Raw genomic sequence first — 57,671 nt, 5'->3', positions numbered from 1 at the left:
CGCCAGCGGCGGGCCCGCAATCTCCGACGATCTCAAGAACTTCCAGCCAACGCTTTATTATCCTTCCACATTGCATCTTCTGGCATTGTCGTTTCTGGCAAGGAATAACGGGGAATGCCGATGAACAAGCCTTTGTCCACCTCGGCTCTCATCCTCGTCCTGGTGGCGCTCGCGGCCTTCCATTGGCGTGACACCATTCTCGGACGAGTATCGGACGTCCACACCTCCGCAGTGGGGGACAACAGGGCCGTACAGCGCATTTCGCCAGCCGCCAATCCGGCGCAGATAAATGCGTTCGTCAAGAACCGCGAAATGGCGCAGGTGACGCAGCCTGCAACGCCGCCCGTCACGGTGCCGGCATCCGATCCGGTGCCCGCACAACAGTCCCGTGGTCCGGGGGATGAGCCCCAGACGGTGCAGGCACCATCAACCGTTTCGCCGCCGCCGCGCGCGTCGCAGCCGAAATCGGACGGTATGCCCGACGTCGATCTGAGCGCGTTGCGCTATTTTGCGGCGAAGGGAGACACCCAGCGCCTCCAGGCGGAAATCGCACGCCTTCGCGCGCTTTATCCCAACTGGACGCCGCCTGCTGATCCTCTCGCCGTCCCCGAAAACGGCGATCCGAAACTCGATGCCATGTGGCAGCTCTACACGGATGGCCGCTATGCAGAGGTGAGGAAGGCCATTGCCGATCGCCAGCAGGCCGAGCCAGACTGGCAGCCGCCGGACAATCTGATGGGCATGCTTTCCCTCGCCGAGGCGCGTCAACGTCTCGTCAATGCCTCCGACCTCAAGCAATATGCCACGGTGGTGGACACGGCGGCCGGTAATCCTGGCCTCTTGACCTGCGGCGAGGTCGACGTCCTGTGGCGGGTAGCGGAGGCTTTCGCCAATACGGACCGGATGGGACGCGCGCGCGACGCCTATCTGTACATTCTCAATAATTGCACTGCCGCAAACGACAGGCTCGCCACGGTGCAGAAGGCATCGGCGCTCCTGCCGGCCGAGATGATGGACGAATTGCTGGCCAAGGAGAAACCCGGCGCGGATGGTCAGCTCGAGTTCGAACCCGTCAAGAACGATCTCGCCCGCCAGTTTGTGGCCAAAGCCGGAGAAAAGCCAAAAGATGGCGAGGAGCAGGTCGCGACCGTTCCCTCAGCCTATGTGATGCGGCTTGAAAGGCTGGCAGAGACCGACAAGCTTTCAAGCGATGCCCTCCTGCTGGGCTGGTATTACATTCGCCAGAAAAACATGACCGAGGCGGAAAAGTGGTTCCGCAAGGCGCGGGAAGAGGAAGATAGCGCATCGGCATCCCAGGGATTGGCGCTCGCCCTGATTGATCGCAACGAGCCGCGCGAGGCAGAAGATGTCATGTTTAAGTGGCGGGGCGCTTCCGACGATGCGCGTGCCACCTATCTTGCCGCAACGGCCAATCTTCTTGCGCTGCAGCCACCGGTCGCGTTGCCGCCTGATGTATTGCAACGCATCGCTGCCGAAACGGTAGCCCGTAAGGATGCGGCGACCGCCCAGCAGTTCGGGTGGTATTCGCTGGCTTTTCGGCAGACCCCGCTCGCCCTGCAATGGTTTAGCACAGCCCTTGGCTGGAAGCCGGACGATGAACCATCTGCCTATGGAATAGCAGTCAGCTATCACGATCTGCGTAATCTCGCCGGTCTACGCGGGATCCAGCAGCAGTGGGGCGGTCGCTCGCAACGCATCGCCGATGTCGGAACCGCGCGTATGGTGGAGCAGACCGGCCAGCCGGTTGCGCCCATAACCGCGGCGGCCCAGGCGACAACGCCGGTCCCCACATATGCACCCCAGAGCGAGACTGCGGTGACCTATGCCCCTGCTGTCGCACAGCAGCCGGAAGCTGCCCGCAAGCAGGCACGCAGGCCCGCGCAAGCACAAAGGGACACGAGCGCGGCCTCACGACCACGGTCCTGTACGGCTTATCCTGATCCGCAGCGTCTGCCGCCGCAGCAGGCCCTCGATCTCGGCTGGTGCCTGATGGAAACGAACCGGCCGGCGGAGGCACTGAAAGCCTTTGAATCAGCAATTGAGAGCGGTCATTCGACGGTGAAAAGCGACGCGGCGTACGGCCAGAGCCTTGCTTATCTGCGCATGGGCCTCACGGATCACGCGGCCGTCTCGGCGACGAAGTCGAGCTTGGACCGCCCTCGCGCGACCGAGTTGCAGGTGTCCATCCTTGCGGATCGCGCGGTCTCCGCCTTCCAGTCGAAACGCTATGCCGAGACGCTGCTCCTGCTCGACCAGCGTGCACGGCTTGCGGATGAGCGCACGGATCTGATGGTGCTGCGTGGTTATTCCTATCTTGCGATGAAGCGATATGGTGAGGCCGCCCAGATTTTCGAGAGCCTGACCGCGATCGGTAACAAGGATGGTATCAGGGGGCTCGCCGCCGTCCGTGCTGCCCGGCCGAGCAACGGCCCCCAGGGCGGCTGATCGCTATGTCGCTTTTGTCAGGTTGCGGATCAGGCGCATGAAGATGCGTGCACCGATGCCGATCAACGCGTCTGGAAAATCGTAATCCGGATTGTGCAGGTTGGGGTAGTCTCTGCCTGCACCCAGGAAGAACATGGCGGAGGAGGAAACGGCACGAAATCGGCCGAAGTCCTCCGAGGCCCGCATCGGCAGGCCTTCGGAACCGTGGGCTATATTCTCGTCGTCCAGCGCTCGACGGATATGGTCGACCGCATCAGAAGCATTTTCGCAATGCAGGAAAACATCGTCATAAGCCATCTCAAGCGTTAGCTTTTGATCGCTTGCAATCTGTCTCGCGAGTGATTCCACTGCCTCGCAGAGCTTTTCCATCCGGGCGTCCGTCAGCGTTCGCAGGGTCGCCCAGATTTCAGCGTCCGCCGGCGAAATACCGAAAGCAGCTTCTCCCATGACCGCGTGGGTGATGGTGACCATCGAAAAATCAGGCTCGGGCGGAAAGCCTGAACCGAGTTGAGCCAAGGCTGGCATCAACTGCGAGATTGCCCGCATTGGCGAGATGCCGTGCTCGGGTGAAGAGGCATGAGCGGTTTTACCGGAGAGCCTAATCTTGATGCCACGCGATGCGCAATTGACCGGCCCCGCCGTCACGCTGACAAAGCCAAGTGGGAGGCCGGGCAGATTGTGCAGTGAAAAGGAAAAATCGGGCTTGATCTGTTCGAAGCGAGGATCGGCGAGGACGGCCGCTGCGCCCGCGCCGTTCTCTTCTGCGGGCTGGTAGAGAAGGATCACCCGGCCGGTCGCCGGCCGCTCGCGGGAAAGACCCAACGCCAATGCCGTCAGAATGGTAGAATGTCCGTCATGACCGCAAAGATGGCCTTTGCCATCGGTAACCGATCGGTGATCCACCTCACTTTTCTCGTGAATGGGCAAAGCGTCGAGTTCGGAACGGATGAGGATTGCCGGGCCGGCTTTGCCGCTATCATAGATGGCCGCAACGCCGTGGCCGCCGAAATCGGTCAAGACATGGTCGGGCTGCGCGTGCTCAAGGAAAGCACAAATGCGCCGTGCGGTTTCTTTCTCCTCGCCGGAAACTTCCGGGTGACGATGAAGATCATGACGAAGCTCGATTAGGTCGAGCATCTCCTTGTTGGTCAGAAACATTTGACGTCCTCGCAAGCTTTCGGGCCGGGTTATCCCGCCGCAACTTACAGGGCGTCATCGCCAATGCAAAACCTTTGGCGGGCGCGACCACTTACCCCCTTGTCTTTCGGGCTGGCGGAGATTTTGCGAAATCGGAAACCTGCGCGGATTGAGCGTGGGGTCTCGCATGGGATGAGCTCATGGCCGATCCAGAGATTGCCGCAGTGCGACAGAAAAGACCTTGCCAGCCGCTTGCAGCCCTTTAACATGCGACGCTGAATGTGTCCGGCTTAACGGATCGCATGGCACAGGAGTTCTCACATGGCTGTTCCCTTCATGCTTCTCACCGGCGCGAGCCGCGGCATCGGGCATGCCACCGTCAAGCTTTTTCAGGAAAAAGGCTGGAGGATCCTCACCGTATCGCGGCAGCCTTTTTCCGAGGAATGCCGCTGGCCCTCTGCCAGGGAAAGCCACATTCAGGCTGATCTCGAGGATTTGTCCCGGATCGATGAGCTGGCGGATGAGGTGCGCTCGCGCCTGCCCGACGGCAAGCTTGCAGCTCTTGTCAACAATGCCGGGATTTCGCCTAAGGGTGAAGGCGGCAGTCGGCTAGGGGTGGCGGATACAACGGCGGAAATCTGGACGCGGGTCATGAACGTCAACCTTGTTTCGACGGCGCTTCTTGCGCGCGCCCTTCTGCCGGAACTGGAAGCGGCCAAGGGCTCAATCGTCAATGTCACTTCCATTGTCGGCTCGCGGGTTCATCCCTTTGCCGGCGTCGCTTATGCCGCCTCCAAGGCTGGGCTGGCGGCGCTCACGCGCGAACTGGCTCATGAATTCGGCCCGCGTGGCGTGCGCGCCAACGCCATAGCGCCAGGCGAGATCAACACGGCCATTCTTTCCCCCGGCACCGCCGAACTGGTGGATGCGCAGGTGCCGCTGGGGCGTCTCGGGACGACGGCCGAGGTGGCGCAAACCATCTATTTCCTCTGCTCGGATCAATCGAGCTATATCAACGGCGCAGAAATCCACATCAATGGCGGACAGCACGTCTGACGCCTTGGACATCAACCGAAACGGAGCCCTCATCGATGACCATCCTGCCGAATTCCGTCGAGGCACGCGATATCGCCTATCAGATGCACCCGAACGTCAACCTGCGCAAATTCGAAAAGACCGGCGGTCTGGTGATCGAAAGCGGCGAGGGCGTCTATGTGACCGACAGCAGCGGCAAGCGCTATATCGAGGCGATGGCAGGGCTGTGGTCGGTAGCGCTCGGTTTCGGCGAAAAGCGGCTGGTTGATGCGGCAACGAAGCAGATGCAGAAGCTGCCCTATTACCACACCTTCTCCTACAAGACCCATGGCCCGTCCGTCGATCTGGCGGAACTGCTGATCAAGCTTGCGCCTGTGCCCATGTCGAAGGTGCATTTCACCTCCTCCGGCTCGGAGGCCAACGACCTTGTCGCCAAAATGGTCTGGTATCGCTCGAATGCGCTTGGCAAAAAGGACAAGAAAAAGATCATCGGCCGCATCAAGGGCTATCATGGGGTAACCATCGCGTCGGCCTCTATCACCGGTCTGCCGCGCAATCATGAGAGCTTTGACCTGCCGCTGGACCGCATGCTGCATACGGCCTGCCCCTCCTATGTCCACTTTGGAAAGGATGGGGAAAGCGAGGCAGACTTCACCGCGCGTATTCTTGGGGAACTGGAAGACCTGATCCTCCGCGAAGGTCCCGAGACCATCGCCGCCTTCTGGGGTGAACCTGTCATGGGCGCGGGTGGCGTTCTCTTGCCGCCCGAAGGATATTGGGAAGGCGTGCAGGCGATCCTGAAAAAGTATGACATCCTGCTGGTGGTTGATGAGGTCATCTGTGGTTTTGGCCGTACCGGCAAGATGTTTGCCTGCGAGACCTACGACATCAAACCCGACGTGCTTGTCGTCTCAAAGCAGATTTCGTCATCCTATATGCCGCTCTCGGCCATCATCATGAACGATGATTTCTATCAGCCGATCGCCGATGAATCAGACCGGATCGGCTCTTTCGGCCACGGTTACACCGCCTCCGGCCATCCGGTTGCGACTGCAGTGGGCCTTGAGAACCTGAAGATCATTCAGGAGCGCGATCTGGTCGGCAATGTCGCGCGCCTGGAAGGAAAGTTTCTCGATCATCTGAAGGCTCTTGCCGATCATCCGCTCATCCATTCCTCGCGCGGCATAGGCCTTATCGGTGCGCTGGAAGTGAAGCCGTGGGAGGGCATGAAGCCGGGCGACACAACGCTTGCGCTGGCCGCCGCTATCGAAAGCGAAGGCGTCATTACCCGGCCTATTGGCGAATCCATCTGCTTCTGCCCGCCGCTGATCATCACGGCCGAGCAGCTGGATGAGCTGTTTTCCGGGGTGAGGCGCGGTCTTGACAAGGCATTGCAGGCCCGGGGCTGATACTTGAGCGTAGTGTCGGTCGCTCCATTAGGGCCGACACTAGCCGCGGTACGCGACAAGAACCGCGCCGCAGGCGATCAGCACCACGCCGAGCCAATTCGGCAGCGAGAGCTTTTCGCCCAGAAACAGCACTGCAAAAACCGCGACGAAGACGACGCTCAGCTTATCTATGGGCGCAACGCGGGCGGCATCGCCGATTTTCAGCGCCCGGAAATAGCATATCCAGGATGCGCCCGTCGCCAGGCCTGACAGGACTAGGAAAATCCAGGTTTTGCCGGAGATGGTGGAAGGCTGTTGCCAGTTGCCGGTGACGTAGACCATCAAGCCGGCGGCAGCGAGAATGACCATGGTGCGGATAAACGTGGCGAAATCAGAATTGACATTCTCGATGCCAATTTTGGCGAAAATGGCAGTGAGGGCCGCGAAGGCCGCCGATAACAAGGCCCAGAATTGCCATGCCAGAAAAATGTTTCTCATAAGCGCTACTCTCGTCAAAACGGTTTTATGCCGATGTGGCCAATCTCACTGTGTGTCCGATAAAACCATTTTTAGGTCGTTGCGCAAACGACAAAGGCCGACGCATCGAGGCGATGCGTCGGCCTTCATGCAATGCCTGCCCGGACGAGCCGGCACAGGCAGGACCTTGGGAGGTCGTATTACTCTGCCGGCTGCACAGAAGCCGGGAGCTGATCCACATCGGCGATGCCGGTGAATTCTTCCTTGCCGCTCAGAACGCGGGCAAGCTGGTCCTGATCCAGTTCGCCTTCCCAGCGGGCGACGACGATGGTGGCGACCGCATTGCCGACGAAGTTGGTCAGCGCGCGGCACTCGGACATGAAGCGGTCGATGCCGAGGATCAGCGCCATACCGGCAACCGGAACGGAAGGCACGACGGAGAGCGTTGCCGCAAGCGTGATGAAGCCCGCACCGGTGATGCCGGCCGCGCCCTTGGAGGAGAGCATGGCGACCAGAAGCAGCAGGATCTGTTCACCGAAGGAGAGATGAATGCCGGTTGCCTGCGCGATGAAGAGGGCTGCCAGCGTCATGTAGATGTTGGTGCCGTCAAGGTTGAAAGAGTAACCGGTGGGGATGACGAGACCGACGACGGAGCGCTTGCAGCCGGCCTTTTCCATCTTGCTCATCAGGCCGGGCAGGGCAGCCTCGGAAGACGAGGTACCGAGAACCAGCAGCAGTTCTTCCTTGATATAGCGGATGAGCGCAACGATGGAGAACCCGTTGTAACGGCAGACAGCGCCGAGGACCACGAACACGAACAGGAAAGACGTGACGTAGAAGGTGCCGATCAGCATCGCAAGGTTGGTGACGGACGAGATGCCGTATTTACCGATGGTGAAGGCCATCGCGCCGAAAGCGCCGATGGGGGCGGCCTTCATCAGGATCGCAACCAGCTTGAAGATCGGATACATCAGGGCATGCATGAAATCGGTGACGGGCTTACCCTTCTCGCCGACGACGCCGAGCGCGATGCCGAAGAGCACCGAGAAGAACAGCACCTGCAGGATATCGCCGCTGGCGAAAGCACCCACGATGGTCGTCGGGATGATGTTCATCAGGAAGCCGGTAATCGTCTGCTCATGGGCTTTGTCGGCGTAGGTCGCGACGGCCTTGGCATCCAGCGTGGCCGGATCGATGTTCATACCGGCGCCGGGCTGCACGGTGTTGGCGACGATGAGGCCAACGATGAGCGCAAGGGTGGAGAAGACCAGAAAGTAGATCATGGCTTTGCCGGCCACACGTCCGACCTTCTTCATGTCGTTCATGCCGGCAATACCGGTTGCGACGGTGAGGAAGATCACCGGTGCGATGATCATCTTGACGAGGCGGATGAAGCCGTCGCCGAGCGGCTTCAGCTCTTCACCGAAGGCCGGATAGAAATGGCCGAGCGCGATACCGGCGATGATGGCCACGAGAACCTGGAAATACAGGTGCTTGTAAAATGGCAGTTTGGCGTGGCCCGCGGCCACGGCTGTCGTATCGATCATGTTTTTTCCTCCTCGGCCTCACCCTGCCTTGATTGGCCTCCCGGGATCGCCGTGTCGTTGACGGCTTCGCGCCGATTGAGGAGTCATGTGCAATACGCATGCCAGACTTGATTATTTGCCGCAACTGACTGATTTAAATAGTAGTTTTTATTCAGGCTTTGGGAGTGCTTGACCGTTTGTGCGGAATCCCGGACAAAAATGCTTGCGGCCTGTGTGTGAATCCGCACAATAAGGCCATGACCGAGAACCGCACCCTGAATTCCCGCGCCAGGCGGCAGGCACAGTGGCTGGCGCTGGCCGGCCTCTGGTTGCTCGTCGGTCTTGGTGTGCTGCTTGTCGCCGATGATATCGCCCGCAATCAGGCCCTTCGCAAGGCGGGTTCCGAAGCGGCGACCGATGCGGAGCTGAAGATCGCGCTTTTGAATGTTGCACTGGAGCGGCCGCGCGCCATTCCGCTGGTCTTATCGGGTGATCCTGATATTGCTGCGGCACTTGATGGCGGTGGTCCGCCCGCACTCGATCGGCTGAATAAAAAGCTGGAGGGGCTGATCGAAGGCACGCAAGCATCGGTCATCTATGTCACCGGACCGACGGGCTTGACCATAGCCTCGAGCAACTGGCGGGAGGCGGATAGTTTCGTCGGCTCAAACTATGCCTTCCGCGAGTACTTCCGGCAGGCAATGAAGGATGGCATGTCCGAACATTACGCGCTCGGAAATGTCAGCCGCCGGCCCGGGCTCTATATTTCCCGCCGCATCGATGCTGCGGATGGTCGCGCGCTTGGTGTCGTCATCGCCAAGGTCGAGTTCAATCGGCTTGAAACGGACTGGAACATCGGCGGCAAGCCGGTCTATGTCGTTGACAGGAACGGCGTCGTGCTGATGACCAGCGTGCCGGAATGGCGGTTCAGGACCGTGTCGCCAATCGATGAGGCGCGGCGAAAAATCATCTCCGAGAGCCTTCAATTCGGCAATGAGACGCTCTCCACCCTTCCTTTTCGGGCGGCGCGACGCTCTGGCGAGGCAATTCCTCTCATCCACGTTGATGCGCCGGTGAAAGAGCGCGGCGATTACCTGCGCCTGGAAGTTCCCGTTCCAACGACGTCGTGGACGCTGCATTATCTTCAGCCAGTCGCGCCGGCGCTCAATGCGTCCATAAGGGAGGGCAGGGTGGTGGCGCTGGCGACGTTGATGCCGCTCGTGGCGATCTCCGCTTTGTGGCTATGGCGCAGGCATAAGGCGCTAAGGGAAAAGGAAGAGGAGCAACGAGCCCGTCTGGAACTCGAAATGAAGGTGCAGGAGCGGACCCGCGATCTGACGAAGACACGCGACCACTTGCAGGCGGAAATCGCCCTTCACCAGAAAACCACCGGCGAACTGCGCAATGTGCAGCATGAACTGGTGCAGGCCAACCGCCTTTCCATCCTCGGACAGGTGGCAGCGGGTGTGGCGCATGAGATCAACCAGCCAGTCGCCACGATCCGCGCCTTTGCCGACAATGCGCGGACCCTGCTCAAGCGTGATCGTCTCGCGGAGGTTACCGAAAACCTTGAGGATATTGCGGCCCTGACCGAGCGTATTGGCACCATAACCACCGATCTGAAAATCCTTGCGCGCAAGGGGCGTACCGCTGCCGAGCCCGTGAGTGTCAGGTCAGTCATCGAAGGCGCTGTCGTGCTGTTGCGCAGCCGTTTTTCCGGTCAGATGGATGCTCTTGATATCGTGTTGCCGGATCAGGATTTGATGGTTTTGGGCAGCCGCATCCGGCTTGAACAGATCCTGATCAACCTGTTGCAGAACGCGCTCGAAGCCGCGGAAACAATTGAAAAATCGAGAGTTGAGGTGCGTGTACGTGAGGAAGGCGAGAGGATCGTAATTTCTGTCAGCGACAATGGCACCGGCATTCCCGACGCCATCCGCGCCCAGCTGTTTTCCCCCTTCAATACATCCAAGGAAGGCGGCCTTGGCCTTGGTCTCGTCATCTCGAACGATATTGCGTCCGATTACGGCGGGCGGATCGAGGTGGCAAGCGGCGAGGCGGGCACCTGTTTTTCCGTATTTCTGAAGCGAGCATGACATGACGACGACTGGAACCATATTCCTGGTTGATGATGACTCCCAGCTGAGAAAAGCCATGGTCCAGACGCTGGAGCTGGACGGACTGTCCGTCACGTCTTTTCCCCGCGCCGAGCAGGCGCTCGCGGCGTTGAACGACGATTTCGATGGCGTCATCATATCGGACGTGCGGATGCCGGGCATGACGGGGCTCGAGTTCTTCGATCATGTCCGCAAGATTGATGCGGATCTGCCCGTCATCCTCATCACCGGCCATGGGGAAGTGCCAATGGCCGTCGATGCACTTCATAACGGCGCTTACGACTTCATTGCAAAGCCCTTTCCCGCCGAACGTATGGTTGAAAGCGCACGCAGGGCTCTGGAAAAGCGCCGTCTCGTGCTGGAGAACCGCGCGCTTCGCCGGGCGGCGGGGCAGGCTGAGGACGACCTTCCTCTGATTGGCCAGACGCCAGCCATGGAACGCCTGCGCACGACGCTGCGCCACATTGCCGATACGGATGTGGATGTGCTGGTGGCAGGCGAAACGGGCAGCGGCAAGGAAGTGGTCGCGACGGCGCTTCACCGGTGGAGCAAGAAGCGCGCTAAGGGAAATTTCGTGGCGCTGAATTGTGGCGCATTGCCGGAAACGGTGATCGAAAGCGAGCTTTTTGGCCACGAGGCGGGCGCTTTTACCGGCGCTCAGAAAAAGCGGGTCGGGCGTATCGAACATTCGAGCGGCGGAACGCTCTTTCTGGACGAGATTGAAAGCATGCCGCTCGCCGTGCAGGTGAAGATGCTGCGCGTGCTTGAAATGCGGGAAGTTTCGCCGCTGGGGTCGAATGACGAACGGCCGGTTGATATTCGTGTCGTGGCAGCCGCGAAGGTCGATCTTGGCGATCCCGCCGAGCGGGGCACCTTCCGTGAAGACCTCTATTACCGTTTGAACGTCGTCACGCTTTCGATCCCGCCATTGCGCGAACGAAAGCCGGATATCCCTTTGCTGTTCTCGCATTTTGTTGCCAAAGCTGCGAACCGCTTCAACATGCCGGTGCCGCAGATCGGCGCTGCTATCTCGCGTCACCTGAATGACCATGATTGGCCGGGCAATGTGCGCGAACTCGGGCACTTTGCCGAAAGGGTGGTGCTGGGGCTGGAGACGGGCCCAGTCGGAGCTCCTGCATCACAAGCTGCTCTGCCTTCCTCCGGCACCCTGCCGGAGCGCATGGACGAGATCGAAGCGCGGATCATTCGTGAAACGCTGGAACAGGCCAATGGCGACGTGGCGGAAACCATCGCGACGCTCGGCATCGCCCGAAAGACCTTCTACGACAAGCTGCAACGTCACGGCATCAACCGCGGCGATTATGTGAAGAGCGGTGCAGTGTAGGCAGTATGCTGTGCTCATGAAAAAGCCGCGGAGGTTTCCGCCCGCGGCTTTAAAAAAGAAGACACTGAAGGCGTCGAAATGTCTTTGATCAGCCCGCTACGCAGAAATGACGCTGACCGTCATTGCCGACATAGGTGCCGGAGCGGGAATTGAAGCTGCGATACCGCTGCGAGCAATAGTCGTACCAAGCGTTCGTCCACGGCTCGATGGTACGGTACGTGCGGCGCGGCTGGTAGTAACCGGGATTGGTGTCGTAGACCGGCTGCGCACGGTAAACCGGTGCCGGGCGATAGACCGGAGCGGGGCGGTAAACCGGCTGCGGTTGCGGCCGGTAATAACGATAATCCGGCTCTTCATAGACGTAGCTCGGCTCGTAGCGACGCGGCGGGTCGATATAGACGCGCTCGTCATCGACCGGTGCGGGGCGGGACAATGCGGAACCGACGGCGACACCAGCGGCGAGGCCGAGCACGCCGCCGAGAAGGGCAGCATCGCGGCGATCATGGCGGTCCCAGTCTCCGGCGGAAGCGCTGCTCAGGGGAACGATCGTGGCGGCGGCGACGGCAATTGTCAGAATTGTTTTAGCTGCAAAGGACGACATGGTTTGTTCTTCCATCCAAGTGGCAGGACGCTGCCAGTTGCAAATTCGATGGTTAAGGAATTACAGGCTGGCTGCTGAACGGATGCTGAATGAATTGTGGCGGAGCGGCGGCGCTCCGCAATTCCTGTTTGCGCGCGCCGAACTTCGCGCTAGAACTCAAGGTGCAACAGGACGCAGAGATGAGCCTTTCCCACATATCATTCAATCCGGACAGTTCGCATGAGGATCGCGCGCAGGCCATCCGCGACACGCTTCGGGACGCCATTGTCGACCGGCGCCTGTCTCCCGGAACGAAGTTGTCGGAAGCCGAGGTTGGAACGCTCTTCGATGTCAGCCGCACGGTCGTGCGCGCAGCGCTTCAGATGCTGGCTTACGAAGGGCTGGTGAAGACGGAGCGTAATCGCGGCGCCTTCGTTTCCAATCCCACCCCAGATGAGGCGCGGCAGGTTTTTGCCTCGCGCCGGCTGATCGAGCCCGGCGTCGTGGACGCGGCAATCGAAAAGATCACACCTGCGGCGGTGAAGCGTCTGAGGGAGCACCTTGTCGAGGAAAGCCGCCATCAGCATGAGCGCGGGCCAAGCGCAAGGCGTGCGGAAATCAAGGCATCCGGTGATTTTCATCTGATGCTCGCCTCGCTTGCCGGCAACGCCATCCTCGAAAAATTCATGGATGAGTTGGTCGCCCGTTCGTCGCTGGTCATCGCGCTTTACGGTCGGTCTGGTGTTTCGAGCTGCGGCCATAATGACCACGCCGACCTACTGGATGCGCTGGAGGCGAAGGATGCGGCAAAAGCCCGTGCGCTGATGCTGCGGCACCTCGACCACATCGAAGCCGATCTCGACCTTCGCATGAAGGAAGGGCTGGCGCTCAGGGACGCATTGGCTCTTTGATCGCTGTCCATCCCGCCTTGCCGGCGGGATAGGGCTTTTGCATTGCGCTCAGGCAGCGTAACGGCTGATGGCAAGGTCGTGGGTGTCGATTTCCGGCTTTTCACCACTGATGAGGTCAGCCAGAACACGGGCCGAGCCACAGGACATTGTCCAGCCGAGCGTGCCGTGACCGGTGTTGAGATAAAGATTGCTGTAGCGAGTGGCGCCGATGACCGGCGTACCGTCGGGCGTCATCGGGCGCAGGCCGCACCAGAACTTCGCCTGGCTCTGATCACCCGCACCGCCGAACAGGTCTTCGACGGAGTGGGCCAGCGTTTCCTGGCGTGCTGCCGGCAAATCCTTGCTGAAACCCGCGATTTCCGCCATGCCGCCGGCGCGGATCCGAGAGCCGAGACGGGTAATCGCGACCTTGAACGTTTCGTCCATGACCGTCGAGACGGGAGCCCGCGCTTCATTGACGATCGGAACAGTGATGGAATAGCCCTTCACCGGATAGACCGGCAAAGTGATGCCGAGCTGCTTCACGAACTGCGGAGAGTAGCTGCCGAGTGCCGCGACGAAGATATCGGCCTCCATCAGGCCGCGTGTGGTCTCTACGGCCGTGATGCGACCGCCCTCAACAATCGGCCGCATGATGCCGGTGTCGTAAAGGAAGGTGACGCCCGCTTCTTCGGCCATGCGGGCAAGTTCCGTCGTGAACATGAAGCAATCGCCGGTTTCGTCGCCGGGCAGTCGCAGGCCCCCGACGATCTTCTCCTTGGCGGGTGCGAGCCCGGGCTCTATGGCGGCGCAGCCATCGCGGTCGAGAATCTCGAACGGCACGCCGCCCGCCGTCAGTACGTCCACATCCTTGCCGATGGCATCAAACTGCTTCTGGGTGCGGAATACTTCGAGGGTCCCTTGCATGCGCTGGTCATAGTCGATGCCAGTTTCTTCGCGAAGCGCCATCAGGCAATCACGGCTATATTCGGCAACGCGCACCATGCGGCTCTTGTTGATGGCATAACGCGCCGAGGTGCAGTTGCGTAGCATCTGGCTCATCCAGCGCCAGGCGGCGGGATCCGCCGTCGGCCGGATGATGAGCGGTGCGTGCTTCATGAACAGCCACTTCATGGCCTTAACCGGAATGCCGGGCGCCGCCCATGGCGAGGAATAACCGGGCGACACTTCGCCCGCATTGGCGAAACTGGTTTCCAGCGCCGCAGCCGGCTGGCGGTCGATCACCGTTACCTTGTGTCCGGCTTTGGCCAGGTACCAGGCAGAGGTCACGCCGACAACGCCGGCTCCGAGGATAGTGACGTTCATGATCGTCTCACTTGTCAAAGGCTGATGTGGAATCGGTTGCCGGGCTCATGCCCGGCTGAATGTAGCTGCGGCGGTAACGGCGACCGAGGCCGGTCAGAATCTCATAGGCAATCGTGCCCGCATCCTCGGCGATGTCTTCCAGTGTCTGATCCGGCCCGATCATCTGCACGAGGCTGCCCTGCGTCAATGTTCCCTCGGGCAGGGCGGATATATCGAGAATGATGCTGTCCATGGAAACGCGCCCGGCAATTGGCAGGCGCACGCCATTGTACCACGCGGCGCCGCGATTGCTGAGCGAACGCGGCAAGCCATCGGCATAACCGGCAGCGATGGTCGCAAGCCGTGTCGGACCGCTCGCCGTAAAAGATCCGCCGTAACCGACCAGCGAGCCGGCGGGAACAGTACGGGTCTGGATGACGGCGAGATCGAGATGGACGACCGGCTTCATCGGGTTGGGGCCGGCAGCGGAAGGCGCACCGCCATAAAGCGCGATGCCGGGGCGCAGCAAAGCATTATGATAGTCATTGCCGAGAAAAATGCCGCCCGAATTGGAAAAACACACCAGTGTATCAGAAAAGGCGGTGGCGGCCTTGCGCATCACGGCGAGCTGCGCGGCATTCGAAGCATGATCCGGCTCGTCGGCACAGGCGAGATGGCTCATGACGAAGGCTGTATCAATTCCATCGAGCAGCTGCGGCTGGGCGGAGAGGATTCCTAGCTCTTCGGGGGAGAGCCCAAGGCGGCACATGCCGGTATCGATCTGCACGGCGGCGCTGAGCGTCTTGCCAAGCTTTCTGGCATGGTCCGACCATTGGGCGATCTGTTCCAGCGAATTCAAAACCGGGGTGATGGCCATGGCGGCGCAGGAGGTTTCGTTGCCGGGCTGCAAACCATTGAGGACGAAAATCCGTGCTTCGGCCGAAAGCCGGAGCCTGAGTGCCAGCGCCTCGTCGATATGGGCGACAAAGAAATTGCGGCAACCCGCCTCGAACAAGGTCTGCGAGACGATATCCGCGCCGAGGCCATAGGCATCGGCCTTCACGACGGCGGCCGTCTGCGATGCTGGTGCCATCGCCGCAAGGGTCAGATAGTTATCGCGCAATGCGCCCAGATCGATGGTTAGATGGCCGCTTGCACCACCGGCGGCCTGCTGGCGGCTGATCTGCATGTCCATGGTCGTTCACCCTCGTTTTTATCCTCTGAGGGTATTGCAACGATTATCGAATTTCTTGGCGATTGTTCGAAGAAAATGCGATAAAGTATGAAATCACGCAATTTCCGTTGATCAATTGGAATTTTCTATGTCGTCCCTCGATGCGACCGACCGCCACATCATCCGCCTGCTTCGGCTGAATGCCCGCATCAGCAACGCAAAGCTTGCCACAGAGGTCGGGCTTTCGCCGTCGGCGTGTTTACGCCGCGTCGATATTCTCGAGCGGGAAGGAATTATTCGCGGCTATACCGCCCTGACCAGCGGTCTTGCCGGCGGCGAGGTGATTTCGGTTATCGTGCAGATCACGCTCGACCGTCAGACGGAGGATTTCCTTAACCGTTTCGAGAATGCGGTACGACGTTATCCGGAAATCCGCGAATGTTATCTGATGACAGGCGGTTCGGATTATTTCCTGCGCTGCGAGGCGGAAAGTGCGGGGGATTTCGAGCGGATTCACAAGGAGATCCTGTCGAAACTGCCGGGGGTTTCGCGCATTCATTCGAGTTTTGCGATCCGGAATGTGCTGGCGACGCCGAAGGCGCGGTGATGGGGCGGAGTGTGCGGCTCACGCTCTCCGTCCTGCCGGACATCTCCCCCTCAAGGGGGAGATCGACAAGCGGCTTGCTCACGGTGTCAATACCCCACAGTCAACGTATCGATGTCACCCCCACCACCGATAAAAATGATGCACCGGCCCCCGCCCATGTCCAACGGCAAGCCCCCTGCCGGCATCGAGCGCGCCGTTCAGATAATCCTTCGCAAGCCCGACCGCCTCCCGCAATTCATGTCCCATCGCAAGATGCGCCGTAATCGCCGCTGCCAGCGTACAGCCGGTGCCGTGGTCGTTTTTCGTGTCCACCCTTGGTGCAGAAAGCGCCCGCATGGTACCATCCGCGAAGAGATAATCCGTGCTCTCAGGTCCATCGCCATGCCCGCCCTTGATAAGCACCGCCTTCGCGCCGGTTTTCAGGATCAGCTCGGCCTGGCGGGTAATCTCCTGCTCCGTTTCCGCAATCGGGGCTCCCGCCAGCAGCGCCGCTTCGGGTAGGTTCGGTGTGACGATGGTGGCGAGCGGTAAAAGCTCGCGCTGCAACGTCTCGATGGCATCTTCCTGCAGCAGCCGGTCGCCCGAAGTCGCCACCATGACGGGATCAAGCACCACCGGCTGTGACTGCTGCCGAAGCCGTTCAGCAATGGCCGCGATGGTTTCGATCCGCGAGACCATGCCGATTTTGACAGCGTCGACGTCGAGATCGGAAAAAACAGCATCCATCTGCGCGACGATGGTGACGACGGATATATCCTCAACAGCCGTCACACCGCGTGTATTCTGGGCGGTAATGGCCGTGATGACACTTGCGGCGTAGGCGCCCAAGGCGGAGAAGGTCTTGATGTCGGCCTGGATGCCCGCGCCGCCGCCGCTATCGGAACCGGCGATGGTCAATGCGATGGATGTCATGGCTGTCTCGCTTTCAGCGCGGCGTCGATTGTTGAACGGAAGTCGCGCGCTGCACTCGCAATATCGGCTGCGCGGAAAATGGCGGAAATGACTGCAACACCGTCCGCCCCCGCGTCAATGACGGCCGGTACACGCGCAAGATCGATGCCGGCGATCGCACCGACAGGCATTTCAGGCCGCGACTCCCTCAAAAACGCGCGCAGCGTCGAAAAACCATCGACGCCCACCGGCTTGTCAGGATTGACTTTGGAGACAGTTTCAAACACGCCACCAATGCACGCGTAATCGACGGGCATGGAAGCCGCCCGTTCGGCGTCGGTGCGGTTCTTGACGGTGAGGCCGATGATCGCCTTTTCCCCTAGGATGCGTCGTGCAGCCTGCGCATCCATATCGTCTGCGCCGAGATGAACCCCATCTGCGCCGGAGGCGAGCGCGACATCCACCCGATCGTTGATGACCAGAGGCACACCTGTACCGGCAATAGCCGCTTGAATGGCGCGGGCATTGTCGATCATGTCCCGGGTCGAACCATGCTTGTCGCGATATTGCAAAATCGTTGCCCCATTGAGTGCTGCCGCCAGAGCAAGCTCCGGCAAAGGCGCAACATCGCCGAGGCTTGCGTCGACCAGCGCGTTCAGACGGTAATCAACCTTGTGCATTCTCTATCCTCGCGTGGTTGATGATGGCGTCACCGGAAATCTCGGAAAGCGCATCCAGAAAAGCCGGTTCGAAAGTGCCCGGGCCGCGCGCCTGTTTGGCGGCGAGTTCGGCGCAGACGCCTGTCACGGCAAGGGCAGAAGCCGCCGCCGCCAGCGCGTCTTTCTCCACCGCCATGAAGGCGGCGATGACACCGCCCGAGAGGCAACCCGTACCGGTGACCTTTGCCATCCAGGGATGGCCGTTGACGATCCTCACGCTGCGCGTTGCATCGCCAAGATGATCCACAGGACCGGTCTCGATCCTGACGACGTTGGGGACGTCGCCGATCAGGGTCATTTCGGCGTGATTGCCGCGTACAACGGCAGGGGAAAGCGCAATGAGTTCGCGCGCGAACGCCAGCCGCGAGGGTGAATAGTCGACATGCACGGGGTCGACGATCCACGGCTTGCCAGATGCATTTGCGATTTCGATCGCGATGCGAATGACCTTACGTCGCTCCGAGTCCAGCGTGCCGAGGTTGACGGTCAACGCATCCGCCCTGGCAACGAAGCTTTCGATTTCCTCGAGTGAGGTCGTCATGGAGGGAATGCCGCCGACGACGGTGATGCCGTCGGCGGTGAATTTTTGCACCACGGTATTCATCAGGCAATGGACGCGTGGGCGCGTTTGCCGCACGCGGTCCAGAATTTCGGCGGCCTTAGCCGCTGTCGGGAAATCGCCGCTCATGGCTGTTGCAACTCCACGGCAATATCCTCCGCTGCGGGGGCCTGCTTGATCAGCTGCATCTCCTGCATGAAAGCGCCGAAACGGGTGTATCGGGCGCGGTCGAGTGCCGCCGGGCGCTTGGCAAAACGCGGCAGCGTGTCGAAAAAGGCGTGCTTGTTCAGCGCGTCATCAAGGTTCGGATAGGCCTTGATGAAGAGTTGCCAGGCTTCCTGCGGATGGTTGGTAATGTAGATCGCGGCCTGTTCCACGGCGGAAAGAAAGCGTGGCAGGCGGCTGTCCGTGGTCAGTTCGCGATGAGTGACGAAGATCAGCTCGTCATAGGCAGGCACCCCGTTTTCTTCGGGAAAGAAAGATCGTCCTTCATGGCCCTCAAGCTTCATCTGCGTCAGTTCGAAGTTGCGGAAACCGCCAAGCGTGGCGTCCACCTTGCCGGCGATCAGCGACGGCGAGAGTGAGAAATTGACATTGACGAGTTCGACATCGTCCTTCGTCAACCCGTCTTTCTCCAGCATCCGCTTCAGCATCGCATCCTCGAACCCGGAAACGGAAAAACCGACCTTTTTGCCTTTCAGGTCCTTCAGGCTCTTGATCGGCCCATCGGCGAGAACCGTAACGGTGTTGAGCGGTGTTTCCACCAGCGTGCCGAAACGCACGAGTGGCAGGCCGGCTTCGTGGTCGAGATAAAGGTTTGGCTGGTAATGTACGCCGATATCGGCCTGTTTCGCCGAGACAAGGCGCGGCACTGCGGAGGGATCGGCTGGCGGCACCAGTTCCACTTCCAGCCCGGCCTCGGTGAACAGGCCGCGTTCCCTGGCTATCACCATCGGGGCATGATCAGGATTCACGAACCATTCAAGCAACACAGTCAGCTTGTCGGCGGCCTCAGATTGCATGGGCGCAAGGACGCTTGCCGCGGCGATGGCGAGGGAAAGAAGCGTTCGTTTCATGGTGCCGACAGTCTCCGTAAATATCTGAAAGGAATGGTGTGTTCTGTTTCCTTGGCCCAGGGGGCCAGATTGGCTGTCGCCCGGTCGACGATCAGCCTGAGCAGCACGGCCATGACGGCCAGAATGAGCATGGCGGCGAACATGGTATCTGTCTGCATACGGGCATTGGACTGGATCATCACGAAACCAAGCCCGGCCGATGCGCCGACCCATTCGCCGATGACGGCGCCGAGCGGGGCGAGTGGTGCGGCGACCCTCAGCCCGGAAATAAGCGAGGGCAGCGCCAGTGGCACGCGCAGCTGTGTGAGGATCTGCCAATGACTTGCCTGTGTCAGCGAGGCGGCGTCGAGGATGGCGCGGTCCGTGCGGTTGAGGCCATCGGTGAAAGCAGAAGCGACGGGAAAGAAGATGATGATCGCCGTCATAACCACTTTTGAAGCCATGCCGAAGCCAAACCAGAGGACGAGGATTGGGGCGAGCACGAAGACCGGGAGGGCCTGCAACACCAGAACCATGGGCCAGACGAGGCGGCCGAAGCGCGGGGTAGCGGCAATAGTAAAGGCAACGAAAATACCAGCGGTAACGCCTGCCGCGAGACCGAGCGCCATTTCGCCTGATGTCACCATGGCCTGGCCGAACAGGAAACGGGGCTGGCGCCAAAAGGCGGCGGCGACATCGGCGGGCGATGGCAGAATATAACGCGGCGGCGCAAGCAGCCATGTTCCCGCCTGCCAGAGAAGCAGCAGAAGACCGACACCATTCAGCGCATGGGTGGCACGCATGAGCCGGTCCTCAGACGCAAACGCACCACGTGCGAAGGGAGGAAGTGTTCAGCATCATCGTCGTCTCCAGATGTGACGATCACATAGATCAAGCATAGCGGAGAAGAGAATGGGCAGCCCCTTGAAGGCGCGACAGTTCCGTTCCTACGCCGGCATGACCCGGATCAGGTTCAAGGGTCCGGCTCATCGCCATCTCAGCACCGTCAGGTGCTCCCCTCGGAAGAGATTGTTTTGTAGGACATGATCTAAAAATGTCAACGGCTCCGCCGACAGATCATAGGTCTTCTATATATTACTTAAATATAGTTATTAGTAATATCGGATTTATTGGTAATTAGTTATATAGATAAACTATATCGCAACGACACTGAAATAAACCTTATCCGAATTCTAATAATTCGGAGCTGAGCTTGAAAAACATCTGGCGGGACAAGTCTGGAAATTTTGCGATTCTGAGTGCTTTGTTGATCATACCGATCATCGGATCCGCCGGCGTTGCGCTGGATGTCGTTCGAGCCATGAGCGTGAAATCCGATCTTCAGATGGCAGCGGATTCTGCGGCTCTGGCCGTGGTTGCGGAAAGTTCAGCCAGTGCCGAGGCTGCACGGCGAATGGCCAGCAACGGCGTCGTTTCGGTTGGAAAGGAAGAGGCTGAAGCTTTTTTTCACAGCAATCAGCGGGGGAACCCGGAATATCGCCTATTGGCGCTCGATATACAGGTGAAGAAGAATAACACCGTGATCGAATCGTCAGTGAGTTTTAAGGCTTCGCTCAATACAACTCTCTCCAGAGTCCTGGGAAAGGATTTCCTGACTGTTTCCGGCAACGCAACTGCCAAATATGAGACGGAAACCTATACCGACTTCTATCTGCTGCTCGACAACTCGCCTTCCATGGGCGTCGGCGCAACGCCCGCCGATGTGGCCACGATGAAAGCCGCCCTCGGTTGTCAGTTCGCCTGCCATGTCACGTTGGCGGACGGATCTTCCGATCCCAACAGCAGCTATTTCCGGCTCAAAAACAAGGATCCGCAGGCGAAGGGATACATCAACGCGACGACGCGCATCGACGTGGTTGCAAAGGCGACCGCGAGTTTGATGGACACGGCTCAGGACACGCGCAAAAAACCTGATCAGTATCGCATTGCTGTCTACACTTTCGGAAAGACAGCAGAGGATGCCTTTTTTAACAAAGACCTTCCGGAGATTGTCTCGCGTACCTCGGATTTGCAGGCGGCCAAAAAAAAGATCAGAGGAATTGAGTTGATGTCAGTTCCAGGCCACAATTATAAAAGCGACCAGCATACGAATTTCGACCGTGCACTGACGAGGATAATACCGAAGATGGGAACATCGGGAAGTGGCGCGAGTTCCGCTACACCTGAAAAAATCCTTTTCTTCGTGTCGGATGGCGTGGCCGATGCTGCAAAAGCCGCATGTACCAAGAAAAAGATTTGGAATGGACGCTGCCAGGAACCCATAGACACCAAGCTGTGCGACAACCTCAAAAAACAAGGCTTCCGTATCGCCGTGCTTTACACCACTTACCTCCCGCTTCCTGGTAATCAGCACTACGATAATTGGATCGCACCATTCGAAACGGAGATCGGCCCACGCATGCAAGCCTGCGCCTCCCCTGGCCTGTTTTTCGAAGTCAGCCCCTCGCAGGGTATCAGCGAGGCCATGTCGGCGCTTTTTAAGAAGGCGATCAGCTCGCCACGCCTGACCGGGTGATGACCAGCATAGCGGAAGGTTTATCGGATCGACATTTAGTTATTTAGGAAATTAGATTTAGCGAAAATTAGTTATCCTTCGAAACTGCCTTTCAACGGTCTTTTTCTAAGTTCTGTCTCCAAACGCTTTGGGGGCAAACTTGAAAAATATCTGGCAGGACAGATCGGGTAATTTCGGAATTCTAACTGCTTTGCTTTTGGTGCCGCTCATCGGTACCGCCGGCGTTGCGCTGGATGTAACGCACAGCATGACCGTAAAATCCGACCTGCAGAGGGCGGCGGATGCGGCGGCTCTGGCGGTGGTCTCCGATAGCTCGGCAAGCGTTCACAAGGCAAAGGAGATGTCCGCAGATGGCGTCATTACGCTTGGCGGCGACGAAGGCGCCGCCTTTTTCAGAAGCAATGAGCGAGCCAATCCCGATTACTCGCTTTTGTCTCTCGATATAGAGGTGACAAAAAGCGGTAATGCGATTGTCTCTTCCGTCAACTTCAAGGCCTCTGTCGATACCACGCTTTCCAAGATACTGGGAAAAGATCTCTTCACGGTTTCTGGCTCTGCCACCGCCAAATATGAAACGGAAACCTTCAGCGATTTTTACGTGCTTCTGGACAACACGCCGTCCATGGGTGTGGGCGCGACCCCGACCGATGTTGCCACCATGGTCGCAAATACGAGCGATAAATGCGCTTTCGCCTGTCACATCGTGAAGGACGGTGTGGTGGATACCAACAGCTATTACTACAAGGCAAAACGTCTCGGCGTGACCACGCGCATCAATGTGGTCGCAAAGGCGACAGCGAGCCTTATGGATACGGCGAAGTCCATGCGCAAAAGCAGCAATCAATATCGTATGGCAGTCTATTCCTTTGGGGAAAAAGCCGAAGATACGAAGCTGCTTGAAGTTGTGCCACTGACATCGGATCTGGCGACGGCGAAGAAGAAAGCCGCCGAAGTTGACCTGATGTCTATCCCCAAGCAGGGATTCAACAACGACCAGCAGACGGATTTCGACCGGGCGCTGACCCAGATCGGGGACAAGATCGGTAACTCCGGCACAGGCGCGAGTTCGGCGAGTCCGGAGAAGATCGTCTTCTTCGTAACCGATGGCGTCGGCGATAGTTACAAGCCCTCGACCTGCACCAAAAAAACGACGGGCGGTCGCTGTCAGGAACCGATCGACCTCAAATATTGCACGAAGCTGAAAGAAAAGGGCTTTCGCATCGCCGTACTCTACACCACCTATTTGCCGCTGCCGACCAATGACTGGTATAATAGCTGGATCAAGCCGTTTCAGTCGGAAATCGGCACACGCATGCAGCAATGCGCTTCGCCGGGCCTGTTCTTCGAGGTCAGCCCGTCGCAGGGTATCAGCGACGCGATGACCGCGCTTTTCAAGAAGGCCATCACGTCACCCCGCCTGACGGGGTGACGCAAGGGGCAAAGCCTTTAGTCGATGGTGCGAAGCCGTTCAAATAGCTGACGGTGATTGCTATCTGCGCGATAGAATACCGCGGGCTCGCCAAGTGTCGCTTCGACGGATATCTCCCGTCCGCCCAGATAATGCGCGCCGCTCCAGAGATGCACCCATTCGCCGTCACCCGGAAGGTAGAGCGAGCGTTGCGTTTCGCCCGCCTTCCAGACCGGTGCGACCAGCATGTCCTCGCCATAGAGATAGCAGTCCTGAATGGCATAGGTCTGCAACTCGTTCTCGTAATGCAGGAAAAGCGGCCGCTGCACCGGCAGGCCCGTCTTTGCCGCTTCGGCGGAAAGCGATTTCAGATAGGGAGCGAGCGCGACATAGATCGCGCTCATGCGGGCGAAATGGGAAAGAACCGCTTCATCCTGATCGATCTGCAGGTTGTCGCGCGGTCTGTTGCCCTCGTGGGTGCGCATGACCGGGGTGAAGGCGGCCATCTCCGTCCAGCGCATGATGAGTTCCGCCGTCCGCACATTGCCGAAAAGGCTGGTATAGCCGCCAATATCGGAGTGGTGGTAGGCGTTGCCCATGAGCCCGGATGAGAGCGCGCCGCAAATGACGGTGACAAGGCCGTCGTGACGGGAGAAATCGACCGACTGGTCGCCGCCCCAGATGAGCGGGCAATGGGCCTGCACGCCGGTGAAGCCTGCGCGCATGAAGAACAGGGCTTCGCCGGTCTTGCCGCGGCTTTCCACGGCTTTCGCATTGACCTCGGCCCAGAGCGTGGGCCAGGCATTGTGCATCAGCTTGGCGTCGACGCCGTTCGCAAGCTTGATATCGATCGGCAGATATTCGCCGAAATCGGCCATCCAGCCCGAGAGGCCAAAATCCAGCATATTCTTGCCGATGATCGCCTCGGCGAACCAGTCAGCGGCAGCCGGGTTGGTGAAGTCGACCACGCCGCAATCGAACTCGCCAAAATCCACCAGCGCCGTTTTGCCCTCGGCGTCGGTGGCGAAATAACCGGCCGCTTCAGCGATCGGGAAGAGCGGGCCGTCGACGCAAAGATAGGGGTTCACATAGCCGAGGAACCGGACGCCCTGATCCGCAAGCTCGGCGATTTTCTGGCGCAGATGCGGGTAACGGGTTTCGTTTGCCTGCCAGTCCCAGAACAACCGCGCGCCGAAGGATGTCTGGCGAAGTCCCACCCAGTCCTCGCACCAGAGGCCTGAAACCTTCGTTCCGGCAGCGCGGATTTTTTCCAGTCGGGCGAAGGAGTTGACGCCATCCTTTAAACCGATGATCGCGCCATTATAGACCCAATCAGGCAATTCGGGCTGCCGCCCGAACCGCAGCGACAGGGCTGAAACAATGTCTGTAAACCGGTCACCGGCGAAAAGCTCGATTTTTTCGGGGATGGCCCAGATCTCGATCTCGTGGAAATCGCCATTGCGGAAATCGAAAACGGAATAAGCGCTCGTTTCTACGTGCAGGGCATATTTGCGCGACGAGAGGTAGGTGGGTTGTGGATAGTTGGTGTTGTAATAATCGCCGCCGGCCTTGCCGCTGAGGTCGGATTTGAAGGTGATTTCGGTCGTCTTGTCCCGGCCGACGCCCGGTTCTGAGGTCCAGAGCGGGAAACGGCGGCCGCGCATGTCGAAATAGGACATCTGTTCGCCTCCGCCCCAGACGTGTTCATCCGTTTCAGCAACGACACGCAGCCAGAGGCGGTTGATAGTGTCGTCCAGCGCGGTCAGACGAATTGCATGACCGTCCAGTGTCAGGCGCAGGCGCGGCACCTGACCCTTCTCAGATGAGAGCGTCACTGCGCCGTCACTGACTTCGGCATACCGCAGGGCAGTCCTTTCGATGACGTAGTCTTCGATATCGAAATTGCCGCGGTACATCTCCATCCGCTCCTTGCCCAGACCGGCAAAGAAGGCGGGCTTATCGGGCGAATGGGACAGGATGGCGCGGTTGCCGATTGAGAGCGTAAAGCCGGCTCTCGTCTTTTCAAAATGCATGACTTTGCCTTTGGCCATCAAGGCCGTCGAATGGATGCGGTGGCCGATATCAAGCTTCAATTCTGGCGCATCGGCTCTTCCGAATTTGCCGCCGTTGAAAGCCGATGCCTTGGGTTCACGCCCCGCCTGCCTCTGAGATATTAACCATCATGGAGGGGAAATCAATAGTGTATCAATTTCCATTTTTGGCAAAGCTGAAACGATCAGGGCTCTGATGATATTAATTTTATGCTTGATCCTGTTGTGCATATCGCTCTCCTTGGCCAGTGCAAAGCGCGCGCGATTTCAAGGTCTTCAGCGTATGCGCGAAACGTATTGTGCAATGGTGTGGTCGAACCAGGTCCATGAGACCTCAGCGACGGCCCCATCCTGCGCGTGGCTAAGGCGCAGAACGCGAGGCACAGACGCGCCGGCTTTCTGGCCGAAAATGCCCGGCGCCCAATCCGGCACGCTGCCGAGATCGATGCGATCCTCCGCCTTCGATATCCAGAGATTGAGGCGTGTGCGGTAATAGAGGTAGAGGGATTCCGACAGGTTTTCGGTGGCGATAGTGTCGACGTAGGAGCCGTCGAGCCAGATTTCCTCGAGCGCTGCCGGTTTGCCGGCGATGCGCCGCAGGCGGCGAATACGGTGCCCCTCGTTGGAGGTTCCGAAGGAGGGCAGGGCGGAAGGTTTGGGTAGCCTCGCAGCACTAAGGACCTCCGCCGTCGGTAGACCGCCGCCTTCGACAAGTTCCAGCCGGAAGAAAGCGTAGACGCTCTGCGGATCACTGATGGCGCGAATGTAATTGCCGGACCCCTGTATGCGCTCCAGGAGGCCCCGTTCCTGCAATTCGGCAAGGGCTTTGCGCAAAGTGCCAACTGCGATGCCTAGATTGAGCGCCATATCGCGCTCCGGTGCGAGCTTCTCGCCGTCCATCAACCGGCCGGCTGCCACCTCGCGCACCAGCATTTCGGCGATCTGGATATACATTGGCAGACTGCCGCCAGCGCGTTTCATATGCTGTTTCCCTAGCCCCAAAACAAAAATTGATACATCATTGATTTACATATTTCTTGATGCTATGCAAGAAAAACGAGAGCAGCCCTGAGGAGGAATTGCGTGACTGTCGTGCCCGTTACATCTGCTGATCTTGATGCTGCCGAGGTCTCCTGGTTTTCCGCATTATGTTCCGATGATTACGCCTATCTCGGCGTACCGGACGGAAGTCTGCGCTCCAGCTTCGAGCATTGCTCCGATATCGTCAAGAAAGCCGAGGAGCTGGGCTTCCGCAACATTCTCTGCCCTTCGTCCTATCAGGTCGGGCAGGATACGCTGAGCTTCGTCGCCGGTTGTGCGCCGATCAGCGACCGCATCAATTTCCTTGCCGCGATCCGCTGCGGTGAAATGCAGCCGATCATGCTCGCGCGCACCGTTGCAACGCTCGACCACATGCTGAAGGGCCGCCTGACGCTGAATGTCATCAGCTCGGATTTTCCGGGAGAGGTCGCCGACAGCGCCTTCCGTTACAAGCGCAGCCACGAGGTCGTCGAAATTTTGCGGCAGGCCTGGACCCGCGACACCATCGACCACGATGGCGAGATTTACCAGTTCAAGGGTGTATCGACCGAACCGGCGAAACCCTACCAGCAGAACGGCGGCCCGCTTCTTTATTTCGGTGGTTACTCTCCGGACGCGCTTGAACTTTGTGGCGCGCAGTGCGACGTCTATCTGATGTGGCCTGAAACAAAGGACCAACTGGCGGACCGCATGCGCGCCGTCAATGAGCGCGCTGCCGCCCATGGTCGTACGCTGGATTATGGTCTGCGTGTGCACATGATCGTGCGGGATACCGAACAGGAAGCCCGCGAATACGCAGAGCACCTGGTCTCTAGGCTCGACGATGAGTACGGCCAGTTGATCCGCAGCCGCGCCCATGACAGCGGTTCACTCGGCGTTTCGCATCAGGCGCGGGCCCGCGAACTCGCTGACAAGTTCGGTTATGTCGAACCCAATCTGTGGACCGGCATCGGCCGGGCGCGCTCCGGCTGCGGTGCAGCGCTGGTCGGCTCGACGGATCAGGTTCTTTCGGCGCTGGAGGACTACCAGAAGATGGGTATCCGCGCCTTCATTCTGTCCGGTTATCCGCATCTCGACGAGGCGGAACACTTCGGCACCAAGGTGTTGCCGCAGATGAAAACCTGCTCCCTGCCACACGCCTACGGCCGGGTGCCTTCTGAAACGCCAGCGACGCCGCTCGGCAACGGGGAACGCCACTGATGGAACGTATCGGTCTTTCTGACACGCTTGAACTCAGCCGCATCGTTTACGGGATGTGGCGCATTGGTGACGACGCAGACACCTCCCCGACGCATGTCCAGGCGAAGATCGAGGCCTGCCTCGCGCAGGGCATCACAACAATTGATCAGGCCGATATCTATGGCGGATACACGGCAGAAGCCATTCTTGGCGCCGGATTGAAAGCCGCGCCAGGTTTGCGCGACAAAATCGAAATCGTCACCAAATGCGGCATCGTCGCGCCGGCCGGCCGCCACGCCACCGCCCGCGTCAAGCATTACGACACCACCGCGGGCCATATTAATGCGTCGGTCGAGGCGTCGCTGCGTGACATGGGGACTGACCATGTCGATCTGCTGCTCATTCACCGCCCCGACCCGCTGATCGACGCGGAAGAAACCGGCAAGGCACTTGATGCTTTGGTGGCGTCGGGCAAGGTCAAGGCGGTTGGCGTCTCCAATTTCCGCCCGTGGGATTTTTCGCTGCTGCAATCGGCCATGAGCAACCCGTTGGTGACGAACCAGATCGAAATGAGCCTGCTTGCCACCGATTCCCTCATAAATGGCGATCTCGCCTACCTTCAGGAAAGACGCATATCGCCCATGGCCTGGTCGCCGCTCGGCGGCGGATCGCTCTTCTCCGGCGCGCATGGCGGCACCATGGCTGCCTTGCAGCGTATCGGCGAGGAGCAGGGTGTCGACGCGACCGCGGTCGCAATTGCCTGGCTGATGCGCCATCCGGCAAAGATCGTGCCGGTTCTCGGCACGAATAATCTCGAACGGATCAGAGCGGCGGCCGATGCGCTTCGCGTGACAATGGATCGCCAGACGTGGTTTGAACTCTACACCCTTGCGATTGGAAAAGAGGTGCCGTGATGACAGTGGCGGAAGCAATCAAGAGGCAGGATGAGCATGTATTCGTCCCTGGCGGCGAAAACAGCCGCAGCTTTCGCAATGCGCTCGGCGCTTTCACGACGGGTGTGACTGTCGTGACCGCAACCACACCTGAGGGTCCAATTGGCATGACGGTCAACAGCTTTGCGTCCGTGTCGCTTGATCCGCCTCTGGTGCTATGGTCGCCGGCCAAAAGTTCGTCGCGTTATTCAGCCTTCAATGGCGCGACGCATTTCGCGATCCATGTGCTGAGCGCTGATCAGGATGTGTTGAGCGCACGCTTTACCCGCAACGGACGCGCCTTTGACGATCTGGACTGGGAACTGAACGACGAAGGCGTGCCGGTCATCCCCGGAACGCTTGCGCGTTTCGAATGCTGCAAGGCTGCTGCCCATGATGCGGGCGACCACACGATCATCGTCGGCGAAGTGCTTCGCGCGGCCCATCGCGATGGCGATCCGCTGTGCTTTTCGGGTGGGGCCTTCGGGAGATTTGCCCGTCAGTAAACCTGCGATGTCGCCAGCGTTTCACGCAAGATATCAGCTGCAGTCGCCCGCATTTCCCGGCACTGATCCAGGTGTTCAAAGTAAAACCCTGTCGTCGTGACGTTATAGCTGGCGCTCACTTTCCAAAATGGCTTAATGCACCTGGTTCGGTGAAGAAATGATTCGCCGAATCATGGATGTCGTTCGGCGCTCATTAGGGAAGATTGAATGTCCGGTTGTTTCTGCCTCTTTTTGGAAAGGGAAACCTCTCCGGAAAGTCTTGCGTGCAGAAAAGCTGCCGGCCGCCATTCAGCGTTCGGTACAGGCTGGTTTTTGTCGATCCTGCTTTCCGTTAGCCCTGGTCAGAGTGCTTGGGCGGAAACCCTGAACTGGAACGGCGTTCCGGGCGGCGATTGGTCTACCTCGACGAACTGGGCACCCTCAGCCCGGGTGCCCGATGCCGGCGATGACGTGTTGATCAACGGCGATGGCCCGGTCCTCGCGACCAGCACATCTGCCATGGCCAATTCCGTCACGGTCGGACAAGTTTCGTCCGGTACTTTGGTTATCAATGGGAGCCTGTTTTCAAATTCGCTCAGCGTTGGGGTCGGCGCGGGAATTGGCGGCACCGTCACGTTCTCGGGCGCGACCCTTCAAAACCACGGTCTCTTATCGGTCGGAGGTAACGGCGTCGGTACCCTCTCCCTTTTACACGGTAGCGCGACCTCGACCGGCACCGTCTACATCGGCGAAGGGGCAACAGGGAACGGCTCCCTGACACTCGACAACTCGTCCACTCTTGTTACAGCAGGCACGATCTTTGTGGGATACGGTGCCAGCGCCGCGCCATCCGGCAGCGGCGGCAGGGGCGACCTGAAAATTCTTGCCGGAAGCACGGTAAATAGCGACAGGGCCGTTCTGGGCGAGGCGACAGGAACGGAAGGTGACGCGCTTATATCCGGCGTCGGCAGCCGCTGGACGGTTGCGGCCGGCACCGTCATCGGCAATGCCGGTGTCAGCACACTGACGGTGACGGGAGGCGGAAAACTCCTCAGCGAAACCACGACCGTCATTGCCAATCTTTCCTCCGCGTCGGGAAGCCAAGTCACCCTTAGCAGGCTTGGCTCGGCACTGGAAACCGGTCAGTTGGTCGTCGGAAACGAGGGCAGTGCGCACCTTACTGTTGAGGCAGCGGCGTCAGCGACCAGCGACAGCGCCATCATCGGACGCCATTCCACTTCCGTTGCGAGCGTTGCCGGCGACGGGTCTACATGGGTCACGGGCAATCTTCAGGTCGGTGGCGATGTCGCCGATCCCGGTGGGGCTTCCGGCAACGGAACCTTGAATGTGACCGCCGGTGGCACGGTTAAGAGCACCGCCGCCCGGCTCGGCTCTGTTGCCGGGGCGACCGGGGCAGCCAGCATCGATGGCGAGGGATCGGCCTTAACGGTCGGCAGTGGCGGACTTGCGATCGGCGATGCCGGCACCGGGTCCCTGACCGTCACGGGTGGCGGCATCGTCAGCAGTCAAGCCGTCGTACTCGGCAATAGTGCCGCCAGTAAGGGCTCCGCCCGGATTTCCGGCGCTGGCAGCACGTTGCGCAGCGCGGGCGACATTATCGTCGGTCGCAGTGGCAACGCTGTGATGTCGGTTGAAGCCGGGGGCGCTGTCGAGAGTAGAAACGGTGTCGTCGCTGCGCTCAGCGGTTCGTCATCATCGGTCACCGTTACCGGCGGTGGCTCCAGCTGGACGATGACCGGCACTTTGATCGCCGGTTATCAGGACACGGCTTCGGCCGAGGTTACAGCCAGCGCCGGCGGAAATATCCGGTCGGGGCAGGTGGTCCTGGGGGATCTCTCCGGCTCATCGGGAACGATGACCATCACCGGTGCCGGCTCGAATATAACGGCTTACGTCGATAACGGCCTTGGGGCCTCCGGCCGCATGACGGTCGGACAATCCGGTTTCGGCAGTTTGATTGTGACGAACGGTGCGTCGCTCGATGCCCATCAGCTTTCCGTGGGATATTCGGCGGGGTCTGATGGTGCCGTCCTCGTCAACGGCATCGGCTCGCGCGTCTCCGTTGACGACACCCTGGTCATCGGCTCTGCCGGGGACGGCAGCGTTGAAGTAACAGGCGGCGCAGCGCTCGCGGCGCCTACCATCCTCATTGCGTCCTCTGCCGGTTCGGCTGGCGTCTTGAATGTCGGCGCAGCTTCCGGACAAACGGCCCGTTCGGCCGGTACCATCGATGCTCAGGCGATCAGCTTTGGAGCCGGCGCTGGCCGGATCGTTTTCAATCACTCTGAGACTGCCTACCTCGTCAAGGCCGATATTTCGGGAGCGGGCAGCGTTGTTGCGGAAAATGGCGTGACGACGCTTTCTGGAAACAACAGCTATTCCGGCGGCACTACGATATCCGGCGGTACCTTGAAGGGAACCGCGGGAAGCTTTGGCTCCGGCGAGATCGCCAATGACGCGGCGTTGGTCGTGGATGGCGCCGGGAGGCTTTCGAATGCGATTCACGGCACGGGCAGCTTCGAAAAGACCGGCGCAGGCGACCTCGAACTCTCGGCCGTCAGCACTTATCTGGGGCCGACGACGGTCTCAGGCGGAAAACTGAGCGTCAATGGCTCGTTGGCGAGCGCGGTTTCAGTGGGCGACGGCGCGACGCTCGGCGGTACGGGTACTGTTGCCGGCCTTGCTATCGGTACGGGCGGTACGCTGGCTCCGGGCAATCCGCTTGGTACGTTGACATCGACAGGCGACGCCACATTCGCTGCGGGCGGCAAATATGCGGTTGATATAGATACCGCCGGTAATTCCGACAGGCTTGCGGTGAACGGCACCGTAACAATCGCCAATGACGTAACTCTCGTCGTCACGCCGCTGACGAACCGATCTGCTTTCAGTCTGAACACGCGCTACCGGATCCTCACTGCGACGGGAGGCATAACCGGCGCTTTCGCCCGCATCGATGAGAATTTTGCCTATCTGACCGCGACCGTCGCAAAGAGCGACGACACTGGCACCGCTTATCTGTCGTTCAGCCCGACATCGTCGGCCCCCGGATCTCTTGCCGCGCAAACCACCACAGCAAATGCCCGAGCAGCGGCCAACGCCGTTCAGGCCCTCGGAGAAAATGCAGCCCTGTATCAGTCCGCCATTTTCCTTCAGGGCGGTGAAACGCAACTGGCATTTTCGCAGCTTGCCGGAGAAATCCATCCGTCGGTTGCCATGACCCTGGTCAATCGCAGCAGCCAGACCCGGGACGTTATTCTGGATCGGCTGCGCCGCGCCTTCGACAGCATCGATGCACGGCCAATCATGCCCGTCGCTTATGGGAAGCACGACGGGGACTTCTTGTTCGAGGATGAAGGATCGCCGAGCTTCTGGACCAGTGGTTTCGGGTCGCGTGGACGTGTTGATGGCGATGGCAATGGGTCATCGGTTGATAGCAAGGACGGCGGCATTCTCTTCGGACTTGATGGTGAGCTCGGGAAAAGTTGGCGCGCCGGTGTGGCGGGCGGTTACAGCCACGAGAGGATTGACCAGACGACATTTGCTGCTTCAGCAGAGGTCGACAGTTATTATGTGGCTGCTTATGCGGGCACAATGATCGGGCCTGCGTCTCTGCGGTTTGGGGCGATCCATGCCTTTCAGGATATGGATACGCGCCGCTCTGTCTCTTTCTCGACACTCAGCGAAAACCTCTCCGCCAGCTATGACGGCTCGACGTCGCAGGTCTTTGCCGAAGCAGCCTGGCGTTTCGATTTCGATCTGACCCATGTCGAGCCCTATGCCAACATCGCCTACGTAAACAGCCGTACCGACGCTTTTGGCGAAAAAGGCGGGATCGCCGCCGTGTCCTCAGCGTCTGCACGCTACGAACAGCTTTCCACGACGCTCGGTGCGCGCATCACAAGGGATGTCGCGCTGGGAGGCATGCTTGGCCGCGCAATGTTCGATCTCGCCTGGCGTCACAATTACGGCGACACTGCGATGGGCAGCAGCCTTTTCTACGACGGCGGGGAGGCGTTTTCGATCGCGAGCACTACAGGTTCGCGAGACGCAGCAATACTTAATCTGGGGCTAAGCTACGATCTCACGCCGTCCGCCACGTTGACATTCCGTTATGGTGCAGTTTTCGGCGCTGGCCTGATGGATCAGTCCGCTGCCGCCGAACTTGGGGTTCGTTTCTGATGCGGTGTAAAAAGACGCGTTGCGCAAGTGCTATGGCTTTCACTTTGCTGTTCGTCGCATTTTCTCTCGACATCGCAGCTGCACAGGAGACGTCGCAAGGCGCAGCATCCTTGCACGAGGCTCACGGAAGCTGGCAGCTCGCCTGTACTGCACCCGGAAATGACGATGGCCCCGAGAAAGCCTCTGGCGCGACGCAGGAGACGAAGCGGACCTGCGCGATGGCCCAGGTGCAATTGGAGGAGAAGACCCGCAAGCTCGTCGTTTCCGTGGAGTTCCGGCTCGCCGGTGAAGAAGCACCGGGGAAGCTTGCTGGCACGATGGTTCTGCCCTTTGGTCTGGCCGTCACCAAGCTCTTTTCCGTCAAATCGGGAAATATGCGCTTGCAGGAGGTGCAGGTCAGCACTTGCTTACCGGTTGGCTGCGTTGTTTCCTTCTCGCCCTTTGTCGAGCTGGTCTCGGCGCTGAAGGCGGAACAGACACTCACAATCGAGGCGCCCGATCTGCAGGGTCGCATTGTCTCGTTTCAGCTGCAGGGAAAAGGGTTTCCCCAGGCGTTGAAACGCCTTGAGGAAATGCGCTAGGCCGCTACGGAATCCGGCTCAGGTTTCGCGCCCGGTTCCTGCTGTGGCGCATGGGGCTCGACATTTTTCTTGCGGGAAAACAACCCTGACAGGAACCGGCCAAATCGGTCCATTTCCACAAAAATGACGGGCGTGATGAAGAGCGTCAGCAATTGCGAGACGATAAGACCACCGACCACCGCGATGCCAAGTGGTTGGCGCAGTTCCGAACTTGCGCCGGAGCCGAGTGCGATGGGCAGGGCCCCGAGAAGGGCGCAGAAGGTCGTCATCATGATCGGCCGGAAACGCCGGACGCAGGCTTCGTGAATGGCGGTCGCCGGCGCCTCGCCCTTTTCGCGTATGAGCTCCACTGCCACGTCGATCATCATGATCGCATTTTTCTTGACGATGCCGATCAGCATCAAGAGGCCGATCAGCGCAATGATCGAGAAATCCATGCCCATCACCTTAAGCGCTACCAGTGCGCCAAAGGCAGCGGCCGGCAGGCCGGAGAGGATGGTCAGCGGGTGGATGAAGCTTTCATAGAGCACGCCCAGCACAACGTAGATCGTCAACACAGCTGCCAAAATGAGGATGCCGGTATTCCCTTGACTCTGCTGGAAGATCGCCGCCGTGCCGCCATAGCTGGTGAAGACATCCTGCGGCAGACCGATGGTCGTTTTGATCTGGTCGATCCGGCTTGTGGCATCGGAAAGCGCGACCCCATCCGGTAGGTTGAAGGAGATGGTAGTGGAGACAAGCTGGCCCGTCTGGTTGATGGTGACAGGCGCCTGCGTGCGCGTGAGCGAAGCAAAGTTGGACAGCGGAACGAGGACGCCTGACTTGGCGGAGAGGATATTGATGTCGCTGAGAAAATCAGCGCTCCAGGGTTTGGAGCTGTCAAATTCGACGATGACGTCGTAACTATCGCCAGTCGACTGGATTTGCGCTGCCGTATAACCGCCGAAAGACATTTCCAGCGTCTTGCGCAGCTGGTCATTGGTAATGCCGAAGGCCGCGGCTTTTTCTGAATCAACCGAAATGGTGGCTGCGATCGCGCCATTCTGGGCGTCGGATGTGACGGAGGTAAATGTGTGGTCGCGGCGCATCGCCTCCATCAGCTTGTTCGACCACTCGGTCGTCGTGTCGGCGTTCAGGCCCTGAACCACGAGCTGATATTGACTTGCGGAGCTGCGTCCGCCGAAACGCAGGCTTTGCTGCGGATTGATGTAGGTGCGGATGCCTGCGACCTTTGATGTTGTCTGCCCCAGTTCCGCCAGCACCTGGCTCAGCGGAGCACGCTCTTCCTTGGGTTTCAGTTCCACGAACATCGACCCGTTGTTCAGCGGGTTGCGGGAATTGCCGCCGACAATGGAAGTGACATGAACAACGGCCGGATTTTTCCGAATCTGGTCGGCGACCTGCGCCTGAAGATCACGCATCGCCGTATAGGAAATATCCTCTCGCGCCTGTGTCGAAACGGAAAGGCGGCCAATATCTTCCTGCGGGAAAAAGCTCGACGGCAGCGTTTCAAAGAGGAAGGCAGATGCAGCGATGGACGCGAGAAAAGACGCGAGCACGATACCACGGTGGGAAAGACACCAGCTGACCGCGCGGCCATAGCCACGCAGCGTGCGTTCGAACCCGGCATCGAACCAGCGAATGATCGCCGGCGGTTTGGAAGTGTGGCCGGAGAGACGCGAGGCGAGCATGGGCGTCACCGTCAGTGAAACCAGCGCCGATGCCATGATCGCGAGCGTGACGACCATGCCGAATTCGTTGAAGAGCCTGCCAATCACACCGCCCATCAACAGGATGGGGATGAAAACGGCAACCAGCGAGACCGACATCGACAGGATAGTGCCGCTGACTTCCGCGGCACCCTGCAGCGCAGCCTCGCGCATCGGCAGGCCCTCCTCATGCAGGCGCAGAATGTTCTCCAGCATGACGATCGCGTCATCCACCACCAGCCCCACGGACAAAGTCAGGCCGAGCAGGGAGATGTTATCGATACTGTAGCCAAGCACATACATCATGCCGAAAGCCGTGATGAGCGACAGCGGCACCGCAAGGCCGGGAATAATGGTTGCGGTGAGGTGGCCGGTAAAGAGGTATATGACCGCAACTACAAGGCCGATGGTCAGAAACAGCGTGAACTGAACGTCGGAGATCGCATCCTTGATCGCTGTCGAAGCGTCGTTCATCACGTTGATATTCACAGAAGGCGGTAATTGCTGCCGCAGCGCGGGCAACTTCTCTTTGATGGCGTCGACAACCTCTACCGTGTTGGCGTCGGGCTGACGCTGCACGGCGAGAATGATCGCCTGGTCGCCATCGAACCAACTGCCGGCATTGGTGTTGTCGATGCTGTCGGTGACATTGGCGATATCGCCGAGGTGGATCCTTGCGCCATTGGTGGTTGAAACGACCAGCGAGCGGAAGGCGTCTGCGTTGGTCCGCTGCGTATCAGCCTCGATCGTCAGCCGTTGATTATCATCCTGGAGCGCGCCGACAGGCACCTGATTGTTGGCCTGGGCAATGGCCGTTGTGACAGTGTCGACACCAAGGCCTCTTGCCTGAAGCTGCGCTGGATCGAGACCGATACGGACCGCATAGGTCTGCGCGCCATAAATACTGACCTGGGCAACGCCCGAGATGGTGGAGAGAAGCGGTGAGATGATGTTTTCGGCGATCTCATCCACCTTGCTGGTGGGCATTTCCTTGCTGTTGACGGCAAGCAGCAACACTGGCGCATCGGCCGGGTTCGTCTTGCGATAGCTCGGCGTCGTCGTCATGTTGCTCGGCAATTGCCGTTGTGCGCGTGAGATTGCGGCCTGAACATCGGCCGCGGCGGCGTCGATATCACGATTGAGGTCGAACTGAAGCACGATCGAGCTGTTGCCGAGCGTGTTCGTGGCGCTGATTTCGCTAACGCCTGGAATGGTCTCGAATTGTTTGACCAACGGCGTCGTCACCGATGTCGCCATGGTTTGTGGCGAAGCGCCAGACAGCGATGAAGAGACGTTGATCGTTGGAAAATCCACCTTCGGCAGGGCGGCGACGGGCAGCAGGCGGAAGCCCGCAAGCCCGGCCAGCACGAGGCCGATGGCAAGAAGCGTGGTGGCGACAGGGCGGTTGATGCAGAAACTTGGGATCATTGGCTGCCCACCTTGTCCTGCTGGATGTTGGCGGACAGGTTACCGGCTGTGCCGCCCTTATCGGAAAACTGCTCGACCACAGTCTGACCATCGGCGAGTCCGGACTGTCCTTCGACGATCACGTGTTCGCCGCCATTGAGGCCGCCTGCTAAGGCGGTCGAATCTCCATTGGAGCGGGCGACCTCCACGGGGGTCATATGCGCATGGTGATCATTATCGACGGTATAAACGAAGTTGCCCTTCGGCCCCGGTCGCACGGCAACGGTCGGCACGATGATCATCTCGTCGTCTGAAATGAAGTGAGCCGTGACATTAACGGACTGGCCGGGCCACAAAAGGCCGCGATCATTCTTGAATTCCGCCTTGGCCAAGACCGTACCGGATGCCTGGTCGACCGTATTGTCGTAAAAACGCAGCGCGCCGGACATGGCCTCACCGCCGGTCGCGGCGGGATCGACATCGACAGCGGTATCCTTCGCGATGCCTTCACGCAATTGCGGCAGGTACCGCTGGGAAAGCCGGAAGCTTACCGAAATGGGATCATATTTGGTGATCGTCACAATATTGATGCCGGCGCTGAGATAGGCACCGGGACTAACCGTGATATCGCCCAGCCGGCCATCGAAGGGCGCGCGGATTTCCATATGCTCGAGCGTCACCTGATCCGATGCAAGCGTTGCCTTATCCGCGTCGATCTTTGCGCTGGCGCTCTCGCGGGCCGCTCTTGCCTGGTCCAGCACCTGCTGGGACTCGGCGCTTTGCTTGACGAGGTTCGCGGCACGCTGGAAAGCTGCCTCCGTCTGCTCAAGCGTGGCCTGATCGGCGGCAATATTGGCCTTGTCCTTGTCCACTGCGGCGCGTGCGATGCGATCGTCCATCTTGAGGATCAGATCGCCAGCCTTGATATGCTGGCCGTCCTTCGCCGCGATTTCGGTGACAAGGCCAGCTTGAAGAGGTGCAATATTGGTGATGTCGGCTGCGACTGCCCAACCGGTCGCTGTCGCATCCATTGGCAGTGTCGCCTTGCTGACGGCAATGGTGCTGACCGTCGGCGGTGCTCCGTTGCGCCGCCCACCTTGTCTTTGCCCCTGCTGCCGGGCAGGCTGGCCGTTCTGGGTCGATTGCGCTGCGGTTTCCGCGCCGGTTGGCTGCGGCGTGACGGCAAACTGTTTGAAATAGGGGATTTTGTCGAGTGGCAGGCGATCCCTGAAATACCAGCCGCCGGCGGCTGCGATGGCAAGAACGCTAAGGGCGGTCCAGAAACGTTTCATCTGACGATTCCGCGAATGAGATTACATGTTTCCCGAACATGTGCGGCAAGCCTTGGGAGCAGCTTTCCTCCACAAGACACCCAATGCGCTGCAAAATCACCTTAAACTTTTGTAATGGCGCATATGGCTGCCGGGCAGCGAAAGCCCTGCCTCATAGGCAATGCAACGGTTGGTCGCTCAGGACAGACCCCGCGAGTATCACTCGCATCTCCACATCTGGAGGCTCCAGACACATCCTAACCTCACAAGGCCGCTGCGGACCTTTTCCACTCCCGCGACGACAATCCCGATCTTCGAGTGCTTCGTCGCACGCATTGTGATTGACAAGGCGTCTTATCGATATATTCTGTTATAAAGATGCATATAACATAATAATGGAACACGTAAGAGCTGGGAGCTTGACCATGAGACGTAAACTCGCATTTCTCGCCACTGCCGCTTTGCTGCTTGCACCGGGTGTGTTGATGGCCCAAGAGAAGGGCGGCGTGATCAATGTCGCGACGATCGGCGAGCCGCCGACACTCGATCCGATGGCGTCAACGGCCGATCTTGTCGGCATCGTCACGCAGCATATCTTCGAAACGCTCTACACCTTCGACAAGAGCTGGAAGGTGACGCCGCTTCTGGCGGAGGCGCTGCCGGAGATTAGCGCCGATGGCAAGACCTACACGATCAAGCTGCGCCAGGGCATCAAATTCCATGACGGCAGCGACATGACATCGGAAGACGTCGTCGCCTCGCTCGGACGCTGGATGAAGATTGCCTCGCGTGGCAAACAGGCAGCCGGATTTATCGAGAACATCTCCGCACCCGACGCCGGAACGGTCGCGATCACCCTCAAGCAGCCCTATGCGCCGCTTACGTCGCTCCTCGCTTTCAACAATTCCGCCGCCATCATTCTCCCGGCTGAAAAGCAGGCGGAGCCGATGGCCGAATTCATCGGCACCGGCCCCTATATGTTGAAGGAGCGCAAGGCCGACCAATATATCCAGCTCGTTCGTTTCGATGGCTACAAATCCCGCGACGGCGAAAGCGACGGTTACGGTGGCGCGCGCCATCAATATCTCGATGAAATCCGCTTTGTGCCGGTGCCCGATCCGAACACACGCGTTGAGGCGGCTGTCTCGGGACAATATGACTACGTCGATTCCATCCCCGTTGAATCCTTCGACAAGGTGAAGTCGTCTTCGGCGTCGCAGCCGCTCATGCTGAAGCCCTTCGGGTTCCCGGTCTTTGTCTTCAACACCAAGGAAGGGCTTTCATCCAAGCTTGAGGTCCGCAAGGCGGTCGCTGAGGCGCTGAATACGGAAGACATGTTGGCTGCTGCTTTCGGCAGCACGGAGTTCTACGCCCTCGATGGCGCCTATTATCCCGATAACTTCTCCTGGCACACGGAAGAGGGCGTGGAGGGCAATTACAATGTCGGCAATCCCGAAGCTGCAGCCGAAAAGCTGAAGGCCGCGGGCTATAATGGCGAGCCGCTTCGCATTCTCACCAGTCGCCAATATGAATTCCATTATAAAATGGCGCAGGTCGCAGCCGAATATCTGAAACTCGCCGGCTTCAAGGTCGACATGCAGGTGGTGGACTGGGCGACGCTGACACAGCGCCGGGCCGATCCCAAGCTTTGGGATATTTACATCAGCCACAGCCCCTTCCTCCCGGAGCCCGCATTGATGGGTGCGCTGTCCACGAGCTCGCCGGGCTGGTGGGATACGCCGGCACGCAAGGCAGCAGTCGACGCTTTTACCGCCGAAGTCGATCCTGATAAGCGCATCGCGCTCTGGGCCAACGTGCAGAAGACGATCTACGCGGAGCTGCCGCTCCTCAAGATCGGCGACTTCAACGCCGTAGCGGCGAAGTCCAACAAGCTTGATGGAGTCGACGCCGCGCCCTGGCCTTACTTCTGGAATGCCTCGGTCACGAAATAAGGCCGACACCGCACACCGTTACCCCGGCCTTGAGCCGGGGTCCAGCGCGATCAAGTCATTGATCGGAAAAAGCTTTTCACCACGCAGACGTGTGGTGGCTGGATGACGGATCAAGTCCGGCATGACGGAAGCGAGGAGTCGATTTTTAAGCAACCCGGTTCAACCGTCGCCTGATAGCGGCAATCAAGCGCTTCGGAGCCCTTATTCGTGATACGTTATATTTTTCAGAGACTTGCGGGAATGATCGTGGTGATGTTTCTCGTCGTCACCATCGTTTTCGTCATCCTGCGCGTCACGCCCGGCGACCCGGCTGCCGTGATGCTCGGGCCGGATGCCTCCGCGCAGGATATCGCTGAGCTTCGCACGCGGCTCGGTCTCGATCAGTCGCTCGGCGTGCAATATGTCTATTACATCGGGCAATTGCTAAGGGGCGATCTCGGACAGTCGATCTTTCTCAACATGCCCGTTGGATCGGCCTTGCTGGACCGGGCGGAGCCGACATTTTTCCTGACGATCTTTTCGCTGCTCATCGCGAGCGTCATCGCGCTTCCGATCGGCATCTACGCAGCATACCGGCGCGGTTCTTTCGTGGATCAGGCCGCAACGACCGTCGCGATGCTGGCCGCCAGCATTCCAAGCTTCTGGCTCGGGCTCATCCTGATGCAGCTCTTCGCCGTGCGGCTCGATCTGTTCCCGGTGTCGGGTTATGGTGGGCCGGGCGCAAGTTTTCTTGAGCGCATGTATCACCTCACTTTGCCGGCAATCGCGCTTGGGCTCGTCTCTTCGGCGCTCATTCTGCGCTTCACGCGCGCTTCGATGCTGGATGTCCTCGGCGACGACTATGTACGGACCGCCAGAGCCAAAGGCGTGAAAGAGCGCCGCGTGGTGATGAAACATGCATTGAAGAACGCCCTGATCCCCATCCTCACAGTGCTTGGTCTGACTGCCGCCGTGCTGATTTCAGGTGCTGTTGTGACGGAAACGGTTTTCGGGCTGCCGGGCGTCGGTAACCTCGTCGTCTCTGCCGTGCTGCGTCGCGATTATCCGGTCATTCAGGGTGCGCTTCTCGTCATCGCCGGGCTCTACGTGCTCATCAATTTTGCAATCGACATGCTCTATCTGCTGGTCGATCCGAGGGTTCGTTACTGATGGCTGACATTGTTTCAAGCGTTCCACCGGCACGCAACCCGACCTGGCTGTTCATTCGCCGATTGCTGAAGCGCAAGACGGTCGCCGCTGGCCTGATCGTGCTGTTGATCTTCGTGTTGCTCGCGGTTTTTGCGCCGATGATCGCGCCCTATTCCCCGTCGAAACTCTCGATTGTCAATCGCCTGAAACCGCCGAGCGAACTCTACTGGTTCGGCACCGACGAGTTTGGCCGTGACGTCTTTTCCCGTACGATCTACGCGGGAAGGCTATCACTTCTCGTTGGCGCCGCAGTGGTCGCGCTATCGGCCCTGATCGGCATTACGCTCGGCCTGCTTGCCGGCTTCTTCAAAAAGCTGGATACGCCGATTGCCCGGTTAATCGATGCCATGATGGCGTTTCCCGATATTCTCCTGGCAATTGCGCTGGTGGCCGCACTCGGCCCGTCGTTGACGACCGTCATCATCGCGCTTGCCGTGGTCTATTCGCCGCGCCTTGCCCGCATCGTGCGCGCCTCGACACTCGTGATCCGAGAGTTGCCCTATGTTGAGGCGGCAAAGGCGCTCGGCATTTCAACCTTTCACATCATGACCCGCCATGTGCTGCGCAATCTGATCTCGCCGATTCTCGTGCAGTGCACCTTTCTGTTTGCCAGTGCGATGCTGGCCGAGGCTGGCCTCTCGTTTCTCGGGCTTGGCGTCAGCCCTGAAATTCCAACATGGGGAACCATGATCTCCGCCGGTCGCCAATATATCGGTCAGGCCGACTGGATGACCTATTTCCCTGGCTTTGCCATCATTCTTTCCGTGCTCTCGCTGCAAATGGTCGGCGACGGGTTGCGGGACATGCTCGACCCAAGACTGCGAAGGGATTTGTAATATGTCGTCTGGCGAACAGGCAAAAATGCCTCTTCAAGCGCCCATTCTTTTTACCAATGTCAAGCCCGTCGGTTTTGGAACCGGCGCGCCACAGGGCTCGACCGATATCCTCGTGGGCGGCGACGGAAATATCGCTGCTGTCGGTGCCTCCTTGCAGGCACCTGCGGATGCGCAGCGCATCGACGCAAAGGGCGCCTTCATCTCGCCCGGCTGGGTCGATCTGCACGTTCATATCTGGCATGGAGGCACGGATATCTCGATCCGCCCTTCCGAATGTGGTGCTGAGCGCGGCGTTACGACACTGGTCGATGCCGGTTCAGCCGGTGAGGCAAATTTCCACGGCTTCAGGGAATATATTATCGAGCCCTCACGGGAACGCATCAAAGCCTTCCTTAATCTCGGCTCCATCGGCCTTGTCGCCTGTAACCGCGTGCCGGAACTGCGCGATATCAAGGATATCGACCTCGATCGTATCCTTGAGTGTTATGCCGAAAACAGCGAGCACATCGTGGGGCTGAAGGTGCGTGCAAGCCACGTCATCACCGGCTCCTGGGGCGTCACGCCGGTGAAGCTCGGCAAGAAAATCGCCAAGATCCTGAAAGTGCCGATGATGGTACATGTGGGCGAGCCGCCCGCACTCTACGATGAGGTGCTGGAAATTCTTGGACCCGGCGATGTCGTGACCCATTGCTTCAACGGCAAGTCGGGCTCCAGCATCATGGAAGACGAGGATCTGTTTAATCTTGCCGAACGCTGCGCAGGTGAAGGCATTCGGCTTGATATCGGCCATGGCGGCGCATCCTTTTCCTTCAAGGTGGCCGAGGCGGCGATTGCCCGCGGGCTGTTGCCCTTCTCGATCTCCACCGACCTGCATGGCCATTCCATGAATTTCCCGGTCTGGGATCTGGCGACCACCATGTCCAAGCTGCTTTCCGTCGAGATGCCTTTTGAGAAGGTGGTCGAAGCCGTCACCAGAAATCCCGCCTCGGTCATCGGCGTGGATATGTCCAACCGGCTTGATGTCGGTCAGCGCGCTGATTTCACCGTTTTCGACCTCGTCGATGCCGATCTGGAAGCAACGGATTCGAATGGTGATGTCTCGCGGCTGAAGCGCCTGTTCGAGCCGCGCTATGCCGTCATCGGCGCGGAGGCGATCGCTGCCAGCAGATACATTCCAAGGGCCCGCAAACTGGTACGCCACAGCCACGGTTACTCCTGGCGCTGAACCGTTCTGGTGGCGAAGGACACCTTTGCCGCCGCCGACACGACGGGACGTGCAGTCCCGGTATTATGAGGAATTCGCGTGAAACAGTCTTCACTTAGCGCCGAGGGTCTTTCGCCCTATGACCGGCTTGCCGCGCTCGGCATCTCGCTGCCGCCACCGCCGCCGCCGATTGCCAATTTCGTCACGCATGTGGTGGAAGGCAACATGTTGTATCTCTCGGGGCAGGGGCCTCGTGAGGAGGATGGCCATCTTTACGCGGGAAAAGTGGGGGCCGATATCGGGCTCGAGGAGGCTTATCATCACGCCCGCCTCACCGGCATCAATCTTCTGGCGGTCATGCATGCGGCGCTGGGAGATCTGTCACGCGTCAAAAAGGTGGTGAAGCTGCTTGGCATGGTCAATGCCGTCAGCGACTTCAGGGATCACCCGAGCGTCATCAACGGCTGTTCCGACCTCTTTATCGACGTCTTCGGCGATGCCGGGCAGCATGCCCGCTCCGCCGTAGGGTTTGGGTCACTGCCGGGCAATATCACTGTCGAGATCGAAGCCATCGTGGCACTTAAGGGCTGAAAAATTTAATGGTTACGCCAGCCCATCAGCTTTTCGATCCGTTCGGCCGAAACCCTGACCTGTTCGGTATAATGGTTCTCGTCGGCCAGCACCTTTTGCTCCGGCAGCACGATGGAAATGGTCGCGACGCATTCGCCCCGGTTGTCACAGATCGGCGACGCGATGCAGGCCACGGCGTAATCGGATTCGGCGACCTGTATCGACAGTCTGTCATGAAATGCGGTTGCCGCAGACTGGGAAAGCGTTTCTGGATTGATCTCCGCGCGGCCGGTCGGCGAGGAGCGGGCGCAACGGCGGAAAAGCTCCAGGCGCTCTGCCTCGGGAAGATGACCGACCAGCAGACGGCCGGATGCCGTCCAGTTCAAGGGAATACGGGTGCCGACGCGGGACGCAACCTGAAAATGGCTCGGCCCATCCGCCATGGCGAGTACGAGCATATGGTCGCCATCGCGGCCGCAAAGCTGCACAGTTTCACCCGCATGGCGGCAGAGGTCGTGCATTTCGTGCGTGGCAACGCCCATGAAATCGAGAGAGCGGGCATAGGCGAGGCCATAGTGGTAAAGTCGCGAGCCAAGCCAGATGTTGCCGTCGGCATTGCGGGCAAGCATGTTTTTTTCGACGAGATCGTCGATGATTACGTAAACGGTGGAAAGCGGCGCCTTGATTGCCTTGGCAATAGCGTAACCCCCGGCGGGAGAGCCGGTTTCGTAAAGATAATCAATCACCTGAAGAGCGCGGTCGATGCCGCTGACGCGCGAGCGCTTGGCTGCCTGCGCCTGCGTGCTCTCAGTGGCATCGGGGAGACTTCTTGAAGACAATTCGTCCAGTCTATGGGCGTCCAATTTTGGCTCCTCATCATTCTTGAGAGGCTATTACATTATTATGGCATATATGTCGATGCCCATCGCATCGCAAGGACAGGAGAAAGACATGACCGAGGATATCAGGAACAGGATCGGGCTTCGACCGGTCATCAACGTCTCGGGTACGATGACTTCACTTGGCGCATCCATCGTTGTTCCGGAAGCCGTCGAGGCGATGGCGGCGATCCTGCCGCAATTTGTCGAGGTAAACGACCTGCAGCGCAAGGCAAGTGCCGTGATAGCGCGACTGACGGGCGGCGAGGCGGGCTTCGTCACGGCCTCCTGCTCCTCCGGCATCAGCCTTGCGGTGGCGGGCGCCATTACCGGCAACAATCTGCTGGCGATTGAGAAACTGCCCGATATCACGCCGGAAAAGAACGAAGTGCTTGTGCAGATGGGGCATGTGGTTAGCTACGGCGCGCCAGTGGATCAGGCGATCCGTCTTGGCGGCGGCAAGGTCGTGCTGATCGGACAGGCGACATCGACCCATCGTTACCATATGGAACATGCCATCAGCGAAAAGACGGCTGCGGCTGTCTACGTCGTTTCGCATCATGTGGTTGATTACGGCCTGCTGCATCTGTCGGAGTTCGTTGAGATCGCCCATGCCAGGGGGGTGCCCGTGATCGTCGATGCAGCGTCTGAATATGATCTGAAACTCTTTTTGGCGACGGGCGCGGATGTCGTGCTCTATTCCGGCCACAAGTTTCTTGGCGGCCCCACCTCTGGCATCGTTGCGGGCAAGAAGGAGTTGGTTCGCCATGCTTTCCTGCAGAATATGGGTATCGGCCGCGGCATGAAGGTCGGCAAGGAAAGCATCTATGGCGTAATGGCGGCGCTCGAGGCCTGGGAAAAGCGGGACCATGCCGGCATTCGCGAGCGGGAGACTGGCTATCTCAACCTCTGGAAACAGACACTGGACGGACGCCCCGGCGTGACGCCGCTGATCGAGCCCGACCCAACCAATAACCCGCTCGAGCGCTTGCGTGTCATCATCAACGCCGAGGAAGCGCACATTTCCGCCTGGGATCTGACGACGGCGCTGGCGCAGGGCAACCCTCCCATCATCACCCGTGACCATGAGGTGGAGCATCATTATTTCCATCTCGACCCGTGCAATCTGCATCCCGGTCAGGAAACCATCGTGGCCGCGCGTCTGGCGGAGGAACTGGACAAGGCGCGCGCCTCCAACGAGGTAATCACCACACCGTTCGAGGACCGCAGCCGCCACCGTTTCGACGGCATGTTGCGCTGGCCGGAGTAATAGCGACTGCCTATGGAACGAGCGGGTGCCGCGAGCTTCTTCTCCCCGAGGGGGAGAAGTCCGCGGTAGCGGGACGAGGGGGCGAGGGCAGCGATAGATCGAGAGCTTGCCCTCTCATCCGCCCCTTCGGGCCACCTTCTCCCCCTCGGGGAGAAGAAACAAGCCGCGACGCCGTGCCTGAGTTCAAACGAGAAGAAAGAAGGGAACGATCATGACCATCCCACATGCGGCACTTCTGAGTGCTGAAGATGCGGTGCTTTCCGTCCGCAATCTCACCACGTCCTTCCACGTGGATGGCGGCTGGAAACCGGTTGTGCGTGATATTTCCTTCGACGTCGGGCCGGGCGAGACGGTTGCGATCGTTGGCGAAAGCGGTTCAGGCAAAAGCGTGACATCGCTCTCCATCATGCGGCTGCTGGATCGGGAAAGCAGCAGGGTCGAGGGCGAAATCCTGCTCGGCAGGCGCAATCTGCTCTCTCTTTCTGAAGATGCCATGCGGCGGGTGCGTGGCAACGAAGTCGCGATGATCTTCCAGGAGCCGATGACCAGCCTCAACCCGCTCTTCACCATCGGTGACCAGATCTCCGAGGCTCTTCTGTGCCACCAGCCCATGTCAAAAGCCGAGGCGCGGGCCGAGACGATCCGCCTCTTGGAAAAAGTCCGCATCCCCTCGGCAGCATCTCGTTTCGATGAATATCCGCATCGCTTTTCCGGTGGCATGCGCCAGCGCGTGATGATCGCGATGGCGCTTGCGTCCAGACCGAAGCTTCTGATCGCGGACGAGCCGACGACGGCGCTCGACGTCACCATTCAAGGCCAGATCCTCGACCTCATCAAGACCTTGCAGGAAGAGGAGGGAACGTCCGTCCTCTTCATCACCCATGACATGGGCGTCGTTGCTGAAATCGCCGACCGTACCGTCGTTATGTATCGCGGCGAACAGGTGGAAGTCGGCGCTACCGCTGATATCTTCCATCGCGGCAAACATCCCTATACGCGTGCACTCTTGTCCGCGGTTCCGGTTCTCGGTTCCATGACGGGCGAGGAACGGCCTCTCCGGTTTCCCATCGTCAACACCACCACGGGGGAAACGCAGCAACCGGCGCGTCCGGCTGATACCGTCAATGCCGCAGCACAGCCGGTGCTCAAAGTTGAGGGGCTGACAAAGCGCTTCGACATTCATTCCGGTCTCATGGGTCGGCTCAGTGGCCGCGTACATGCGGTGGAAAACGTGTCCTTCGACCTGAGGGCCGGGGAGACGTTGTCACTGGTGGGCGAAAGCGGCTGCGGCAAGTCCACGACCGGGCGCGCCATCATGCGGCTCATCGAGCCGGATGCCGGTTCTGTCGTTGTGAACGGTCAAAATATTCTCACCCTCGACAAGGCGGGGATGCGTGACATGCGCAAGACAGTGCAGATGATCTTTCAGGACCCTTTCGCCTCGCTCAATCCGCGTATGACGGTGGGTGCGGCGATTGCCGAACCCTATCTGGAACATCGCATGGGAAGTGCCCGTGAAGCAAAGGATGTTGTGGCCGACACGCTGCACAAGGTGGGCCTCTCTCCCGAGATGGCGGCGCGTTATCCGCATGAGTTTTCCGGTGGCCAGCGGCAACGCATCTGCATTGCCCGCGCGCTCGCACTCCAGCCCAAGGTGATCGTCGCTGATGAGAGCGTGTCGGCGCTGGATGTTTCCATCAAGGCACAGGTCATCAACCTGATGCTGGACTTGCAGCAGAGCCTTGATCTCGCTTTCCTGTTCATTTCCCATGATATGGCAGTGGTGGAGCGCGTCAGTCACCGTGTGGCGGTGATGTATCTTGGTGAGATCGTGGAAATCGGTCCGCGTGCCGCTGTCTTCGACAACCCTCAGCACGACTATACCCGCAAGCTGATGGCTGCTGTTCCCGTGCCGGATCCGGATCGCCGCAGCACAAGGCGCGGCGCTGCGAATGACGAGCTGAAAAGCCCGATCCGCGCCGTCGATTATGTCGTGAAGCCGCGGGAGTATCGCGAAGTTTCGCCCGGCCATCTCGTCGCCTGCTAAAGTCCCGGTATGTCCGCCGTTGAGAAGGGGACGCGGTAACCACGCTGGAAAGTTTCGCGTTCTCCAAGCCGGCGATACCATCGCTGTACCGAGGGAAAATCATCGAGGTTGATTTTATGGCGTGCGAAACGCGAGACCCACGGCCATATGGCAATATCGGCAATGGAAAAATCGCCGGCCACATATTCCCTGTCTGTTAAACGGTTGTTCAATGTTCGGTAGAGACGCTCGACATCGGCTGCAAAACGCGTCTCAGCAAAGGGCGCCTCTCCGGAATGATAAGTCAGGAAATAATGGGCATAACCGAGTGTCGGGCCGAGATTGGCGGCCTGCCACATCAGCCATTCGGTCACGATCAGCTGCTCAGCGCTAGAGGCGGGCAGAAGCCGCCCGACCTTTTCGGCGAGATAGAGGAGGATCGCGTTTGATTCCGTCAGGACGGTGCTGTTGTCATTGTCGATGATTGCTGGAATTTTCGAGCCGGGATTGATGCGGATATAATCAGCCGCGAATTGCTCGCCCTTTTCGATGTCTATGGCGTGGCTGACATAGGGCAGGCCAAGTTCTTCCAGTGCAATCGAGATTTTAAGGCCGTTCGGCGTAATCCAGGTGTAAAGGTCGATCATGTCAGTCGAACATCGCCTCATCCAGCGGCACGTCGCGACGGCCTTTCTTGCCGGTCACATCGGAAAGGTCTTTGTAAAGACTGCGCAAGGTCAGAACCAGCTGGATAATACGCGGATCGGTGACACGATATATCACCGCCTTGCCTTCCCGTGTACCTTCGATGATCCCGGCGTCGCGCAGTTCAGCGAGCTGCTGGGAAAGTGTTGGCTGTTGAATACCGAGTTCGTATTCCAGCGCCGAAACTGAGGCCTCCGTTTCCATGAGGTAACAGACGATGGCCAGACGGTTGGCGTTGGCGACAAGCTTCAGAAGCTCGCTCGCTTCCACCACACTGCGGCAGATGAGATTGGAAACGGGTTTCGTCACGACTGCGGGCCCATGTTTCAGACTATAAAAAAGTAAAATGTATAGCGATAAATTTCAATGGTTTGATGGAGGCAACCTGAGGGTGGCTCCAGAATTTTTAAAATCTACAGGATTGGTAGATTTCTCTTTCGCTTTCGGACCAAGGATCGCCAAAACCTTCCTCGAAAACACTCTATAAAAAAGTAGATTGATCGTGAAATGAGGTGTCGACATGAAAATCGGGGTCCATCCCAATAATCTGCATTTGCGGCTCGCCCGGCTCTGGCCCGGCGCCTTTGAAGAATTCGATCCGGAATTCGTGGCCTATCGTGAAGGCCGCGATACGGCAGCTCTTCTGGAAAAGGGCGCCATTCATTTCGGTGGCACCGGTTCGACGCCGCCCATCGAAGCCGATGCGCGCGGGCTTTCGGCAACCTATATAGCTGCTTCCGCGCCGAGGCCGGCGAATGGCGCGATCCTCGTTCGGCGTGACAGCCCGATCCGCTCTGCCGGCGATCTCGAGGGAAAGCGGATCTCGCTGATCGACGGGTCTTTTCACACCTATCTTCTGGCGCGCAGCCTGGAAGGGGCAGGTCTTGGTCTTTCGGATGTGACGCGGATTGAAAGCGGTGACAGCGACAGCCTGCTTGATCTCGTGGAAGGCCGCGTGGATGCCTGGGTGACGATGTCGCCGCGGCTGGAAAAGGCGCTGACCCACGAGGAGATCAACCTTCTCGTCCGCTGCGGTTCAACCATTCCCAACCGCTCGCTGTTCTGGACGCTTGCGCGTCACAATATAACGCGGGAGAGAGGACAGGCGATAGCGGCCGAACTGGACCGCGTCGGCCGCGCCGTCATGGCGGATATCGACAAGGCGGCGGCGCTGCTTGCCGCTGGGCCTGGCAGTGAGGGTGATGCGGCCTCCTGGGCGAAGGTGCTGCGTTCGCGCGATCTTTCCGTGGTTCCCGCCACTAAAAATATCCTTGCCGAACAGCAGGAGGAGGCCGATACGCTTTACAGGCACGGCCATTTCTCTTTACCGGTTCAGACCGGGCAGAGCCCGGCCCCGCAATCAGCCAGCGTCGGAGGCGACAGATGAATGTTTTCTGGTACATGTGCGCCCCCGACGGCGCCTATCCCTGGCAGCCGGAAGGCTCCCGGAAGGTCGACCTCGGTTATTACAAGCAACTGGCGCTCGCTTACGATCAGCTGGGTTATACCGGCGCGCTGTTTGCGACCGGCGCGCATGACGTCTGGGTTCTGGCGGGCGCATTGCTCTCCCATACCGAGCGGCTCAAATTGCTGGTCGCCATTCATCCGGGCCTGATTGCGCCGACGCTGCTTGCTAAAATGGCGGCAACCCTCCAGGAGTTTTCGCGTGGGCGTCTGCTGATCAACGTCGTGTCCGGCGATGCGAAGATGCTCGGCGCATACGGCATGACCATGCCGCATGATGAGCGTTACGATATGGCGGATGAATATCTGCAAATCTGGCACCGGCTCTTCGCCGGCGAAACAGTAGATTTCAAAGGGCATTATTTCCAGACGCAGGGGGCAAAGCTCGCTCTGCCGGTGGGGCAGGGTATTGAGCAGCCGCCGCTATGGTTTGGCGGCTCTTCGGACAAGGCAATCGACGTTGCGGCCAAACATGTCGAGACCTATCTCTCATGGGGTGAAACGCCTGATCAGATTGGCGCAAAGGTCGACCTCGTCAAGGCGCGGGCGGAAAAGCTCGGCCGAGAACTGGAATATGGTATTCGCCTCTATGTTATCGTGCGCGATACGGATGAAGAAGCCTGGGCCGCCGCTGCAGACCTTTACGGGCGCATGGATGAGGCAGCGATTGCCGCCAACCAGCGTTTTGTCGGCAAGACCGATTCCGTCGGCCAGCAGCGCATGACGGCGATGCATGGCGGGCAGAAGCCGGAGAACCTGCGCGATCTGGAAATCGCCCCCAATCTTTGGGCTGGCATCGGGCTTGTCCGTCCGGGCCCGGGAACCGCGATTGTCGGCTCGCCCGATACTGTCATCCGGACGCTGGAGGCCTATAAGAAGGCGGGTGTGAATACCTTCATTCTTTCCGGCATGCCATTGCTGGAGGAAGCCTTCCGCTTCGGGGAAAAGGTTCTGCCACGCCTCGATGTGTCGCGGGAAGTGTCAGCGGCGAAACAGTTCACCTGGTCGACCCTGTTCGACCGCGACCTCTCGGCCAAGGCCTCCTGAGCATGGCGCGGGAGTGGAGAAGAACAACATGACGGCAAGTCCGGCAACAACAATCGTGCAACGGCGCTTCGGTCCACAACGCGTGGCCGAACGGGCGCTTGGCGTTCTGGACAAGGTGCTGGGCGCGGTTGCCGCCGCCATCCTTGCGACGCTGCTCGTGGTGGTGCTGGTCAATGTCACCCTGCGGTATCTGTTCCATACCGGCTTCATCGGCGCGGAAGATCTGGGCATATGGCTGAATGTGGCGATGATCGCGGTCGGCGCGCCCCTCAGTCTGAAGAGCGCTTTGGCCATGCGGCTGGATGTATTCGTGCGCTTCCTGCCGGAACGCTTTCATGCGGCAACCGAAGTTCTGGCCGATGCCTTTTCCTTTGTCGCAGCCCTCATCCTTGCTTTCGGCGGGGTGGAGATTGCGGCCATGCTAGGCGGCACGTCGCCAACGCTCGGTCTGCCGGAATGGGTGCGCTTCGGTTTTCTCGGAGCGGGCGGCGCGCTGATCTTTGTCTATCTGGCGCTTCAGCGGGTCGGTGAAGGCAAGGCGCTTGCCGTTCTGCTCTCCGTCGCCATCGCGGTCGTTTCTTATGTCGGCCTGCCGGAACTGTTTGTCGATACGAGCCTGCCGCCGAGTCTGTTTCTGGCGCTGACGGCGGCCGTGGGACTGGTTCTGGCCGCACCGCTCGCCCATGCCTTCCTTGCTGCGGCCTATGTAGCGATCGCCTTCGGCAGCACCCTGCCGGAACCAGCCATCGTGTCTTCGACGGTGACCGGCATGTCGAAATTCCTGTTGCTCGCCATTCCCTTCTTCCTGCTGGCCGGAAGCCTGTTGACGGAATCGGGCGTCGCCAACCAGCTCGTCCGTTTCGCTTCTTCCATGGTCGGCCATCGGCGTGCGGGGCTGGCGCAGACGACGCTTTTGACCAGCGTGCTTTTTTCCGGCGCATCCGGTTCTTCGGTTGCCAATGCCGCCTTCGGCGCTTCCACCTTCCAGCCGGAACTGGTGAAGCACGGCTATCCACCGGCACAGGCAGGCGCGATCATTGCCGCCACCTCGGTGCTGGACAATGTCATTCCACCCTCCATCGCATTTCTGATCCTTGCGACGGCTACCAATCTGTCGGTCGGCTCGCTGCTGGTCGGCGGCTTCTTCGCCGGCGGGCTGATGGCGATCTGCCTTGCGGTGGCAATCCATCTCAGCGTGCGCAGCGTCGACACGTTGCCGCGTGCCTTAGGTGCTGAGCGCTGGCGTTCGGCTATCTCTGCCATACCGGCTTTCGGTCTTGGCGTCATCGTGGTGGTCGGTATCCGTATCGGTGTCGTCACCACTACGGAGGCTGCTGCCCTTGCTGCGCTCTATACGCTGTTTCTCGGTTTCGGTTATCGGCTGGGCGCGGGCCGCATTTTCGCAACTTTCCGCCAGTCTGCCGGTGAGGCGGCGGCGATTGGCCTCCTGATCGGCACGGCTGGCCCCTTCGCCTTCCTGCTGGCGGTTGATAATGTCTCCGGCCTCGTCACGGATTTCGTGACTTTGCTCGGCGGCAGCAAGATCGCGGTGCTGCTGCTTTCCAACCTCATCCTGCTCGTGGTGGGACTGGTGCTGGATATCGGTGCTGCCATCCTGCTGTTCGGGCCGATCCTGTTGCCCGCTGCCGTGGCGGCCGGTATCGATCCCATCCATTTCGGTGTCATCCTCGTGGTCAATCTCATGATCCACGGCCTGACACCACCGCTCGGCATGCTGATCTTTGTGGTCAGCGGCGTCACCCGCATTCCGGCGACAGCACTTTTCCGGGCTGTTGTTCCCTATCTTGTCTCTCTTCTAGTTTCCCTTGCCATTCTGTGCGTCTGGGCCATTTTCTTCTAATCCGGGGCTTTATTCATGACCATTATGGACCGTCGTCATCTCCTCAAACTCTCCGCTCTCGGTGCGGCAACGCTCGCCGCACCGGCCTTCGTGCGCACGGCAAATGCCAGGGCCCGCAACCTCACCGTCGCCTCGCTTTTCGCTGACGACAAGCCGGAGACGAAGATCTGGGTCAAGATCAGTGAGCTGGTGGAAGCGAAGCTGCCCGGCCGTTTCCGCTTCAACATCGTGAAAAGCGGTGCGCTGGGCGGTGAAAAGGAAGTGGCGGAAAATAGTCGTCTCGGCTCGGTTCAGGCCAGTCTTTCAACCGTTTCCTCGCTTTCCGGTTGGGTGCCGGAACTGCAAATCCTCGATCTGCCCTTCCTCTTCCGCGATGCCGACCATGTGCGCAAGGTGGTGACGGGCGAGACCGGCACTGATCTGAAGACGAAGCTCGCCGCTCAGCAATTCATCGCCGCCGATTTCATCAATTACGGCGCACGCCACCTGCTGACAAAGGAGCCGGTGACACGGCCAGAGCAGCTTGCGGGCAAGAAGATCCGCGTTATCCAGAGCCCGCTGCATACCAAGCTGTGGAGCGCCTTCGGCACGACGCCGGTCGGTATTCCGATCACCGAGACCTATAATGCGCTGGCAACCGGCGTGGCCGATGCCATGGACCTCACCAAGTCGGCCTATGCCGGCTTCAAGCTTTACGAGGTCGTGCCCTATCTGACGGAAACCGGCCACATCTGGGCTTCCGGCGTCGTTTATTATGGCGCGACCTTCTGGAACCAGCTGGATGACGAAGAGAAGAAGGTGCTGTCGGAGGCTTCCAGCGAAGGCGCGAAGTACTTCAATCAGCTGATCGTTGAGGATGAAGCGAAGTCTGTTGAGCTTGCGCTGTCCAAGGGCGGCAAAGTGCTGCAGCCGGAAGCGCTGGATGAATGGCGCAAGGGCGCGCAGGGCGTCTGGCAGGATTTCGCCGGGGTCGTTGGCGGTCTTGAGAAGATACAGGCCGTGCAGTCTGCCTGAGACTATGGGGCAGACGAAGAACGGGGGAGGCGTGTGAGCGCCTCCCCTTTTTTATTAGCGAATGTCTTCCGGCAGAACGTCCGAAGGAATGTTCTGATAGGAAACCGGACGCATGAAGCGGCGGATCGACATGGTGCCGACCGAAGTTGCGCCGAAGTTCGTCGAGGCCGGGTAAGGGCCGCCGTGAACCATGGCTTCGGAAACTTCCACGCCGGTCGGGAAACCGTTGGCGAGAACGCGGCCTGCCTTGCGCTCCAGGATTGGCAGCAGCTTGCGGCCGAGTTCGGCGTCGCCGGCATCGAGATGCATGGTTGCCGTCAGCTGGCCTTCGAAGCTCTTGGCAACCTCAAGCATTTCCTCGGTGCTATCAACGGTCACGATCAGGCCGAGCGGGCCGAAGACTTCTTCTGATAGCGCATGGTTGGCAACCCAATCCTTGCCGGAAACGCGGAACAGGTAAGGCGTTGCATTGCGCAGGTTGCAGGTGGTCGTCAGAACGTCGCGCACGCCGTTGCCGGCAGCGATACGATCACGGCCGTCGCGATAGGCAGCGGCGATGCCGTCTGTCAGCATGACCTGAGGGCCGACTTCCGAAAGAGCCGCGCGGGCAGTTTCAGCAACCGCATCTGCCTGCTCGGAGAGAATGACCGCAATGCCCGGGTTGGTGCAGAACTGGCCAGCACCCATGGTGAGCGAACCGGCCCAGCCCTTGGCAATGGCTTCGCCACGAGCGGCAACGGCTTCCGGCAGCAGGAACATCGGGTTAACGGAACCCAGTTCGCCAAAGAAGGGGATCGGCTCAGGGCGCTGTGCGCAGAGGTCGAATAGCGCGCGGCCGCCGGCGAGCGAACCGGTGAAACCGACCGCCTTGATGCGCGGATGCTGGACGAGCGCGGAGCCGACATCGCGGCGGCCGCCCTGGATCAGCGAGAAGACGCCGGGATGCAGATTGTGCTTCTTGACAGCGGCGAGTACCGCTTCAGCGACGATTTCACCGGTGCCGGGATGGGCTGAATGGCCCTTGACGACGACAGGACAACCGGCTGCGAGTGCGGCGGCCGTGTCGCCGCCGGCCGTCGAGAAGGCAAGCGGGAAGTTCGATGCACCGAAGACGGCAACGGGGCCGATCGGGCGCTGCATCAGGCGGATATCAGGACGCGGCAGCGGCTGGCGATCCGGTAGCGCTTCGTCGTGGCGACGATCAAGATAGTCGCCCTTGCGGATATGCGACGCAAACAGGCGGAGCTGACCGACGGTGCGGCCGCGCTCGCCCTGGAGACGGGCGGCAGGCAGGCCGGTTTCGGACGAGCCGATTTCGGTGATGGCGTCGGCGCGGGCTTCGATTTCATCGGCGATGGTGTCGAGGAATGCGGCGCGCTCTTCGCGGGTGGTGTAGCCATAGCTCCAGAAGGCATCTTCTGCTGCTTCACAGGCCGCATTCACCAGATCGACCGTGCCGACCGAAAAATCGAAAGCCTCGCCATGTGCAGGCTCGCTGCGGAATTTTGCTTCCGTTGCGACCCATTCTCCTGCAACCAGATGTTTGCCGTGCGGCTTGAAACTCATTATGCTCATCCCTGAAAATCTGATCCTATGTGGAAAATCCACCGACACCATGACATCGCACCGGAAGGCGACAGCGTGAACGCCATCAGCCGCGATCCGCGTCCGGTTGCCTTCTGCCTTAGCCCGTGTGGGGCCTGAGCGAAAGCCGGTTTTTGAACTATCTGACCAAAAAGTGTGATTAATTGGGCAGGGCGTGAAAAAGACGCGCTTCCGTTTCCTCGGTCGGCGCTCTATTGTGACGCCATGATGACAAACAGATTTCCCAAATATGTCGCTTGGTCGCTTCTTCTGCTGATCGTGATTGCGACTGTCAGCCCAATCGGGCTGAGGCCCCATACGCTGACGACGGTGAGTATTGATCGCGCCGGCGCATTTGCCGTCTGCGCGGCCGCATTCGTACTTGCCTATCCCCGACATTGGCTGCTGGTGATCGCTGCAGGCATCGTTGCCGCCTTCGGCATCGAAGCCTTGCAGTACCTCTCGCCAACCCGCCACCCGCATCTGACCGACGCCGCCGTGAAAGCTGCCGGGGCCATCGCCGGTGGAACGGCGATGTTCTCCTATCTGTTTTTCCGGGCTCGTTCGGCGGCAGGCTGACGCTACTCGTGCATTATAGTGCGCCCAATTCGGCGTTGTTTTTCCCAAGCCCGAAACGGCCATGGGATAATGCCCTTTCAATGCCTCTCAATTCCGCCAGCCCCTTTAGCCGGCCTATGGCGGGATAGCCTGGTTGTGCGCCCCGCGTCAGATCATCGAGAATTTCCTGTCCATGGTCGGGCCGCATCGGGATGGTGTGGTCTTCACGGCCCTCTTTCCGCCGACGCGCTTCTTCGGTGATGAGGGCGGCGATGACGGCGACCATATCCGTTCCGCCTTCAAGATGTTCGTCTTCGAAGAAGGAACAGGGCACGGTGTCTGTGTCGCGCGTCACATTGCGCAGATGCACGAAATGGATTCGATTGGCAAATCGGTTGGCAATGAAGGGCAGGTCGTTATCCGCGCGCGCACCGAGAGAGCCTGTGCAAAGCGTGACGCCATTGGCGCGGCTGTCGACCTGCGACAGCATATGGGCGTAATCCGCCTCCGTTGAGAGAATACGTGGCAGGCCGAGCAGGGGCCACGGCGGATCATCGCCATGGGCGCAGATGTTGATTCCGACGTCTTCGGCAACCGGTGTCACCTCGGAAAGAAAGTCGATCAGGTTCTGCTGCAGCCTTTCGCGATTGATGCCGTGATAGGAGCGCAGTTTTTCGATGAGTTCCGGCAGGGTATAGCCATCCGCCGAGCCGGGCAGGCCAGCGCCGATATTGCGCGATAGCGCGACGATTTTTGCGTCGGGCATCTCGGTGAACCGCTTTGCGGCAGCGTCCAGCAACCAGTCGGGATAATCCTGTGTTGCGTCCGGGCGCTTGAGAATGTGTATATCAAAGGCAGCGAAATCGGTGAGGTCGAAGCGCATCGCCTTCGCGCCGTGTTTCGTTTCCCAGCGCAGGTCGGTGCGGGTCCAGTCGAGCACCGGCATGAAGTTGTAACAGACGGTGCTGATGCCCGAGGCCGAGAGTCGGCGCAGCGTTTCCTGCCAGTTGGCGATATGGGATTTCCAGTCGCCCGTCTGGGTTTTGATATCCTCGGAAACCGGCACGCTTTCCACCACGTCCCAATAAAGACCGCCGGCCTTGATGGCCTCATGCCGCCTGGTGATTTCATCCACCGGCCAGACATCGCCGGTGGCGATGTGGTGTAACGCACTGACGATGCCTTCCGCGCCCGCCTGAGCCGCATCCTGAACCGTGACCTTGTCGACCGGGCCGAACCAGCGCCATGTATGTCTCATCTTTCGTCCTCAAATATCAGTCTGCGGAAAATGTCAGCTGCACCTTGCAGGCGGTGGAGCGGTCTCCGGCCTGCTCGAATGCCGCTTTTGCTTCGCCCAGCGGGAAGCTGTGGGAAATGATCGGCCGCACGTCGATCCCGCGGCTTGAGATCAGCTCGGCGGCAATGGTGAATTCGTCGTGG

The 57,671-nt window shown here is 59.5% G+C and carries 48 protein-coding genes and 1 riboswitch (2 of these 49 only partly in view); of the genes, 27 read left to right on the top strand and 21 right to left on the bottom strand.

Annotation, left to right across the window (positions count from 1 at the left end):
• Positions 1-124 carry the final stretch of a glycosyl hydrolase family 8 gene (locus AT6N2_RS15445; RefSeq protein WP_209090131.1) on the top strand. It extends 932 nt beyond the left edge of the window, so the window shows 124 of its 1,056 coding nt (coding positions 933-1,056); its start codon lies beyond the left edge, outside the window; the stop codon is at positions 122-124.
• Positions 115-2,466: a cellulose synthase gene (locus tag AT6N2_RS15440; RefSeq protein WP_209090130.1), complete on the top strand. Its 2,352-nt coding sequence runs from the start codon at positions 115-117 to the stop codon at positions 2,464-2,466. The genes AT6N2_RS15445 and AT6N2_RS15440 overlap by 10 nt, the downstream gene beginning before the upstream one ends.
• 3 nt (positions 2,467-2,469) lie before the next feature.
• Here AT6N2_RS15440 and AT6N2_RS15435 read toward each other — a convergent pair whose 3' ends face one another.
• Positions 2,470-3,624 carry an amidohydrolase gene (locus AT6N2_RS15435; protein ID WP_209090129.1) on the bottom strand — a complete coding sequence of 385 codons (1,155 nt, stop codon included), beginning with the start codon at positions 3,622-3,624 and terminating at the stop codon, positions 2,470-2,472.
• Between the two features lie 300 nt (positions 3,625-3,924).
• Here AT6N2_RS15435 and AT6N2_RS15430 point away from each other — a divergent pair, with 300 nt between their 5' ends.
• Together AT6N2_RS15430 and AT6N2_RS15425 are read left to right on the top strand one after the other, a co-directional pair.
• Positions 3,925-4,659, top strand: coding sequence for an SDR family NAD(P)-dependent oxidoreductase (locus AT6N2_RS15430; RefSeq protein ID WP_209090128.1), 735 nt, complete (start codon positions 3,925-3,927; stop codon positions 4,657-4,659).
• 35 nt (positions 4,660-4,694) lie between these two features.
• Positions 4,695-6,047 carry an aspartate aminotransferase family protein gene (locus AT6N2_RS15425; protein ID WP_209090126.1) on the top strand — a complete coding sequence of 451 codons (1,353 nt, stop codon included), beginning with the start codon at positions 4,695-4,697 and terminating at the stop codon, positions 6,045-6,047.
• Between the two features lie 39 nt (positions 6,048-6,086).
• On the opposite strand, the gene AT6N2_RS15420 is transcribed toward AT6N2_RS15425, so the two are convergent.
• Positions 6,087-6,524, bottom strand: coding sequence for an EamA family transporter (locus tag AT6N2_RS15420; protein ID WP_063950031.1), 438 nt, complete (start codon positions 6,522-6,524; stop codon positions 6,087-6,089).
• Between the two features lie 179 nt (positions 6,525-6,703).
• Positions 6,704-8,050 (bottom strand): dicarboxylate/amino acid:cation symporter, encoded by a 1,347-nt coding sequence (locus AT6N2_RS15415; RefSeq protein WP_004438672.1) that lies wholly within the window; start codon positions 8,048-8,050, stop codon positions 6,704-6,706.
• A gap of 236 nt (positions 8,051-8,286) precedes the next feature.
• Between AT6N2_RS15415 and AT6N2_RS15410 the strand changes: the two genes are divergently transcribed.
• Positions 8,287-10,125, top strand: a complete 1,839-nt coding sequence (locus AT6N2_RS15410; RefSeq protein WP_209090124.1) for a sensor histidine kinase — start codon at positions 8,287-8,289, stop codon at positions 10,123-10,125.
• A 1-nt stretch (position 10,126) separates the two neighbouring features.
• Positions 10,127-11,491, top strand: a complete 1,365-nt coding sequence (locus AT6N2_RS15405; RefSeq protein WP_209090122.1) for a sigma-54-dependent transcriptional regulator — start codon at positions 10,127-10,129, stop codon at positions 11,489-11,491.
• Positions 11,492-11,579: 88 nt separating this feature from the next.
• Here the strand turns inward: AT6N2_RS15405 and AT6N2_RS15400 are convergent, their stop codons facing one another.
• Positions 11,580-12,092 (bottom strand): BA14K family protein, encoded by a 513-nt coding sequence (locus AT6N2_RS15400; protein ID WP_209090119.1) that lies wholly within the window; start codon positions 12,090-12,092, stop codon positions 11,580-11,582.
• A 179-nt stretch (positions 12,093-12,271) separates the two neighbouring features.
• On the opposite strand from AT6N2_RS15400, the gene AT6N2_RS15395 reads away from it, so the two are divergent.
• Positions 12,272-12,982, top strand: a complete 711-nt coding sequence (locus AT6N2_RS15395) for a GntR family transcriptional regulator (protein WP_063950169.1) — start codon at positions 12,272-12,274, stop codon at positions 12,980-12,982.
• A gap of 48 nt (positions 12,983-13,030) precedes the next feature.
• Here AT6N2_RS15395 and AT6N2_RS15390 read toward each other — a convergent pair whose 3' ends face one another.
• The gene (locus AT6N2_RS15390; RefSeq protein WP_209090117.1) at positions 13,031-14,287 is read right to left on the bottom strand and encodes a D-amino acid dehydrogenase; all 1,257 of its coding nucleotides are present in this window, start codon (positions 14,285-14,287) and stop codon (positions 13,031-13,033) included.
• 7 nt (positions 14,288-14,294) lie between these two features.
• The gene (alr, locus tag AT6N2_RS15385; RefSeq protein WP_209090115.1) at positions 14,295-15,461 is read right to left on the bottom strand and encodes an alanine racemase; all 1,167 of its coding nucleotides are present in this window, start codon (positions 15,459-15,461) and stop codon (positions 14,295-14,297) included.
• Between the two features lie 127 nt (positions 15,462-15,588).
• On the opposite strand from alr, the gene AT6N2_RS15380 reads away from it, so the two are divergent.
• A complete protein-coding gene (locus AT6N2_RS15380) occupies positions 15,589-16,047 on the top strand; it encodes an Lrp/AsnC family transcriptional regulator (protein ID WP_063950026.1) in 459 nt (152 codons plus the stop codon).
• A 114-nt stretch (positions 16,048-16,161) separates the two neighbouring features.
• On the opposite strand, the gene thiD is transcribed toward AT6N2_RS15380, so the two are convergent.
• Genes thiD through AT6N2_RS15355 form a run of 5 tightly spaced genes read right to left on the bottom strand, consistent with a single transcriptional unit; the run spans position 16,162 to position 20,074 of the window.
• Positions 16,162-16,959 (bottom strand): bifunctional hydroxymethylpyrimidine kinase/phosphomethylpyrimidine kinase, encoded by a 798-nt coding sequence (gene thiD, locus AT6N2_RS15375; protein WP_209090113.1) that lies wholly within the window; start codon positions 16,957-16,959, stop codon positions 16,162-16,164.
• Positions 16,956-17,618 (bottom strand): thiamine phosphate synthase, encoded by a 663-nt coding sequence (gene thiE, locus AT6N2_RS15370; protein WP_209090103.1) that lies wholly within the window; start codon positions 17,616-17,618, stop codon positions 16,956-16,958. Before thiE ends, thiD begins: the two co-directional genes overlap by 4 nt.
• On the bottom strand, positions 17,605-18,345 hold the full coding sequence (locus tag AT6N2_RS15365; RefSeq protein WP_209090101.1) for a hydroxyethylthiazole kinase: 741 nt from the start codon (positions 18,343-18,345) through the stop codon (positions 17,605-17,607). The genes thiE and AT6N2_RS15365 overlap by 14 nt, the downstream gene beginning before the upstream one ends.
• A complete protein-coding gene (locus AT6N2_RS15360; RefSeq protein ID WP_209090099.1) occupies positions 18,342-19,292 on the bottom strand; it encodes an ABC transporter substrate-binding protein in 951 nt (316 codons plus the stop codon). The genes AT6N2_RS15365 and AT6N2_RS15360 overlap by 4 nt, the downstream gene beginning before the upstream one ends.
• Positions 19,289-20,074: an ABC transporter permease gene (locus tag AT6N2_RS15355; protein ID WP_209090097.1), complete on the bottom strand. Its 786-nt coding sequence runs from the start codon at positions 20,072-20,074 to the stop codon at positions 19,289-19,291. The genes AT6N2_RS15360 and AT6N2_RS15355 overlap by 4 nt, the downstream gene beginning before the upstream one ends.
• 124 nt (positions 20,075-20,198) lie before the next feature.
• A riboswitch (TPP riboswitch) is annotated at positions 20,199-20,301 on the bottom strand.
• A 183-nt stretch (positions 20,302-20,484) separates the two neighbouring features.
• Here AT6N2_RS15355 and AT6N2_RS15350 point away from each other — a divergent pair.
• Complete coding sequence (locus tag AT6N2_RS15350) at positions 20,485-21,807, top strand: TadE/TadG family type IV pilus assembly protein (RefSeq protein WP_063950020.1); 1,323 nt, start codon at positions 20,485-20,487, stop codon at positions 21,805-21,807.
• A 139-nt stretch (positions 21,808-21,946) separates the two neighbouring features.
• Positions 21,947-23,236 (top strand): pilus assembly protein, encoded by a 1,290-nt coding sequence (locus AT6N2_RS15345; protein ID WP_209090095.1) that lies wholly within the window; start codon positions 21,947-21,949, stop codon positions 23,234-23,236.
• 17 nt (positions 23,237-23,253) lie between these two features.
• On the opposite strand, the gene AT6N2_RS15340 is transcribed toward AT6N2_RS15345, so the two are convergent.
• Complete coding sequence (locus AT6N2_RS15340; protein ID WP_209090093.1) at positions 23,254-25,248, bottom strand: alpha-glucosidase; 1,995 nt, start codon at positions 25,246-25,248, stop codon at positions 23,254-23,256.
• A gap of 294 nt (positions 25,249-25,542) precedes the next feature.
• The gene (locus AT6N2_RS15335) at positions 25,543-26,247 is read right to left on the bottom strand and encodes a GntR family transcriptional regulator (protein ID WP_209090090.1); all 705 of its coding nucleotides are present in this window, start codon (positions 26,245-26,247) and stop codon (positions 25,543-25,545) included.
• Positions 26,248-26,349: 102 nt separating this feature from the next.
• On the opposite strand from AT6N2_RS15335, the gene AT6N2_RS15330 reads away from it, so the two are divergent.
• From AT6N2_RS15330 to AT6N2_RS15310, 5 genes are all read left to right on the top strand, one after another.
• Entirely contained in the window at positions 26,350-27,507 is a 1,158-nt protein-coding gene (locus AT6N2_RS15330) for an LLM class flavin-dependent oxidoreductase (RefSeq protein ID WP_209090087.1), read from the top strand.
• The gene (locus AT6N2_RS15325; RefSeq protein ID WP_209090085.1) at positions 27,507-28,400 is read left to right on the top strand and encodes an aldo/keto reductase; all 894 of its coding nucleotides are present in this window, start codon (positions 27,507-27,509) and stop codon (positions 28,398-28,400) included. Before AT6N2_RS15330 ends, AT6N2_RS15325 begins: the two co-directional genes overlap by 1 nt.
• Complete coding sequence (locus tag AT6N2_RS15320) at positions 28,400-28,924, top strand: flavin reductase family protein (protein ID WP_209090083.1); 525 nt, start codon at positions 28,400-28,402, stop codon at positions 28,922-28,924. The genes AT6N2_RS15325 and AT6N2_RS15320 overlap by 1 nt, the downstream gene beginning before the upstream one ends.
• A 207-nt stretch (positions 28,925-29,131) precedes the next feature.
• Positions 29,132-33,106, top strand: a complete 3,975-nt coding sequence (locus tag AT6N2_RS15315) for an autotransporter domain-containing protein (RefSeq protein WP_209090080.1) — start codon at positions 29,132-29,134, stop codon at positions 33,104-33,106.
• Positions 33,107-33,138: 32 nt separating this feature from the next.
• Complete coding sequence (locus tag AT6N2_RS15310) at positions 33,139-33,687, top strand: invasion associated locus B family protein (protein WP_209090077.1); 549 nt, start codon at positions 33,139-33,141, stop codon at positions 33,685-33,687.
• Here the strand turns inward: AT6N2_RS15310 and AT6N2_RS15305 are convergent.
• Positions 33,684-36,824: an efflux RND transporter permease subunit gene (locus AT6N2_RS15305; RefSeq protein WP_209090074.1), complete on the bottom strand. Its 3,141-nt coding sequence runs from the start codon at positions 36,822-36,824 to the stop codon at positions 33,684-33,686. The two genes, AT6N2_RS15310 and AT6N2_RS15305, sit on opposite strands and share 4 nt — an antisense overlap.
• Positions 36,821-38,095 carry an efflux RND transporter periplasmic adaptor subunit gene (locus AT6N2_RS15300; protein WP_209090071.1) on the bottom strand — a complete coding sequence of 425 codons (1,275 nt, stop codon included), beginning with the start codon at positions 38,093-38,095 and terminating at the stop codon, positions 36,821-36,823. Before AT6N2_RS15300 ends, AT6N2_RS15305 begins: the two co-directional genes overlap by 4 nt.
• 404 nt (positions 38,096-38,499) lie before the next feature.
• On the opposite strand from AT6N2_RS15300, the gene AT6N2_RS15295 reads away from it, so the two are divergent.
• The 5 genes from AT6N2_RS15295 (at position 38,500) to AT6N2_RS15275 (ending at position 43,845) form a co-directional block, all read left to right on the top strand.
• Positions 38,500-40,026, top strand: coding sequence for an ABC transporter substrate-binding protein (locus AT6N2_RS15295; RefSeq protein ID WP_209090068.1), 1,527 nt, complete (start codon positions 38,500-38,502; stop codon positions 40,024-40,026).
• A 207-nt stretch (positions 40,027-40,233) separates the two neighbouring features.
• The gene (locus AT6N2_RS15290) at positions 40,234-41,175 is read left to right on the top strand and encodes an ABC transporter permease (protein ID WP_063950009.1); all 942 of its coding nucleotides are present in this window, start codon (positions 40,234-40,236) and stop codon (positions 41,173-41,175) included.
• Positions 41,175-42,050 (top strand): ABC transporter permease, encoded by an 876-nt coding sequence (locus AT6N2_RS15285; protein WP_209090064.1) that lies wholly within the window; start codon positions 41,175-41,177, stop codon positions 42,048-42,050. The genes AT6N2_RS15290 and AT6N2_RS15285 overlap by 1 nt, the downstream gene beginning before the upstream one ends.
• A 1-nt stretch (position 42,051) precedes the next feature.
• Complete coding sequence (locus AT6N2_RS15280) at positions 42,052-43,275, top strand: amidohydrolase/deacetylase family metallohydrolase (protein ID WP_063950007.1); 1,224 nt, start codon at positions 42,052-42,054, stop codon at positions 43,273-43,275.
• Between the two features lie 78 nt (positions 43,276-43,353).
• Positions 43,354-43,845, top strand: coding sequence for a RidA family protein (locus AT6N2_RS15275; protein ID WP_063950006.1), 492 nt, complete (start codon positions 43,354-43,356; stop codon positions 43,843-43,845).
• 5 nt (positions 43,846-43,850) lie between these two features.
• Here AT6N2_RS15275 and AT6N2_RS15270 read toward each other — a convergent pair whose 3' ends face one another.
• On the bottom strand, positions 43,851-44,687 hold the full coding sequence (locus AT6N2_RS15270; RefSeq protein WP_209090062.1) for an IclR family transcriptional regulator: 837 nt from the start codon (positions 44,685-44,687) through the stop codon (positions 43,851-43,853).
• A gap of 88 nt (positions 44,688-44,775) precedes the next feature.
• Between AT6N2_RS15270 and AT6N2_RS15265 the strand changes: the two genes are divergently transcribed.
• On the top strand, positions 44,776-45,972 hold the full coding sequence (locus AT6N2_RS15265) for an aminotransferase class V-fold PLP-dependent enzyme (protein ID WP_209090060.1): 1,197 nt from the start codon (positions 44,776-44,778) through the stop codon (positions 45,970-45,972).
• Positions 45,973-46,183: 211 nt separating this feature from the next.
• The gene (locus AT6N2_RS15260; protein ID WP_209090059.1) at positions 46,184-48,019 is read left to right on the top strand and encodes an ABC transporter ATP-binding protein; all 1,836 of its coding nucleotides are present in this window, start codon (positions 46,184-46,186) and stop codon (positions 48,017-48,019) included.
• Here AT6N2_RS15260 and AT6N2_RS15255 read toward each other — a convergent pair.
• Both AT6N2_RS15255 and AT6N2_RS15250 read right to left on the bottom strand, forming a co-directional pair.
• Positions 48,016-48,645 (bottom strand): glutathione S-transferase family protein, encoded by a 630-nt coding sequence (locus AT6N2_RS15255; RefSeq protein ID WP_209090057.1) that lies wholly within the window; start codon positions 48,643-48,645, stop codon positions 48,016-48,018. The genes AT6N2_RS15260 and AT6N2_RS15255 overlap by 4 nt on opposite strands.
• 1 nt (position 48,646) lies before the next feature.
• Entirely contained in the window at positions 48,647-49,012 is a 366-nt protein-coding gene (locus AT6N2_RS15250) for an ArsR/SmtB family transcription factor (protein ID WP_144577784.1), read from the bottom strand.
• 211 nt (positions 49,013-49,223) lie between these two features.
• Here AT6N2_RS15250 and AT6N2_RS15245 point away from each other — a divergent pair, with 211 nt between their 5' ends.
• Genes AT6N2_RS15245 through AT6N2_RS15230 form a run of 4 tightly spaced genes read left to right on the top strand, consistent with a single transcriptional unit; the run spans position 49,224 to position 54,089 of the window.
• Complete coding sequence (locus AT6N2_RS15245; protein ID WP_209090055.1) at positions 49,224-50,090, top strand: ABC transporter substrate-binding protein; 867 nt, start codon at positions 49,224-49,226, stop codon at positions 50,088-50,090.
• On the top strand, positions 50,087-51,214 hold the full coding sequence (locus AT6N2_RS15240) for an LLM class flavin-dependent oxidoreductase (protein ID WP_209090053.1): 1,128 nt from the start codon (positions 50,087-50,089) through the stop codon (positions 51,212-51,214). Before AT6N2_RS15245 ends, AT6N2_RS15240 begins: the two co-directional genes overlap by 4 nt.
• Positions 51,215-51,242: 28 nt before the next feature.
• Positions 51,243-53,075, top strand: coding sequence for a TRAP transporter large permease subunit (locus tag AT6N2_RS15235; RefSeq protein WP_209090051.1), 1,833 nt, complete (start codon positions 51,243-51,245; stop codon positions 53,073-53,075).
• A gap of 15 nt (positions 53,076-53,090) precedes the next feature.
• Complete coding sequence (locus AT6N2_RS15230) at positions 53,091-54,089, top strand: TRAP transporter substrate-binding protein (protein ID WP_209090048.1); 999 nt, start codon at positions 53,091-53,093, stop codon at positions 54,087-54,089.
• 54 nt (positions 54,090-54,143) lie between these two features.
• Here the strand turns inward: AT6N2_RS15230 and AT6N2_RS15225 are convergent, their stop codons facing one another.
• Positions 54,144-55,655, bottom strand: coding sequence for an aldehyde dehydrogenase (NADP(+)) (locus AT6N2_RS15225; RefSeq protein ID WP_063949997.1), 1,512 nt, complete (start codon positions 55,653-55,655; stop codon positions 54,144-54,146).
• Between the two features lie 243 nt (positions 55,656-55,898).
• Between AT6N2_RS15225 and AT6N2_RS15220 the strand changes: the two genes are divergently transcribed.
• Positions 55,899-56,252 (top strand): hypothetical protein, encoded by a 354-nt coding sequence (locus tag AT6N2_RS15220; RefSeq protein ID WP_063949996.1) that lies wholly within the window; start codon positions 55,899-55,901, stop codon positions 56,250-56,252.
• Between the two features lie 13 nt (positions 56,253-56,265).
• Here AT6N2_RS15220 and uxuA read toward each other — a convergent pair whose 3' ends face one another.
• Together uxuA and AT6N2_RS15210 are read right to left on the bottom strand one after the other, a co-directional pair.
• The gene (uxuA, locus tag AT6N2_RS15215) at positions 56,266-57,489 is read right to left on the bottom strand and encodes a mannonate dehydratase (RefSeq protein WP_209090046.1); all 1,224 of its coding nucleotides are present in this window, start codon (positions 57,487-57,489) and stop codon (positions 56,266-56,268) included.
• Between the two features lie 16 nt (positions 57,490-57,505).
• Positions 57,506-57,671 carry the final stretch of an L-idonate 5-dehydrogenase gene (locus tag AT6N2_RS15210; RefSeq protein ID WP_209090044.1) on the bottom strand. Its footprint extends 881 nt past the window's final position, so only the last 166 of its 1,047 coding nucleotides appear in the window; the start codon falls outside the window, past its right edge — the gene reads right to left on this strand; the stop codon is at positions 57,506-57,508.

Source organism: Agrobacterium tumefaciens, from assembly GCF_017726655.1.
Classification (GTDB): Bacteria; Pseudomonadota; Alphaproteobacteria; order Rhizobiales; family Rhizobiaceae; genus Agrobacterium; species Agrobacterium tumefaciens_B.
The sequence above is the reverse complement of the archived record's forward strand: the minus strand, read 5'-3'. Positions and strand labels throughout refer to the sequence as shown.

Coding starts and splice junctions, on each gene's coding strand:
- AT6N2_RS15440 (WP_209090130.1), top strand. CDS start 115: ATGCCGATGAACAAGCCTTTGTCCACCTCGGCTCTCATCCTCGTCCTG.
- AT6N2_RS15435 (WP_209090129.1), bottom strand. CDS start 3,624: ATGTTTCTGACCAACAAGGAGATGCTCGACCTAATCGAGCTTCGTCAT.
- AT6N2_RS15430 (WP_209090128.1), top strand. CDS start 3,925: ATGGCTGTTCCCTTCATGCTTCTCACCGGCGCGAGCCGCGGCATCGGG.
- AT6N2_RS15425 (WP_209090126.1), top strand. CDS start 4,695: ATGACCATCCTGCCGAATTCCGTCGAGGCACGCGATATCGCCTATCAG.
- AT6N2_RS15420 (WP_063950031.1), bottom strand. CDS start 6,524: ATGAGAAACATTTTTCTGGCATGGCAATTCTGGGCCTTGTTATCGGCG.
- AT6N2_RS15415 (WP_004438672.1), bottom strand. CDS start 8,050: ATGATCGATACGACAGCCGTGGCCGCGGGCCACGCCAAACTGCCATTT.
- AT6N2_RS15410 (WP_209090124.1), top strand. CDS start 8,287: ATGACCGAGAACCGCACCCTGAATTCCCGCGCCAGGCGGCAGGCACAG.
- AT6N2_RS15405 (WP_209090122.1), top strand. CDS start 10,127: ATGACGACGACTGGAACCATATTCCTGGTTGATGATGACTCCCAGCTG.
- AT6N2_RS15400 (WP_209090119.1), bottom strand. CDS start 12,092: ATGTCGTCCTTTGCAGCTAAAACAATTCTGACAATTGCCGTCGCCGCC.
- AT6N2_RS15395 (WP_063950169.1), top strand. CDS start 12,272: ATGAGCCTTTCCCACATATCATTCAATCCGGACAGTTCGCATGAGGAT.
- AT6N2_RS15390 (WP_209090117.1), bottom strand. CDS start 14,287: ATGAACGTCACTATCCTCGGAGCCGGCGTTGTCGGCGTGACCTCTGCC.
- alr (WP_209090115.1), bottom strand. CDS start 15,461: ATGGACATGCAGATCAGCCGCCAGCAGGCCGCCGGTGGTGCAAGCGGC.
- AT6N2_RS15380 (WP_063950026.1), top strand. CDS start 15,589: ATGTCGTCCCTCGATGCGACCGACCGCCACATCATCCGCCTGCTTCGG.
- thiD (WP_209090113.1), bottom strand. CDS start 16,959: ATGACATCCATCGCATTGACCATCGCCGGTTCCGATAGCGGCGGCGGC.
- thiE (WP_209090103.1), bottom strand. CDS start 17,618: ATGCACAAGGTTGATTACCGTCTGAACGCGCTGGTCGACGCAAGCCTC.
- AT6N2_RS15365 (WP_209090101.1), bottom strand. CDS start 18,345: ATGAGCGGCGATTTCCCGACAGCGGCTAAGGCCGCCGAAATTCTGGAC.
- AT6N2_RS15360 (WP_209090099.1), bottom strand. CDS start 19,292: ATGAAACGAACGCTTCTTTCCCTCGCCATCGCCGCGGCAAGCGTCCTT.
- AT6N2_RS15355 (WP_209090097.1), bottom strand. CDS start 20,074: ATGCGTGCCACCCATGCGCTGAATGGTGTCGGTCTTCTGCTGCTTCTC.
- AT6N2_RS15340 (WP_209090093.1), bottom strand. CDS start 25,248: ATGCATTTTGAAAAGACGAGAGCCGGCTTTACGCTCTCAATCGGCAAC.
- AT6N2_RS15335 (WP_209090090.1), bottom strand. CDS start 26,247: ATGAAACGCGCTGGCGGCAGTCTGCCAATGTATATCCAGATCGCCGAA.
- AT6N2_RS15325 (WP_209090085.1), top strand. CDS start 27,507: ATGGAACGTATCGGTCTTTCTGACACGCTTGAACTCAGCCGCATCGTT.
- AT6N2_RS15320 (WP_209090083.1), top strand. CDS start 28,400: ATGACAGTGGCGGAAGCAATCAAGAGGCAGGATGAGCATGTATTCGTC.
- AT6N2_RS15315 (WP_209090080.1), top strand. CDS start 29,132: ATGTCCGGTTGTTTCTGCCTCTTTTTGGAAAGGGAAACCTCTCCGGAA.
- AT6N2_RS15310 (WP_209090077.1), top strand. CDS start 33,139: ATGGCTTTCACTTTGCTGTTCGTCGCATTTTCTCTCGACATCGCAGCT.
- AT6N2_RS15305 (WP_209090074.1), bottom strand. CDS start 36,824: ATGATCCCAAGTTTCTGCATCAACCGCCCTGTCGCCACCACGCTTCTT.
- AT6N2_RS15300 (WP_209090071.1), bottom strand. CDS start 38,095: ATGAAACGTTTCTGGACCGCCCTTAGCGTTCTTGCCATCGCAGCCGCC.
- AT6N2_RS15295 (WP_209090068.1), top strand. CDS start 38,500: ATGAGACGTAAACTCGCATTTCTCGCCACTGCCGCTTTGCTGCTTGCA.
- AT6N2_RS15285 (WP_209090064.1), top strand. CDS start 41,175: ATGGCTGACATTGTTTCAAGCGTTCCACCGGCACGCAACCCGACCTGG.
- AT6N2_RS15280 (WP_063950007.1), top strand. CDS start 42,052: ATGTCGTCTGGCGAACAGGCAAAAATGCCTCTTCAAGCGCCCATTCTT.
- AT6N2_RS15265 (WP_209090060.1), top strand. CDS start 44,776: ATGACCGAGGATATCAGGAACAGGATCGGGCTTCGACCGGTCATCAAC.
- AT6N2_RS15260 (WP_209090059.1), top strand. CDS start 46,184: ATGACCATCCCACATGCGGCACTTCTGAGTGCTGAAGATGCGGTGCTT.
- AT6N2_RS15255 (WP_209090057.1), bottom strand. CDS start 48,645: ATGATCGACCTTTACACCTGGATTACGCCGAACGGCCTTAAAATCTCG.
- AT6N2_RS15245 (WP_209090055.1), top strand. CDS start 49,224: ATGAAAATCGGGGTCCATCCCAATAATCTGCATTTGCGGCTCGCCCGG.
- AT6N2_RS15240 (WP_209090053.1), top strand. CDS start 50,087: ATGAATGTTTTCTGGTACATGTGCGCCCCCGACGGCGCCTATCCCTGG.
- AT6N2_RS15235 (WP_209090051.1), top strand. CDS start 51,243: ATGACGGCAAGTCCGGCAACAACAATCGTGCAACGGCGCTTCGGTCCA.
- AT6N2_RS15230 (WP_209090048.1), top strand. CDS start 53,091: ATGACCATTATGGACCGTCGTCATCTCCTCAAACTCTCCGCTCTCGGT.
- AT6N2_RS15225 (WP_063949997.1), bottom strand. CDS start 55,655: ATGAGTTTCAAGCCGCACGGCAAACATCTGGTTGCAGGAGAATGGGTC.
- AT6N2_RS15220 (WP_063949996.1), top strand. CDS start 55,899: ATGATGACAAACAGATTTCCCAAATATGTCGCTTGGTCGCTTCTTCTG.
- uxuA (WP_209090046.1), bottom strand. CDS start 57,489: ATGAGACATACATGGCGCTGGTTCGGCCCGGTCGACAAGGTCACGGTT.